The following is a 57,671-nucleotide window of genomic DNA, read 5'->3' on the forward strand; positions in this document are numbered from 1 at the left end:
CGGTTGGGCTTTGCCGCGTGGCGGGCGCCACCTCGGTGCCGGGTCGGCCATGGCGGTGCGCGATCGCGGAGAGGTTCTGAAACGGCGCTGGTGGCCGACCGTGCGGGCGTGGCCGGATACGGGGTCGGTGGCGACGGCCCTCGGTGAGCCTGCGATCCCGGGCCAACCCGCGGCGCGCCCTCCGCCGGGGGCGTCCGGCGTCCCGCACGACGGGGGCGGACCGCCGGAAGCGAGCGCCCGCGCGGTGCGGTTGACCTTTGTGCGCGGTGGCCCGCCGTGAGAGCGCGGCCGCGACGCCCATCGGTGCGCCTTCGATCGCGGGCGAACCCGTCACGGCCACGGCGATCCGCAGGCCGCGCCGTGCACCTGGGCGCACTCGCGCTTCGCGCTGTCCGCCTAGCGCAGCGCGGGGTGGTCCGCCACGACGGTGCAGGAGCCCGGGGCGATCTCGGTGAAACCGGCGTCGCGGACGACGGGCAGGGTGCCGGAGGTGAGGGCCTGCCATTGTTCGGGCCGGGCGGTGCGGACCGCGAGGGCGAAGCCGGTCTCGCGCCACAGCTCCCGGTCGGCCGCGGACAGCGCGAGCCAGGCGAGCTGCGCGCCGTGCCCGGCCTGCGCCATGGCCTTGCCGGCGGACATCTCCACGTCGGGGTTGAGCCAGAGCACCGGGGTGCCCGGCTCGGGCTCCGCGGGCGCCTCGGGGTCCTCCAGTTCCGTGCCGGAGACCTGGAGCCGTGCCAGGTCCTTCGGCCAGCCGTCGAGCGGGACCGGCGGGAAGACCCGCACCTCGGCCGACTTGCCCGTCACCGTGATCCCGGGCAGCGCCTCCGCGCGCCGCCATTCCGCGCCGCGGGCCCGCCGCACCACCTTGCGGATGCGGGCGTCCTCCCAGTCGTGCACGGCCTCGGCCCAGTCGCCGCCGTCCGCTGTGGCGCGCTCGTCGGAACGCAGGAGCAGGACCGCCCGGGCGGCGGTCTCCAGGGCGTCGGTGCGGGCGGGCGGCGCGTCCCGCTCGATGCGGACGACCAGCGGAAGGACGAACTGGGGACGGCTGTCACGAGGATCGGTGCTCACCGCAACAGTCTGCCACCCGCCCCGGACGGGGCTTGGCAGAGGCGATCCTCCCGGGCCAGGATGACCCCGTGCGCAGCGACCTCTTTGCGACCGAGAACACGGCGCAGCCGGCCACCGAGCCCGGCATGACCCTGCAGAACGCCAAGTCGATCAAGTACGCCGTCAACGGCGAGTGCCTGGCCCGGCAGGGGTCGATGATCGCCTTCCGCGGGAACCTGCAGTTCGAGGTGAAGGGGCAGGGCGTCGGCAAGTTCCTCAAGCGCGCCCTCACCGGCGAGGGCCTGCCGTTGATGACGGTGCGCGGGCAGGGCGAGGCCTGGTTCGCGCACGAGGCGGCCAACTGTTTCGTCATCGACATCGACCCGGGCGACAGCCTCACCATCAACGGCCGCAACGTGCTGGTCTTCGACGCGACGCTCAGCTACGAGATAAAGGTCGTCAAGGGCGCCGGCATGGTCGGCGGCGGCCTGTTCAACAGCGTGTTCACCGGTCACGGCAAGCTGGGCGTGATGTGCGAGGGCAGCCCGATCGTCATCCCGGTCACCCCGCAGGCGCCGGTCTACGTCGACACCGACGCCGTCGTCGGCTGGAGCGCCCAGCTGCAGACCTCGCTGCACCGCTCGCAGAGCTTCGGCTCGATGCTGCGCGGCGGTTCGGGCGAGGCGGTCCAGCTGATGCTGCAGGGCGAGGGATTCGTCATCGTGCGGCCCAGTGAGTCGCAGCCGCACCAGCCCAGCGCCCACTGACGTGCGGCTGGAGGCGGTCGGCCGGCGCTACGGGGCGCGCGGGCCGTGGGTGCTGAGGGACGTGGACCTGGAGCTGCCCGGGCGGCAGCTGCTGCGCGTCGAGGGCGCCAACGGCAGCGGGAAGTCGACCTTCCTGCGGGTCCTGGCCGGCATCGACCGCCCCACCGCCGGACGTGTCACCGGGCGGCCGCGCACCGCGTACGTGCCCGAGCGCTTCCCGCCCGCGCTGCCCTTCGACGCGCTGGGCTATCTCGTCCACCTCGGTCGGGTGCACGGCCTGGGCAGCCGCACGGCCGCCGATCGCGCCGGGCGCTGGCTCGAGCGTTTCGGCATCGCCCCGTACGCCCGTACGCCGCTGCGGGAGCTGTCCAAGGGCACGTGCCAGAAGGTCGCCGTCGTCCAGGCGCTGCTGGCCGAGCCGGAACTGCTCGTGCTGGACGAGGCGTGGACGGGCCTGGACCGGCCGGCGCGCGCCGTGCTGGACGACGCAGTCCGGGCCACCGTCGCGGCGGGCGGAACCGCGGTGTTCGTCGACCACGACCGGCGGCGGCTCGCCGGTGACACAACGGGCGCCCACCGCGTCGAGGACACCCGGCTGGTGCCCGTGGCCGCGCCCCTGGCGGCCGACGGCGCCGGCGCCGCGGACACCGGGCCGCTGGTGGTCGTCGAGGCCGTGGGACGCGGGGCACCGCCCGCGGGCCTCGGCCACGGGACGACCGCGACCGGCACGCTCCGGCTGACCGTCCCGGCCCGTGAATCCGACGCCGTCCTGCGGCGGTTGCTCGACGCCGACCCGCCCTGGCACATCCGAACGGTCCGCCCGGCGGCCGGGCCACCGGAGGACGCATGACCGCGCTGCTGCGCTACCGGACCGCCCTGCTGCTGCGTTCCTACCGCTGGCTGCCGCCGCTGCTGCTCTACGCGGCCGTCCTGGCGATCGGCCTCACCGCGGGGCCGCAGCCGCTGCTGGACTCCCTCGGCTGGAACGCGGCCGCGCTGCTCCCGGCCGCCGCGTGGCTGGTCCGGGTCTGCGTCACCGTCGAGCCCCCCGCCGCCCGCGCGTGCGTGGCCGCGGCCTCGGGACCGGCGCGGGCTCACGTGGCGGGGATGCTGGCCGCGCTGATGTGCTCGGCGCTGACGGGCGCCGCGGGCATCGGCGTGGTCCTGTGGGTCGCCGATCCGCACACCACCGACCACCTCAAGGCGGTCCCGGTGGGGCCGGCCGCCGTGTCGGGTGCGCTGGCGGTCCTGGTGTCGGCGCTGCTCGGCACGGCGGTGGGCGCGCTCACCAATCCGCCGGTGCTGCTCCGTCCCGGCTGGGCGGTGCCCGTCACCACGGGCGCCGCGGTCGCGGTGCTGGTCGCCGGCGGTTCGCCCGCCAACGCCGCCGTCCGCGGCCTGGTGGTGGCCTCGCACACCGGCCGCATCCCCTACCCGCTGCTGTCCCTCCTGGCGGCGGTGGTCCTCGCCGCCGGTGCCGCGGCGGTCGCGGGGCTCCTGAGCTCCCGTCGCGGCTGACGGTCCGTCAGCACGTCAGTTCTCCAGGGCCATGCGCACGCCCAGCGCCACCAGCACCCCGCCCGAGACGAATTCGAGCCGGCGGCGGACGGAGGCGCGGCCGAACACGGACCGCAGCCGGTCGACGAACCAGACGTAGGAGCCGTAGTAGCCGACCTCGAAGACCGCCCACAGCGCCGCCAGCCCCACCATCGTGGGCAGTTGGGGCGCTCCCGCGGGCACGAACTGGGGGAGGAAGGACATCGCGAAGACGGCCGCCTTGGGGTTGGCCAGGTTCATGCCGAGCCCGGCCCGGTAGGCCGCACCCGGGGTCACGGCGGCGGCCTGCGGCTCTGCTTCCTCCCCGTCGCCCCCGTCGCCCCCGTCGCCCCCGTCGCCCCCGCGGCCGCGGCGGGCGGAGCGCAGGGCCTGCACACCGAACCAGAGGAGGACCGCCGCGCCCACGATCCGCACGGCGTCGTACGCCGCCTGCGAGGCCGCGAGCAGCGCGGTGAGCCCGAAAGCCGCCGAGACGCCCCACACGAAGACGCCCGTCTCGTTGCCGAGCACGGTCAGGAAACCCGCGCGCCGGCTCCGCAGCGAGTGGCGGATGATCAGCACGGTGCTGGGTCCCGGGGCGGCCGCGATCAGCAGGCAGGCCCCGAGGAAGGGCAGCAGGAAAGTGGGCATCCGCACATTGTGGCGCCGCGGGCCGTGACCGTACCAGCGGCCCTCGAAAGCAGGCGCCGCCCGGTCCCGGGCGGCGCCTTCCCGGTCAGCCCTCCGTCGGCTCCAGCCGGAGCGAGATCGAGTTGATGCAGTAGCGCTGGTCGGTGGGGGTGGCATACCCCTCGCCCTCGAAGACGTGCCCCAGGTGGGAGCCGCAGCGGGCGCAGCGCACCTCGGTGCGGACCATGCCCATGGTGCGGTCCTCGATCAGCTCGACGGCCTTGCTGTCCCGCGGGTCGTAGAAGGACGGCCAGCCGCAGTGCGACTCGAACTTGGTGCCGGAGGTGAACAGTTCCGCGCCGCAGGCCCGGCAGGAGTAGACACCCTTGGTCTTGGTGTCGGTGTACTCACCGGTGAACGCCCGCTCCGTCCCGGCCTCGCGGAGGACGGCGTACTCCTGGGGCGTCAGCTCTTCGCGCCACTGCTCCTCGGACTTGTCGACTTCGTACGCCATGGTGTCCTCTCCCTCGTGGCCCTGGTGGCCCTCGTGCTCAGCTCTCCAGTCGGGCCAGGATCCGCGGACCGAGGTCCGTCACGTCTCCCGCGCCCATGGTGAGAACAAGGTCACCGGGTCCTGCCATTCCGGCGACGAGCGCGGGCACCGCGTCCTTGTCGTGCCCGGCGGTGACGTCCGCGCCGTGGGCGGCCGCCGCGTCGATGATCAGGGCGCTGGTGACGCCGGGGATCGGGTCCTCGCGGGCCGGGTAGATGTCCAGCACCACGGAGGCGTCGGCCAGCCCCAGGGCCTCGCCCATCTCGCGGCCGAGCTCCTGGGTGCGGCTGAACAGGTGCGGCTGGAACACCACCAGGATGCGCCGGTCGCCCGCGGCCTCGCGCAGGGCCTCCAGGTCCGCGGTCATCTCGGTGGGGTGGTGCGCGTAGGAGTCGATCACCTGGACGCCGCCGGCGGTGCCCTTCAGCTGGAGGCGGCGCTTGACCCCGGTGTACGTGCCGAGCGCCTTGGCCAGGTCCTCCGCGGGCACGTCCAGCGCGATGCCGGCCGCCAGCGCGGCGACGGCGTTGTGCGCGTAGTGGCGGCCGGGGACCGAGACGGTGAAGGTGTGCTCGCGGCCGCCCAGGCACACCGTGACCTCGCTCGCCATGCCCTGCGGGGTGATCCGGGCGATCCTGAGGTCCGCCCCGGCGTCCTCGCCGACCTTGACCACGGTCAGGCCCTCGCGGCCGGCGACACGGGCGGCGAGCTCGCGTGCCCCCGCGTGCTCGCCGACGACCAGGGTGCCGCCAGGGACGATCTTGCCGACGAAGGCCTCGAAGGACTCGTAGATCTCGTCCATGGAGGCGTAGTTCGCGTGGTGGTCCAGCTCCACATTGAGCACGATCGCCACTTCGGGGTCGTACTTCTGGAAGCTGCGGTCGCTCTCGTCCGCCTCGGCCACGAAGATCTCGCCCGTGCCGTGGTGCGCGTTGGAGCCCGGCGCGTCCAGGTCGCCGCCGATGGCGTACGAGGGGTCGAGGCCCAGCGCCGACAGGCTCACGGCGAGCATCGAGGTGGTGGTGGTCTTGCCGTGCGTCCCGGCCACCGCGATCGGGCGCAGGCCCACCATGAGCGCGGCGAGCGCGTCGGACCGGTGCACCACCGGGACGCCGCGCCCGCGTGCGGCGGCCAGCTCCGGGTTGTCGTCCCGGATGGCGCTGGAGACCACCACGCAGGTCGCGTCCGGCGCCAGGTGCTCCTGCGCGTGCCCGATGTGCACGGTCGCGCCGAGCGCCCGCAGCGCCTCGGCGGTCTCGGAGTCCTTCGCGTCACTGCCCGCGACGCTCGCGCCGCGCTGGGCCAGGATCTTCGCGATGCCCGACATCCCGGCGCCGCCGATCCCGATGAAGTGCGGTCGGTCCATGGCGGGGGGAAGAGTGGGGCTCATGCGCGCTGCTCCCTGCGTGCTCGGGCGTGTGCCGTGGTGGTCGGGCACCTCCGATTCTTCCATCCGCACGGGGCGGGGGACGCCCGTCCCCCGCCCCGCCGCTCAGTCCTCGGCGTTGTGGGCGAACAGCTTCAGGACCGGGACGCCGACCTTGTGGCGGGCCCGCGAGGTCCAGTCGCGGTGGAAGAACTCCTCGACCAGGTGCGGTGCGGTCAGGACGATCACCTCGTCGGCGTGGGTCTGCTCGACGACGGACTTCAGCAGCTCGATCGGGTGACGCTCGACGACCTCGCCGACCGCCTCCTTGCCGTTGTCCCGCAGCGCTTTGAGGCTGTGGTTCAGCGCTCGTTCGGCCGGCAGCAGGGCGTTCTCGCCCTCGGGCCGGTCGTGCTCGTGGACGGCCTTGTCGAGTTCACCGAGGACGACGTCGTCGATGGACCGCAGCAGCCGGTCCTGGTCGCCGCGGGGTTGCATCAGCACGACGAAGGAGACGGGCTCGTCGCCGTGCAGGGTGGTGACCAGCTCCACGTCGGCGGGGACGAGCGGCTGCTCGATCATGAGTACGGTCGTGAACACGGACGCGTCCTTCTTTCTCGCGGCCCCACGGGCCGGTGACGGGAACCATCCTGCCCCGTCCGGCTGTGGAGCACGCGGTGGAGTCCTCCCGCAGGGCAGCAGGCGGGTCGTGCGTGGCGGCGGACCGGCGGGCGGGGTCCGCCGGATGCCCGGACCGCCGCCCGTCCGTCATCCGCGCGTGTAGCGCGTGAAGAGGAACCCGTCCTCCTCGAGTATCGACACGGGGGAGAGGCGGACGGGCTCCGCGACACCGGGGCCGTTCATGATCCGCATCGCGTCCCCGGCGGTCAGCAGGGGGGCGACGGTCAGGCAGAGTTCGTCGATCACTCCGGCCGCCGCGAACTGCGCGAGCAGCCGCGGGCCGCCCTCGGTGAGCATGCGCCGCAGTCCGAGCGCGGCGAGCTCCCGCTTGGCGCGGGCCGGGTCCACCCCGGCCCCGTCGCCCGCGACGACCACCCGCGCGCCGGCCGCCTCCGCCGCCGCCACCCGGTCGGCGGGGGCACCGGCGCCGGTCAGCACCAGGGTCGGCACCAGCGGCGAGGTGAACAGCGGCAACGAGAAGTCCAGGTCCAGCCGGGCGCTCACCACGGCGATCACCGCGGCCGGCGGTTGTCCGGCCGCCGCCCGCCGCGCCGCGAACGCCTCCCGGGCACGGGCCGGGCGGTAGCCCTCCTGGCGAACCGTTTCCGCCCCGACGACCACCACGTCGGCCAGTGCCCGCAGCACCCCGAAGACCCGCTTGTCGCCCTCCGACGACAGCGGCTGGGACAGCCCGTCGTGCCGTGCCGCGCCGTCCAGCGACGCCACCATGTTCGCCCTCAGCCACGGAAGCCCGTCTGCCCCGGCCGGGTACGCGTACGCCTCGGCGAGCGACTCGGGTGTGTCCAGGTCCCCGCCGCGCTCGGCGGCGGTGTGCGGGTTCTCGGGCGGGGGGAACAGGCGGCGCATGGCAGCAGTCTTCCACGTGCCCCCGACAGCGTGGGGTGGACCACACGGGACCGGGGACCCCGCCACGAGGCACTAGGCTGGAGAGCTGTGTCCTCGTCCTACACCGCAGCGCCCGAAACCGCCCCGATACCCGGTGGTGAACCCCCTGTGTCGCTGAGCGGCCGCGAGCCGCGGGTGCCGGCCGACCGGCTGGTGGCCGAGATGGTGCCGCCGCCCAGGTTCGACTCCGTACGGTTCGAGAACTACATCCCGGACCCGGGGCAGCCCAGCCAGGCGGAGGCCGTACGCGCGCTCGCCTCCTTCGCCGCGGCGACGGGCGCGCCCGCCGGCCCCGCGCCCCGGCGCTGGTTCCGCCGCTCGGCGGCCCCCGCCGCGCCCGCCGGCCCCGGCGGGGTCTACCTCGACGGCGGCTTCGGCGTCGGCAAGACCCATCTGCTGGCCTCGCTCTGGCACGCCACCGACGCGCCGCGCGAGCAGAAGGCCTTCGGCACCTTCGTGGAGCTGACCAATCTCGTCGGCGCCCTCGGGTTCCAGCAGGCCGTCCAGGCGCTCAGCGGGCACCGGCTGGTCTGCATCGACGAGTTCGAGCTCGACGACCCCGGCGACACCGTGCTGGTCTCGACACTCCTCGGCAAGCTCGCGGACGCCGGCGTGCGGCTCGCCGCCACCTCCAACACCCTGCCCGGCAAGCTCGGCGAGGGCCGCTTCGCCGCCGCGGACTTCCTGCGCGAGATCCAGGGCCTGTCCGCCCGGTTCCGCTCGCTGCGCATCGACGGCCAGGACTACCGCCACCGCGGGCTGCCCGAGGCCCCGGCCCCGTTCTCCGACGACGAGGTCACCGCCGTCGCGGGCCGCACCGCCGGCGCCTCCCTCGACGACTTCGCCACCCTGCTGGCACACCTGGCCCGGGTCCACCCCAGCCGCTACGGGGCCCTGTGCGACGGCGTGGAGGCGGTCTTCCTGCGCGGCGTCGCACCCGTCGAGGACCAGGCCACCGCGCTGCGCCTGGTCGTCCTGGCCGACCGGCTCTACGACCGCGAGGTCCCGGTCATGGCCTCCGGCCTGCCCTTCGACCGCATCTTCAGCGAGGAGATGCTCGCCGGCGGCTACCGCAAGAAGTACTTCCGGGCGATCTCCCGGCTCACCGCCCTGGCCCGCGACGCCGCACGCCTGGCGGGCTGACCGGATCGGGCGAACCCCGGTACGGGGAACGGCGCGGCCGTTCGGGGCGGGGGTTTTTCGGGCGGTTGTCGTGGGCCCGGCGGTGTGCGCCACGGCTCGCAGGTTCTGTCTGCCGCCACCGGGCGGGTCGGTGTGGCGGTGCGGGGAGTCCTTCCGGGCTGCGGGTCCGGCGGGGCGACCGGTTCGGGTGAACTCTGCTGCGGGGAACGGCGCGGCCGTTCGGGGCGGGGGTTTTTCGGGCGGTCGTCGTGGGCCCGGCGGTGTGCGCCCCGGCTCGCAGGTTCTGTCTGCCGCCACCGGGCGGGTCGGTGTGCCGGTGCAGGGAGTCCTTCCGGGCTGCGGGTCCGGCGGGGCGACCGGTTCGGGTGAACTCTGCTGCGGGGAACGGCGCGGCCGTTCGGGCAGGCCCGGATGACCCCGGCTTGGCGGCGCGTGCCGGTTCTCGTGTGCGCCAGGGCGGCCCCGGCGCCGCGGGTCCCGTGACGGGGACTGCGCCTCCGTGCGGAGCGCACTCGGGATGCGGGCCACGTCCGTTGGCGGGCGTCGCGGATCCGTCGGACCATCGGAGAAATCATCCGATGCCAGGGAGGGCGCCGTGCCGCACCACCGACCGGCGGAAGCGAAGGCGAAGGGACTGCGCTCGCTGCTGCGGGTCCCCCCGGGCGGGGGTGCCGTGCGGCTGCGCGCGTACGACACCCGCGCGACACCGGGCGGCCCGGCCGGCAAGCGGGAGGCCCGGGAGGCCGTGCCCTGCACCCGGGAGCGCCTGACCGTGCTGCAGGAACGGCTCTTCGCGCAGGCCACCGCCGGGGACCCGCGGTCCGTCCTCGTCGTCCTCCAGGGCAGCGACACCTCCGGCAAGGGCGGTGCCGTCCGCCATCTCGCGGGACTGCTGAACCCCGCCGGGTGCCGCATCACCGCCTTCAAGTCGCCCACGGCCGAGGAGAAGTCGCATCCCTTCCTCTGGCGCATCAAGCGCGCCCTCCCGCACGCCGGGCAGATCGGCATCTTCGACCGCTCCCACTACGAGGACGTGCTCGCCGCCCGGGTCCGCGGTCTCGTGCCGCGGGAGGTCTGGGAGGAGCGCTTCGAGACCATCAACTCCTTCGAGGCCTCCCTCGCCGACGACGGCGTCAGCGTCGTCAAGATCTTCCTGCACATCGGCTACGACGAGCAGCGCGCCCGCCTGCTCTCACGCCTCGACAACCCGTGCAAGCACTGGAAGTTCACCCCTGACGACCTCGACGACCGCGCCCTGTGGCCCGCCTTCCAGAAGGCGTACGAGGCGGTGCTGAACCGCTGCTCCACCGAGACCGCCCCCTGGTACGTCGTGCCCGCGGACCGCAAGTGGTACCGCGACTGGGCAGTGGGCCGGCTGCTGACGGAGCACTTGGAACTCATCGACCCCCAGTGCCCGCCCGCGTCCTTCGACGTGGAGCACGCCCGCAAGCGGCTGCTCGGGGACTGAACGGCGGCAGGCCCCGGCCCGGTCAGGCCGCGGGCCGCCGCTCCCGCAGGACCGCGACGGAGTGACCCGGCAGCCGCAGGAGCCGGGAGCCCGCGGGCAGGGTGCAGGGCTGCCACGAGGCGAGCACCTCGTAGCCCCGGGCCGCGTCGTGCAGGGGCACCTCGGCCTCCCCGGGGGAGAGGTTCACCGCGACACGGAACGGGCCGCGTTCCAGGCACAGGGTGTGCTCGCCGGTGGCGACCCGCACCGCGTCCAGCGCCGGGTCGGTGAGCGCCGGTTCGGCGTGCCGCAGGGCGATCAGACGGCGGTACCAGGACAGCAGGCCGGCGTGCGGGGCCCCGTCCGGCTCGGACCAGTCCAGGCAGGAGCGCAGCCGGGTCGCCGGGTCCTGGGGGTCCGGGATGTCCTCGGCGTTCCAGCCGTGCGAGGCGAACTCGCGGCGCCGGCCGCGGGTGATGGCCGCCGCGAGCTCGGGGTCGCTGTGGTCGGTGAAGAACTGCCAGGGCGTGCGGGCGCCCCACTCCTCGCCCATGAAGAGCATCGGCGTGTACGGCGAGGTGAGTACGAGCGCCGCCGCCGCGGCCAGCAGGCCCGCGGGCACGGTGGCGCCGAGCCGGTCGCCGGTGGCCCGGTTGCCGATCTGGTCGTGGGTCTGGGTGTACGCCAGGAAGCGGTGCCCGGGCACGGTCGCGCGGTCGACCGGGCGGCCGTGCCGGCGGCCGCGGAAGCCGGAGTACGTGCCGTCGTGGAAGAAGACGCCCTCCAGCACCTTGGCGAGGGCCGCGGCCGGCGAGACGGCGAAGTCCGCGTAGTAGCCCGCGGATTCCCCGGTGACGGCCGCGTGCAGGCTGTGGTGGAAGTCGTCGTTCCACTGGGCGTGCACACCGAGGCCGCCCGCGTCGCGGGGGGTGGTGGTGAGCGGGTCGTTGCGGTCGGACTCGGCGACCAGGAACAGCGGCCGGCCCAGTGACGCCGACAGCGCGTCGACGGCCGTGGACAGCTCCTCCAGCAGGTGCACGGCGCGGGTGTCGACCAGCGCGTGCACGGCGTCGAGCCGCAGCCCGTCGAGGCGGTAGTCGCGCAGCCAGGCCAGGGCGCTGCCGACGAGGAAGTCGCGGACCTCGTCCGAGCCGGGGGCGTCCAGGTTGACGGCGTCGCCCCAGGGGGTGTGGTGCCGGTCGGTGAAGTACGGCCCGAACCGCGGGAGGTAATTGCCGGACGGGCCAAGATGGTTGTGGACGACGTCCAGCACCACCCCGAGCCCGTGGCCGTGCGCGGCGTCCACGAACCGCTTGAGGCCGTCCGGGCCGCCGTAGGGCTCGTGGACCGCCCACAGGGACACGCCCTCGTAGCCCCAGCCGTGCGTGCCGGGGAACGGGCACACCGGCATCAGCTCGATGTGCGTGATCCCCAACTCGGCCAGGTACGGGAGGTGTTCGACGGCAGCGTCGAAGGTGCCCGCGGTGGTGAAGGTGCCGACGTGCAGTTCGTACAGGACCGCGCCGGGCAGCGGGCGGCCCGGCCAGTCGTGGGCCCAGCCGAAGACGCCGTGGTCGACGACCGCGCTCGGCCCGTCCGGTCCGTCCGGCTGGCGGCGGGAGCGGGGGTCGGGCAACGGCGGGCCCTCGTCGAGCGCGAACGCGTACCGCGCACCGTGGGCGGCGGGCACCTCGGCGCACCACCAGCCCTCGCGCACGCGGTCGCGCTCCATGTCGTGGGCCCGTCCGTCGACCCGTACCTCCACCTCACCGGCGTCCGGTGCCCACACGTCGAAGCGCATGGGCACCATGCTGCCCGCCGACCGGGGGATCACACCAGGTTGACGCGCTCCTGGGTGACCGGATATCCCGCCTTGGCGAAGTGCGCCGCCATCGGCGCATTGGTCCGGTCGGTGGCGGCGGCGATCAGCTCCGCGCCGTGTCCGACCAGGTCGTGCGTGCACTCCACCAGCAGGTCGTACGCGTAGCCGTGGCCGCGCTGCTCCGGCAGGACCCCCACGAATCCGACGCAGTACGCGTTCGGGTTGCGCGCCGGCACCTGGATGCCCACGAGCTCGCCCTCGGGCGTCCACGCCAGCCGCCACCATTCGCGCGGCGACGGGAACCAGTTGAGGACGTCCAGCTCCTCGCGGGCCGCGGCGTCGGCACCGTGCAGCTCGACGGCGCGGCGGGTGTGCGCGTCGAGGCTGCCGGCCCCGATGCGCTTGAGGACGTCCAGGATCACGGCGTCGTCCGGCTCCGGCCGGTACTCCAGCCGTCCGGTGCGCGCGGGAATCCCGCACTCGGGCGTCCAGGTGTAGCGGTAGCGCTCGACGAGCGGCTCCATGCCGGAGACGATCGCCGCGTCGATGCGGTTCTGGGCGGCCTCGCGGACCTCCCGCCGCTCCCGCCAGCCCGGCGGCAGCAGCAGTTCGAACTCGGCCTTGAGCGGCGCCGCCCGCAGCAGCCGCACGGCGGCGTCGGCGTCGGTGAAGTCGAACCAGTCCAGCGCCACCGGCTTGTCGTCGGTGGGGGCGCCCCACCAGGCCGCGCGGGCGACGACCGTGCCGCCGCGCAGGGCCACCCAGGTCCAGTCGGGGCGGTACTCGCCGCCCTCGTCGGTCATGGCGTACGTGTGCCCCAGCAGGGACCGGCCGACCAGGCCGTTGTCCTCGGGCACCAGGGAGTGGAACAGATGGGTCTCGCCGGCGACGAGCGGGCGGATCACCAGATCAGTCATGAAAGGAGCAGTCCTCACGGGAGAATGGAGCGCTCCCGGTCAGACGGAGATCGCCCTGCGGACAACGGGGCGGGAGCGCGGAGCGGTGAACAGGTGCATGGCTTCCGCCTCCTTCCTCGGTCCAGGGCGTGCGAGCACCGTAACCGCGCCGACTCCCGGACGTCCACCGTATTTTGGGCCCGGATCCGCGGGGCCGGGCGGCCGGCGCGACCGTCAACGGCGCGTCGGTGGCGGGCTTCTGGACACCCCGGTGCGTTCGGCCCGACAATCACGCACGTGAGCCACGAGTTCCCGACCTATTCAGCGCCGCCCGCGCCACGGCCCACCGAGGCGGAGCGCGAGCGCGTCATCGAGGTGCTGCGCGGGGGTGCCGTGGACGGCCGGCTCTCGCACGACACCTTCCTGCACCGGGTGGAACTCGCCCTCACGACCGGCCGCTCCGACGAGCTGGACGCCCTCGTCGCCGACCTCCCGGCCGCCGAGGGGCGGATGGCACGGCTGGGCCGGTGGCTGGAGCGCGGCGTCGCGAAGGTCTCCGCCCTGCAGGTCCGCGTCCGCGACGCCTGGCAGGCCGAGAAGCTGCCGCCGCTGCTCTTCCCCGCGCCCGGGCCGGTCCCGCTGCGCATAGGCCGCGACCTGTCCTGCGGCTTCCGCCTCAGCCACTCCTCCGCGTCCCGCATGCACGCCGAACTCCGCCACGAGCACGGGATCTGGGTGCTGCGCGACCTCGGCTCCATGAACGGGACCTGGGTGAACGGCCGCCGGGTCATGGGCGCGACCGTCGTCCGCCCCGGCGACCGGGTCACCTTCGGCGCCATGCACTTCCGCCTGGCCGCGGCCTGACGGCACGGAGCGGCACGGACGGCGGGCGTCCGCGGTCCTACCCCTCGATCAGCAGCTCGTAGGGCCCGTGGTCCTCGTCGTCCACGTACGGCAGGAAGTCCGGCACGGTGCGCGCGGCGGTCGCCCGCAGGCGGGCCACCACCTCGTCCGCGGGCGGCGGCGTCAGCCCGAGGGCGGCGACCACCTCCGCCCGTACCCGGTCGAAGTCCGGCATGTCGGCGCGGAGCTGCTCCTCCAGCCCGGGCAGCGGGAAACCGGCCGCCGCGTCCCGCCACAGCGGGCACACGACCACCAGCTCGACCGCCTCCTCCAGACTCGCCCCCACCAGCGCCGCCTGGCCCTCGGAGTCCGCGTAGAGCACCGGCCGGCCGGCCGCGCCCTCCTTGCCCACCAGGAAGTACGTGCCTCCCGCGCCGTCCCCGGCTATCGGCCGCAGCGGATCGCCCGAGGGCAGGGTCAGTTCCTCCACCGGCGTGCGCCGGCCGAGGTCGAAGTCGCCCGGCCACGCCAGGTACGCGACCACGGCCGGGTCGTTCTCGATGCGGGCGAGCAGGGTCTGCGATGCGTCCATGGGCAGAACGCTAACCGCGGGGTCCGACAGTCCGGCCCGTGCGGACTCCCGTCCTCAGTGGTCGATGTCGCGCACCAGCAGTCCCACGGGCAGCCGGTCCAGCAGCGACTCCAGCGGCAGCACGCCCTCGAACCGGCGGTCCGTCAGCACCTCGGTCCACACCCCGTCGGGCAGGACCAGTTCGGTACCGCGCCAGCCGCCGGCATCGGCCAGGCGCCGCGAGAGCCGGGTGACCACCGTCAGCGCCCTGCCGCCCCGGACGAAGGCGACGCAGTGCGCGCCGGCCGCGCCCCGTGCGTAGAGCGGCTCGTAGCCGGCCTCGGGGCCGGTGAACCACTGGGGCCGGGCCCGGCGCAGCCGCAGCGCGGCGACCGTGACGCGGCGCTTCCCGCTCGGCGGACCGGCCGCCGTGCCCGGGTCGTAGGGCGCGCGGTTGGCCGGGTCGACCAGCAGCAGCTGCCGTTCCTCGTCGCCCTGGTACACGTCCGGCACCCCGGGCATGGTCAGGTGCGCCAGGTGCGCGCCGAGGGCGTTGACCCGTTCCGGGGCCGCCAGTTCGTCCGCGATGCGCGCGGTGGCGAAGGCGGACGGGCCGCCGACCAGCTCCCGTACGAAGTCCGTCAGCTCCTGCTCGTACTCCGGGCGCTGGTCGGTCCACGCGGTGCGCAGGCCCGCCTCCCGCTCGGACTTGAGCATGGTGGCGGCGACCAGGTCCGCCGCGGCCGGGTCGCAGAAGACCGCGGCGTACTGCCACGCCTGGTACTCCACGTGCCGTTCGGGCAGCGGCACCCCGCGGCCGGTCAGGTAGGCGCGCAGCTGCTCCGACGTCTCCGTCAGCCACCGCTCCCAGGTGCCGGGCAGCTCCGTGAGGGCGGCCAGGCGGGCGCGGACGTCGGCGCCGCGCTTGGTGTCGTGGGTGGAGCGCACGGTGCCGGTCAGCGGCCAGTCGGAGCACAGCCGTTCGCAGAAGGCGTGGAACTCCTCGGGCGAGGTGGCGGGGCGGGCGGGGTCGCGGCCCACCTCGTTGAGGCACAGCAGCGGGTAGTAGCGGTAGAAGGCGGTGTCCTCGGCGGACTTGGCGCGCAGCGCGGAGGAGACCTGGGCGAAGCGCACGGCGAAGTCGGCCGCGTCCTCGCCACCGTTCGCGCTGCCGCCGCCGTTCCCGGCGCTGTCCTCCGCGACGGCCCCGTCCCCGTCCCCGTCGCCGCTCCCGAACCGTCCGAGGGCCAGGTCGCGGATCGTCTCCGCGGCCGGCAGCCCGGTGGCCTCGGCCGCGGCCTCCAGCAGCGCGACGTCCTCCTCGGGTGCGGGCTCGCCGGGCACGACGTACGGACGGTAGCGCGGCAGCCGTACGAGGGTCTCCCTGAGCGCCTCGCGCAGCACCCGCTCGTCGCCGCCGGTGGCCCGGACGGCGGCGCGGGTCAGCCGGTCCACCTCGGCGGCCAGGTCGTGGACGACGATCCGGTGCGCGGCGGCCCGCACGGTCGGCTCCCACAGGCCGCCCCGGTCGGCGGCGGCGCCGGTGAACGTGCGGTAGAAGCCGGTGATCTCCTCGGCCCCGGCGGGGTCGGTGAACAGGCCGTCCAGGCGGTCGAGGGCGTCGTAGCCGGTGGTGCCGGCGCAGGCCCAGCCGGCCGGGAGGCGTTCGTCGCCGGTGAGGATCTTCTCCACCACCGTCCAGCGGCCGGCGGAGGCCTCGGCGAGCCGCCGCAGATAGCCGGCCGGGTCGGCGAGTCCGTCGGGGTGGTCGATGCGCAGGCCGTCGGCCACGCCCTCGTCCAGCAGCCGCAGCAGGGTCGCGTGGGTGGCGGCGAAGACCTCGGGGTCCTCGACGCGGACGGCGATGAGCTCGGAGATGGTGAAGAAGCGACGGTAGTTCAGCTCGGAGCGGGCCTGCCGCCACCACGCCAGCCGGTACCACTGGGCGTCCAGCAGGCGCCGCAGCGGCAGGTCCTCGCTGCCGGCCCGCAGCGGGAACGCGTGGTCGTGGTAGCGCAGGACGCGCTCGCCGGCGTCCCGGTCCCGCTCGACGCGCAGGTCGTCGAGCACGTCCTCCAGGGGCGCGCCGAGCACGGGCAGCAGCAGCCGGTCGCCCTGGGCGGCCCAGTCGATGTCGAACCAGCGCGCGTACGGGGACTCCGGGCCCTCCCGGAGCACCTCCCACAGCGGCCGGGCCAGGTACTCCGGCGCGGGCACCGCCATGTGGTTGGGCACGACGTCCAGCACCAGGCCGAGGCCGTGCGACCGGGCGGTGCGGGCCAGCGACCGCAGACCCTTCTCGCCGCCCAGTTCCTCGCGCACCTGGGTGTGGTCCACGACGTCGTAGCCGTGGGTGGAGCCGGGCACGGCCTGCAGCACGGGGGAGAGGTGGAGGTGGGAGACACCGAGCGCGGCCAGATGGGGGACGACGGCCTCGGCGGCGGCGAAGGGGAAGTCCGGCTGGAGCTGCAGCCGGTAGGTGGCCGTCGGCACGGCGGGGGCGACAGCGGTCGACGGGGTCGCGGCGCTTTCTGTCATAGCTTTCTGCCTACCCCGCCGACCGGTGTGCCCATCACACCGGGACGCCGGTTACGCCGGGCGTTGCAGCACCACCATGCTCCGGTCGGCCAGCCGCAGCCGGTCGCCCTGGGTCACCTTGCGCCCGCTGCCCGCCGGCACGCCCTCCGGCCGCTGGGTGTCCACGACGACCTGCCACTCCTTGCCGTGGTTGACCGGCACCACGAAGTCCAGCGGTTCGTGCCAGGCGTTGCACATCAGCAGGAACGAGTCGTCGGCGATGCGCTCCCCGCGGTCGCCCGGTTCGGAGATCGCGCTGCCGTTGAGGAAGACCACCAGGGCGTTGGCCTGGGCTTCCTGCCAGTCGTCCTGGGTCATCTCCTCACCCTCAGGGGTGAACCACGCGATGTCCGAGAGCTCGTCGTGCGTGCCCTCCATGGGCCGCCCGTGGAAGAAGCGGCGGCGCCGGAAGACCGGGTGGTCGCGGCGGAGCCAGACCATCTGGCGGGTGAACTCGTGCAGCCGCTCGGTCGTTACGTCGCCCTCCTTGGGCCAGGGCACCCAGGCCAGTTCGTTGTCCTGGCAGTAGGCGTTGTTGTTGCCCTGCTGGCTGCGGCCGAACTCGTCGCCGTGGGAGATCATCGGAACGCCCTGGGAGAGCATCAGGGTGGCGATGAAATTGCGCATCTGGCGCTCGCGCAGCGCGAGCACGCCCTCGTCGTCGGTGTCGCCCTCGGCGCCGCAGTTCCAGGAGCGGTTGTGGCTCTCGCCGTCCCGGTTGCTCTCGCCGTTGGCCTCGTTGTGCTTCTCGTTGTACGACACCAGGTCGCGCAGGGTGAAGCCGTCGTGGCAGGTCACGAAGTTGATGGAGGCGAGCGGGCGGCGGCCGTCGTCCTGGTAGAGGTCGGACGAGCCGGTCAGCCGGGAACCGAACTCGGCGAGCGTGGCGGGCTCGCCGCGCCACAGATCGCGCACCGTGTCGCGGAATTTGCCGTTCCACTCGGTCCACAGCGGCGGGAAGTTGCCCACCTGGTAGCCGCCCTCGCCGACGTCCCACGGCTCGGCGATCAACTTGACCTGGCTGACCACCGGGTCCTGCTGCACCAGGTCGAAGAAGGACGACAGCCGGTCCACCTCGTGGAACTGCCGGGCGAGGGTCGCGGCGAGGTCGAAGCGGAAGCCGTCGACGTGCATCTCGGTGACCCAGTAGCGCAGCGAGTCCATGATCAGCTGGAGCACGTGGGGGCTGCGCATCAGCAGCGAGTTCCCGGTGCCCGTGGTGTCCGTGTAGTAGCGCGGGTCGTCGGCCAGCCGGTAGTACGAGGCGTTGTCGATGCCCCGGAAGCACAAGGTGGGTCCCAGGTGGCTGCCCTCGGCGGTGTGGTTGTAGACCACGTCGAGGATCACCTCGATGCCCGCCTTGTGCAGCGCCCGCACCGCGGTCTTGAACTCCAGCACCTGCTGCCCGCGGTCGCCCATGGAGGAGTACGCATTGTGCGGGGCGAAGAAGCCGAGCGTGTTGTAGCCCCAGTAATTGTGCAGCCCCTCGTCCACCAGACGGTGGTCGTGGACGAACTGGTGCACCGGCATCAGTTCCAGCGTGGTGACGCCGAGCTCCACCAGGTGCGAGATGACCGCCGGATGGGCGAGCGCCGCATAGGTGCCGCGGATCTCCTCCGGCAGCTCGGGGTGGAGCATCGTCAGGCCGCGCACATGGGCCTCGTAGATGACGGTGCGGTGGTAGTCGATGCGCGGGCTGCGGTCGTCGGTCCAGTCGAAGTACGGGTTCACCACGACGGAGGACATCGTGTGCGGCGCCGAGTCCAGGTCGTTGCGGGACTCGGGCTGGCCGAACCGGTAGCCGTACACCGCCTCGTCCCAGTCGATCGAGCCGCTTATCGCCTTCGCGTACGGGTCCAGCAGCAGCTTGGCCGAGTTGCAGCGGTGGCCCTGGGTCGGCTCGTGGGGCCCGTGGACCCGGAAGCCGTAGCGCTGCCCGGGCATGATGCCCGGCACATAGGCGTGGCGGACGAAGGCGTCGGCTTCACGCAGCTCGACGGCGGTCTCCGACCCGTCGTCGTGCAGCAGACACAGCTCGATCCGCTCCGCCGCCTCCGAGAAGACCGCGAAATTGGTGCCGGCGCCGTCGTACGTGGCGCCGAGGGGGTATGCCTGACCCGGCCAGACCTGCATGTCGTCGACTCTTCCACTTCACTGCCGGGCGCCGGTAGGCCGCACCCCCGGTCACAACGTGCCGAAAGGGCATCGTCACGCACCCGCACCCGCGATGGCACGCTATTGCCGAGATCTTCCCCGGTACGAGTGTTCCAATTCCCCTGCCTGCCGCAAGAATCCGCTCGTTGTGGGCAACCTGGGTCGTCTTTGCGTCATCTGAACAGGTGACAGTACGACACAGGAGGGACCTACGTGACAGATCAGGGGGAAAGCCGCTCCACGGGGACAGTGGGAGCGGCCGGACGCGGCGTCAGGCGCGTCTTATGGGGCGCCGGCATCGCCGTCGCCGCCACCGCCGTCATGGTCGGCATGACCCTGCCACGTTCCGCGTCCGCGGGCGAGGGCCACTCCACGACGGCCGGCTCCGCCGCCCCGTCGCAGGGGCCCGGGCAGCAGGACGACGGCGGCGGAGGCACCGGCGGCGCCCATGACGGCGTGACGGAGATCCAGGCGCCCCAGGGCGGACAGCAGACCGGACGAGGGCCCCTGACCAAGGCCGAGGTCGACCGGGCGAAGTCCATGGCCCTGGGGCGCGACGGTCTGCGCAGCGCTCAGGACGTCGACGGCGGGCGAGGGCCCGAGTACCTCGACACCGACCTCGCGGACCCGGCGGGCGCGGACGCGGGCGACGGCGCCGCGCCGCCCGGCGAGGACCGCCGGGTCGAGGTGCTGTTCTACGACTACGGGCACGACCGGCTCGTGAAGAAGACCGTCGACCTCACCACCGGCACCGTCGAGCACACCGACACCGCCTCCGGCATGCAGCCGCCTCCCTCGGCCGACGAGACCGCCGAGGCGGCCGCGCTGCTCATCAAGGACCCGCTCGGCTCGGGACTGCGGACCGACTTCGCGGCGGCGACCCGGGGGACCGCACTCGCCACGCCCGACCAGCTGCGGCTGCGCGGCATCTCCTTCAACACCGCGGAGCAGTCCGCACCGGCCGCTTTGGGCAAGTGCGGCCGGCACCGGTGCGTACGCCTGTTCACGCAGGTGAAGGACGGGCCGTGGATCGACACGACCAGGTTCGTCGTCGACCTGAGCGACCGCACCGTCGGCCGGATCCACTAAGAGCGGAGACCCAGCAACCATGCGCACCTCCCACGTGCGCCGGGCCCTCGGTACGGCCTCGGCGCTCCTGCTCCTGCCCGCGCTCGTCGCGGGGACGGCACCCGGCACCGCCGCCGCGGCGGCCCCTCGTGCCGCCCAGGCGGCCGCCGGCTGCGGCACGGCCACCGCCATCACCAAGAAGCTGCCGGGCGGCACCACCTGGACCATGTGCTGGCGTATCAGCGGCACCAAGGGACTGGTCCTGGAGAAGATCGCCTACCAGCCGCGCAGGGAACCGCATCCGATCACGGTGCTGAACTCCGCGGCACTCGCCCAGGTCAACGTGCCCTACGACTCCGGCCTCACCGAGTACAACGACCTGTCGGACATCGGCTTCGGCAACACCGCGGTCGACATCGGCCCCGAGGAGTGCCCCGGCGGCACCATCGCTTCCGCGTACGTCCCGCAGCAGGAACGCACCGTCAAGGCGCTGTGCACCACCACCGCGCCGCGCGGCTACGCCTACCGCAGCGACATCTTCGACGAACGGGGCACCGCAAAGAAATACACCGAGCAGGGCAGCGACCTGGTGGTGTTCTCCGTCTCGCAGCTCGGCTGGTACGAGTACGTCACCCAGTGGAACTTCTCCGACGACGGCACCGTCACCGCCAAGGTCGGCGCCACCGGCGACCTGTCCCCCTCGGACTACAGCGGCGAGGGCACCGGCTGGCCCATCGGCAAGGGCGGCCACGACCACGCCACCAGCCACTACCACTCCGTCTTCTGGCGGCTGGACTTCGCCCCCGACGGCTCGACCCGCTCCAAGGTCGAGCAGTACGACACCAAGAAGGCCGGCCGCGGCAGCGGCTCCGCCGTCCTGAGGACCACCAGGACCCCGGTCGCCAAGGAACTCGCCGCCACCTCGGCGCTGCGCCGCTGGTGGCGCGTGGTCTCCACGGCCGGCAGGAACGCCGACGCGCACCCGCGCTCCTGGGAACTGGTCCAGCAGCACTCCGACCACTACGACGCGCACCCCTACACCTCCAAGGACGTGTACGTCACCCAGTACCGCGCCTGTGAGCAACTCGCCAGCGGCAACAGCGACCCGGCCTGCAACGGCCGGGGCACGTCGGTGGACACGTGGACGAACGGCGAGACCCTCACGCACCCGGTGATGTGGGTCAACGTCGGCTTCCACCACATCCCGCGCGACGAGGACCAGACGCCCATGCCGATCCACTGGCAGGGCTTCCAGCTCGTCCCCCGGGACGTCACCGCCATGAGCCCGCTCACGCCGGACGACCTCACCGGTCACAACGGCCAGGCGCGCTAGGGGCATTGGCCGCTGAAGCGAGTAAGCATGTGGTGAAGTAGCGTCGTTACGGCTGCACCGCCCCCCGCCCCGCAGTACCCTTCCTTGATCGTGTACGGGGGCGGGAAGGCGGGTGCAGTCGTGATGTCGGGAGGTCTGGTGCTCCCTGGTGGTGGTGATCAGGGGGACCAGGGCGGCATCGGCGAGGGGAACGGCACCGGAACCGCGTCCCTGGCGCTGCCGCTGGAGATCGGAGCGGAACTGGACTGGGGCGCCGACGAGTGGGCCGAGGTGCGCACCCGCGCCCGCCGCGCCGGGCGCGCCTATGTGTGGCTGAATCTGGTCGAGCAGCGGCTCCGGGCCGTGGTGAACGCGATCCTGCGCCCCATCTACGAGCCCGTCCACGGCGAGGAGTGGGTGGTCGCCGCCGCGGGCCCCGCCGGCCACGAATGGGTCCAGCGCGCCGCCGCCGTGCGCGAGGTCAGCCGCCGCAAGGGCTTTCTGCTCGACCCTGCCGACGACAACATCCTCAGCTTCCTGACCCTGCCGCAACTGCGCGAGCTGGTCGTCCAGCACTGGCCGTGCTTCGAGCCCTATCTCGACGACCGCCGGGAACTCGAACTCGCCCTGGACGAGCTGGAGGTGGCCCGGCACGTCGTCTCGCGCAACCGCGCGCTGTCCCGGACCGTCCTGGACCAGGCCGAACGGGCCGCCGCCCGGCTGCTCGACGTACTCGGCTCCGGCCCCGGCTACCCGTCCGCCGACCGACTGCCCGTGGACGCCGTCGAGGAGCTGGTCGCCGACCGCTACGCCGATGTCGTCGGGGTCTACCCGGACCGGGTCCGCCTCCAGCGCCAGCTGCCGGCCGAGGACCTGTTCGGCGCCGCCCGGCGGCTGGACGCCGTCGGCATCGGCCTGAACCTGCTCGTGCAGAACTACTCCGGCAAGCGGCTGGTGCGGCTGGCGGAGTCCGGCTGCCGCATGCGGCTGCTCTTCCTGAACCCGGCCAGCAGCGCGGTCCGCCGGCGCGAGCGCGAACTCGGCCTCGGCCGGGGTGAGCTGAGCCGATCCGTCGAGATGAACATCATGCACATGCGCCGGGTCCGGGCCCGGCTGCGCGACCCCGGCGCCTTCGAGATCCGGGTCTTCGACGAGACCCCCCGCTTCACCGCCTACCTGGTGGACGGCGACACCGCGAACGGCGTCGCGGTGGTCCAGTCGTACCTGCGCAAGGCCCGGGGCATGGAATCCCCGGTGATCATCCTGCGCGGGGGCCCCCGCGACCTCGTGCAGACCAAGGACGGCGCGGCGGCCGAGGCGGAACAGGGACTCTTCGGCATCTACCGCGAGGAGTTCGAGGGCGTGTGGGGGGACTCCCGGCCGGTCTCCTGAGGCCCGCCCCCCGACGCCCGGCGGCGGGACTGTCAGTGGCGCACGGGATGATGGCACAGCACACGGGGGAACCGCGGGAAGGACGTACGCCAATGGCCATGGGATGGCACCGGGAACTGCTGGTCGGCTTCGACCTGGAGACCACGGGCACGGATCCGCTCGGATCGAGGATCGTCACGGCGGCCGTCACCGAGGTCAGGAACGGCGAGCCGATACGTCACCTGGGCTGGCTCGTCGACCCCGGCGTCCCCATTCCCGCCGAGGCCACCGCCGTCCACGGCATCAGCAGCGAGCACGCGGCCGCGCAGGGCCGGCCGGCGGCCGAGGCGGTGGACGAGATCGCCGACGCCCTGGTCGCCCACTGGGCGGCCGGCGTGCCCGTCGTCGTCTACAACGCGCCCTTCGACCTCAGTCTGCTGGCGGCGGAGCTGCGCAGGCATCAGCTGCCGTCCCTGGAGGAGCGGCTGGGCGGCGAGGTCGGCCCCGTCGTCGACCCGCTCGTCATGGACCGCACGCTCGACCGCTACCGCAAGGGCAAGCGGAATCTGGAGGCCGCCTGCCGCGAGTACGGCGTCACCCTCGACGACGCGCACGAGGCGAGCGCGGACGCGCTGGCCGCCGTCCGGGTCGCCTGCGCCATCGCCGAGCGCTATCCGCGGGCCGCGAGCGGCCTGCGCGAACTGCACCGGTCCCAGATCGGCTGGTACGCCGACTGGGCCGAGGGCTACCAGCGCTGGCTGGTCCGCCAGGGCGGTGCACCCGAGGTGGAGATCGACACCCGCTGGCCGCTGCGCGAGCCCGTCTGACGACGGGTGACAGGCCGGGTGCCCGGCGTCGGCTAGAAGGCGTGCCAGCGCACCGTCGGGTCGTCGTCGCGCAGGGACGCGACGCGGCGCTCGAACTCGGCGAGAGCCGCCGGGTTGCCGGGCGCGTGCTGGGCGACCCAGGCGCAGCTGGCGGTCTCCCGGGCGCCGCGGAGCACGGCGCAGCCCTCCCAGGAGCGGACGTCCCAGCCGTAGGCGGCGGTGAAGGTGTCGTAGGCCGCGGGGTCGAGGCCGTAGCGGTCCCGGCTGAGCGCCATGACGACCAGGTCGTGCTCGCGCAGATCGCTGGAGACGGTCTCCAGGTCGACCAGCACCGGCCCCCGCGGGCCGACGTGGATGTTGCGGGGCAGCGCGTCGCCGTGGATCGGGCCCGGCGCGATGTGCGGCGTCAGGGCGGCGGCCGCGGCGGCGAACCCGTCGCGCCGCTCGCGCAGATATGCGGCGTCGGCCGGGTCGATCGCCGTGCCCGCGAGGCGCAGCCAGCGCTCCACCCCGTCCAGCAGATCGCGGCGGGGCAGGGCGAAGTCCGGTTCCGGCAGGGCGTGCACGAGCCGCAGCAGTGCGGCCAGATCGGCGGGCTCCGCGGGGCGCACGCTGTCCGGCAGCCGCTCCCAGTACGTCACCGGGTGGCCGTCCACGAGCCGGGCCTCCGGGTCCGCCGCGCGCACCGCGGGCACCCCGTGGACGGCGAGCCAGGTCGCCGTCCGCAGTTCGCGGGCGGCCCGCTCCAGCAGTTCGGGGCCGCGGCCGACCTTCGCGACGGCGGCGCCGCCCGCGAGCTCGAAGACCGCGTTCTCGCCGAGCGCGATCAGCTTCGCCTCGTGGTGCCCGTCCGCCGCGAGCACGGCCCGCGCGAGCTCTTCGGTGAACGCCATACGGCAATGATCGCAGATCAGTACCCTGGGCCGGTGGACGAGGCCACAGTGATGACGTTCTGTGAGGCGCTGCCGGAGCTGCGGCGCACCGCGCTCGCCGACCCCGACGAGGCGGCCGAGGTCGAGGCGGTGGCGGAGGCCGTCCGCGAGGGCCGCGGCGACACTGTCGTCGTGGGCGACCTGGCCGACCGGCTCGGCGTCCGCCTGGACGGCCGGCGCGGCGACAGCGGGTCGTACGTCACCGTGCCGGGGCTCGCCGGCGGGGGCGGCGGCATCGTCCGCTACCGCTGCCCGCGCGGGACGTGCTCGCGCAGCGAGGACCCCACGGCGTCCGTCTCCGCGCCGCGCTGCGCGGTCTGGGGCGCCGAACTCCGACGCGTGCGGTACTAGCGGTGTCCGGCCTGCTGGACGCGATCGGCGGCAAGCTCGCCGAGCGCTGGGTCGCCCTGCTCGCCCTGCCCGGCATTCTTTTCCTCGGCACCGCCTGGACCGCCCATGTGCTGGGCGCCGGGCGGCCGTTCGACGCCGCGCGGCTGCTGCGGGAGGTGGAACGCCTGGCCGGCTGGACCGACCGCCACGGCGCGGCCGGGGTCCTCCTCGTGCTGGTCGCCCTGCTGCTGCTCGCCGTCGTCCCCGGGCTCGTCGTGCAACTGCTCGCGCACGGTGTCCGGCTGCTGTGGCTCGGGCCGTGGCCGGGCGGCACCGGCGAGCGCCTGGTCCGCCGGCGGCGTGCCCGGCGTGCCCGTGCCGACGAGCGGGTCGCGGAGCACATCCGGCGCTACGAGGCCGGCGGCGACCCGGCCGAACTTGCCGCCGCCCACGCGGCGGAGGCCCGCCGGGACGGCATCTCCGTGGTGCCGCCCGCCCGGCCGACCCGCATGGGGGACCGCATCCACGCCCTGGAGCACCGGGTAGGGGAGTACTACGGCGTGCCCTTCGTGGTGCTGTGGCCGAGGCTGTGGCTGGCCGCGCCCGAGCCGGACCGCGCGGAGATCCGTGCGGCCGCCGCCTCCTTCGACGCGGCGGCCCGGCTGTTCGCCTGGGGCCAGCTCTACGTCCTGCTCGCGGCGGCGACTTTGTGGTGGCCTGCCCTGATCGCCGGAGCGGTCGTCATGGCCGCGGCGTGGCGGGCCGGGAGCGAGCGCCTCTTCGTTCTCGCCGACCTGGCCGACGCGCTCGTCGACCTCCGCATGCGGTCCGTCGCCCGCGCGGCCGGCCTCCCCGTACCGCCGGGACCGGTGCCACCGGCGACCTGGGAGGAACTCGACCTGCTGCTGCGCCGCCGGCGGTGAGGGCGCGTTACGTGTGCCGGTTCGGGCCTCACCGGCCGATGTGGACGAAGCCGGCCCAGGCCTCGGGCGAGCGCGCGTACCGGGTGCGCAGCGCACGGGTGACATGGCTGAGCGCGCGGCCGGTGTCGAGGGAGGCGACCGCACCCGGGGCGGGCGCCCGCAGCGCGGCGTAGAGCCGGCCGGCCAGCACGGCGGAAGCGGTGTCGGCGGCCTCCCAGAGGGCGCCGACGACCTGGGGGTATCCCGCGACCTGGAAGGCGGAGGCCAGGTGGACCGCCTCGTCGGGCAGCGGGCCGGAGTGGGCGGTGTGGCAGGCCAGGAGCACCGCGAGCTCGGCGTAGCGCAGCTCCTGCCGGGAGACGTCGCCGACGCTGAGCGTCCCGTCGTGCAGCGCGAGGTGGCTGGCGGAGGGGTCGGCCGCGTCGCTGACGCCGTGGCAGGCGAAGTGCACCCAGCGCGCGGTGCGCAGTGCCTCCAGCACCCGTCCGGGCGTCGCGGCCTCGCCCTGCAGGGCCCGTACGCCGCCCAGGGCGTCGGAGATCGCGGCGATCTCGTGACCGGAGGCGCCCGCCGAACCTCCCCGCCCGGTCGGCCGGCCGACCGCGAGCAGCCGGCCTCCCGTACGGCCCGAAGGGGCCCGGCGGGCGTGCAGCAGGGCGCGCAGCGTGGGGGTGTAGGAGGACGCGACGCGGTCGAGGACGCTGCGGCGCTCCGCGAGTTCGTGCTTGCGCTGCAACCCGGCCGCGTGCAGGGGCAGATACGCGAGCGGGCCGGAGGCGGACCACCACAGCCGCGGCAGGTCCGCCGCGGGCGCGTCCGGCGGCAGCGGCCGCGTGAGACCGAGCGCGCGCAGCACCGGCTCGGCGGTCGTGTGCCAGAGCCACGCGAGGGTGTCCAGGACGGTCTCGCGCGCGCGTTCCTGCTCCTCGCGGGACGCGCCATGGCCCAGGTTCACCGCCGCCAGGAACTTCTGCGCGCGCAGCGCGAGCTGACCTTCCGTCATGTCACGGAGCGGTACGGCGCTGATCCGCTCCGGTGTGACGACGAGCGCGTCGCAGCGCAACCGGTCGACATTGACCACGACGACCGGGCCCTCGGCGGCGACGGCCCGCATCTCCTCCTCGGTCGGCGGCAGCAGGAAACGCTCGAAACCCGGGCGGGTGCGCACCCGCATGAGCAGTGCCTCCCACTCGGCCGCCGCGATGTGCCGTTCCAGGTATCCCGGGATCCCGGTGTCCGCCGCGTCGGCCGTGCCCGTCCCGTCGGGCGCCTCGGCCCGCCGCAGCCGCGCCGCCAGCGTGCGGAACTCGGCGGCCAGCGTCGGGTGCGCGGCGGCGAGGGCGCCGAGGTCGGCGCGGCCCTCCAGGTCCTGGTTCATCAGGACCGCACGGCCCTGTTCCAGCAGGGCGAGCCCCTGCGCGGGGCGCCCGGCGGCGATGGCCGCCGCGCAGCCCGTGCGGCTGAGGCTGGTGCCGGTCAGCGGGTCCGGGCGTCCCGCGGCGGCCGGGTCGGCGGCGCCGTCCGTGCCCAGGTGGGCGACCGGGTAGCGGCCGCCCAGCAGCGCCCGGTCGAGCAGGGTCCTGCGGTCGTCCCGGTCCAGCGCGCGCGAGGCCATCAGGGGCAGCACTTCCAGGGCGCGTTCCGCCGCGTCGGCGGCGTCGCCCCAGGCGTGGCGCTCCAGCGCGTCGCCCATCGCGATCCGCGCCGACTCGAAGCGCACCGCCGGCACTTCGCCGCCGAACACCTCCACGAGCCCGGCCTCCGCCGCCCGTGCCTGTTCGGTGTCGCCGCGCACGATCGCGTCGGTGAAGTCCGCCCACTGGCTGTAGGACGTCACCACGCCGCCCAGCAGGTCCCCCAGGCCCGGGGTCTCCCGGATCCGCCGGTCGGCCCGTGCGATCAGCCGCCGCGCCTCGGCGGCCTGGGCGGGATTCTGCGTCAGGCCCGCGAGGTTGGTCAGCGCGTTGGCGTACTCGACCTCGCCGGCGAGGCGGGCCGGGCCGTCCTCGGGCAGCAGGTCGAGCGCGGCGCGCAGGTCCTCGCAGCAGACGCGCAGCGCGGCCGCGTCCATCGAGATCAGGGCACGCAGGTGCTGCCAGGGCGCGGCGGCCAGGACGAGGTCGGTGTGGGCGCGGGACCCGTACGGCAGCTCGGCCAGGACGCGGTCCCCGAGGGCCGCGGCCTCGCCGATGACGGAGGGGTCCCGGTCCATCGTGTAGCGCAGGCCGATGGCGGCCATCAGCGCGCCCGCGGCCATGGCGCGTTCGGGGCTGCCGGGCGCCGCCTCGTCCACGACCCCCCGCAGCCTCCGCTCGGCGTCGGCGACGAAGGCCGGGTCGAGGGCCGTCCCGGCTCCTTGGCCTTTCGCCAGCGCCTCCGCCAGGGGCGCGAATTCGGGCGGCACGGGGAACGCGAAGGGCGGGTCCGCGGCCGGTCCGGGCTCGGGCCGGGCCTTGGGCGGGTCCGGCGGCGCGGTGTGCGGCGCGGGCTGTGGGCCGTCGGTGCGCGAGCCGGGCGGCGGTAGAGGCGTCCACACCTGTACCGGCGGCAGCGCGGGCGCCACCGGCATCGTCATCGGGAGGAACTTCGCCGCCATCGAGCCCACCGCGCGGGGGAACAGCCGGATCGCGGAGTGCAGTTGGCCCGTCCGGGCCGCCTTGTCCGCGACGTGCGGCAGCAGCGGGTGCCCCGGCGGCAGCCGCCGCAGGACCTCCCCGAGCATCCGCCCGGCCTCCTCTGCGTCGGCCGCGTCCCAGGCCACGACGGCGCGGCCGGCCAGCAGCGAGGCCATGTTGATCTCGTAGGCCGCATTGTCGTCCGGCAGGCCCTCGGCGCGGTAGGCCTCCAGATGCTCCATGGCCTCGTCGACGGTCGCCCGTTCCGGCGCCCACGGCAGGGCGCACATCAGGGCGACGGCCAGGGCCATGTGCACGGTCCGGACCTCGTGCCGGTCGCGCACACCGCCCGCGGCCGCCTGCCCCCGCATCGCGGACAGCGCCAGCCGCCCGCCCCGGACGGCGACGTCCACGGCGTCCCGGTCCCGGGGATGGACCCGCGCCCACGCGACGCCCGCCAGCACCGTAACCCGGCCCACGTCGGGGGCGTCCACATGCTCCGGCGGCGCCGCCTCGAACGCGGCACGGGCCCGCGGCCACAGCGCGGGCAACTCGTCGGTGGCGCCGCACTCGTACCGGATCAGCGCCGCGTGCGCGAGCCCGGCCAGCAGCCCCGGGCGGCTGAGGTCGTCCGCCGGCAGCGTCGCGAGCAGCGCGTCCACCCGCGGCTCGATCGGGTCCGCCGGAGCGAACGGCCGCTGCGCCGGACTGCCCGGAAAGCGGGCGGCGACCGACACGAGGTCGTCGGGCGCGCGGTGCTGGGCCTGCGCGGCAAGGTGGTGGCGCACCTCCGCGGCCGTCCGGAGGTCCCCGTACATCGCCAAGGTGCGCTGGGCCAGCTGCAGATGGAGCACCAGCCGTGCGCGCTGCGGGTGGTCCCGGGGCGCGGTGTCCAGCGCCAGGACGGTCAGCGCGAGCGCGGCGGCGGCCGCGGCCCGGCGCTCACCGCCCCAGGCTGCGCGCAGCAGTTCTCCGGCCGCCCGCAGCAGGCTGCCCGGGGTCGTCCCGGCACCGGCGACGATACGGTCGGTGCGCGGCGGCGCGGACACCCCGAAGCGCGTCAGCATCCGGTCCACCGCCGCGCGTGCGTCGCTCATGCACCGTCCCCCGTGTCCGCCGCATGTGCGTGGGCGTCACACACGTCCCCGGGACGATACCGCTCCGCGCATGCACGCGGTGACCGGTCGATCACGCCCGGGGTCGACTGCCGCCACGTGCACGGGCTTTGTTGCCGACGTGCGCCCGCTCCCTGGGGCGTGAGCCGTCGGCGCCCGTGCGTCGTCGGGGCTGTCCCGCCGGGATGTCAGCGGGTAGCACGTCGACGATCGGGTTCCGCGAGGTGCGTGGCCGGGCCGAGGTGCGGATGCCCCCGACGGGGTTGCCTCGCGTAGGGGGTGGGCTCCGGGACGTCGCCCGAGCCCTTCAAGGCGCCCTCGACCTGGGAGACCAGGGCCCCGATCATGCCGTGTGTGCTCGCGGGTTGGCCCGCCGGGACGCCGGCGGCGTCACTGGGCGTGGCCCGGGAGGGAGGCCGAGGTGTCCCGGCCGGCCTTCGTGCGGCGTCCGGCGGCGGAACTCGGCGCGACGACGCCGGTGGTGGCGGTCCGGGTCGATCCGACGGGGACTCCGGGACCGGGGTCAGGTGGCTGTCGGTGCATTCGGGGGCCGCGTGGTGTGTGGTCAGGCGCGGGTGCGGGCGACCGCTGCTGGGCTGCCGCGGGGCAGGGCCGGTGTTGCCGACAGGCATCTGTGCCTTGGGCGGTGGGCAAGTCGCCGCCCGTGTGCTATCGGGCCTCGTGGGGTTGGGCGCGGGTACGGGCGACTGCCTTCGGGCCGCCCTGACGTGCGTTTGTTCCCTGGGGTGTGAACCGGTCGATGCGCGTGCCGCGTCGGGTGCCGTGGGGCTGGCTCGCCGGCGGAGCACGCCGACGGTCGGGCCCGGTGAGGCGCCTGCTCTGGCGCGGGTGCGGGTGACGGCCTCGCGGGCGATCGCCGCTGGTTTGCCGCGGGGCAGGGCCGGTGTTGCCGACAGGCATCTGTGCCTTGGGCGGTGGGCAAGTCGCCGCCCGTGTGTTGTCGGGCCTCGTGGGGTTGGGCTTGCCGGGATGCACGGGGAGGGCGTCGATGCCGGTGTCGGGCGGCCGGGGCCGCGTGGTGTGTGGGTCCGGCGCCGGTGCGGGCTACTGCGTTCGGGCCGCCCTGACGTGCGTTTGTTCCCTGGGGCGTGAGCCGGTCGATGCTCGTGCCGCGTCGGGTGCCGTGGGGCCGGCTCGCCGGCGGAGCACGCCGACGGTCGGGCCCGGTGAGGCGCCTGCTCTGGCGCGGGTGCGGGTGACGGCCTCGCGGGCGACTGCGTTCGGGCCGCCGCGCGCATAGGTCGCGCGTTGGCGGCGGGCGCCGGTGCCTTGGGTCGTGGGCCGGGCGACGCCCGTGTGCTGTCGGGCCTCGTGGGGCCGGCTTGCCGGGGTGCCTGGGGGAGTGTGTCGATGTCGGCGGCGCTGTCCGTGCCCAGGTGGGTGACTGCGGTCGGGCCGCCCAGTGTGCGGCGTTTGTGTTGCCCCGGGGCGTGAGCAAGTCGCCGCTCGTGGGCCTTGGCCGCCAGGGGGACGCCGTGAGGCGCCTGCTCAGGCGCGGGTGCGGGTGACGGCCTCGCGGACGACCGCGGTCGGGCCGCCGCGCGCGTAGGTCTCGCGTTGCCGGCGGGCGCCGGTGCCCTGGGTCGTGAGCCGGTCGACACCGGCGCGGACGGCGTACAGGTCGCCGGAGTCCTTCAGCGCGCCCTCGACGTGGGAGACCAGGGCCTCGACCACGTCGTGCGCGCCGGCGGGGCGGTGCGTGAGGGGGTGGAGCAGGGCGCCGTCGAGGCCCGAGCGGCTGGCCCGCCAGGACGCCAGGCGGAGCACGTCGAGGCCGGGGTCGGGGGCCGGGCGGCCGTCCGCCCATTCGCGGGCCGCGGTTTCCACCAGGCCCCGCACCAGCGCGGCCAGCACCACGGAGTCCTGGTAGTCCGCGCACACGTCGCAGATCCGGACCTCCACCGTCGGGAACTTCGCCGACAGCCGGACGTCGAAGTAGACCATGCCCTGGTCGAGCAGGATGCCGGTGGCCAGCAGCCGGGACACCGCCCGGTGGTACTCCTCGGCCGACCCGAAGCCCGCGGTCGGGCCGGCCGTCGGCCAGCGGCCGAAGACCTGGTAGCGGTAGCTGGAGTAGCCCGTGTCGGTGCCCTGCCACAGCGGCGAGTTCGCGCTCAGGGCCAGCAGCGGCGGCAGCCAGGGCCGGATGCGGTCGACGACCGCGACGCCTTCCTCGTCCGAGTCGACGCCCACGTGGACGTGGCAGCCGCAGGTCAGCGTCTCCTGGAGGGTGAGGCCGAAGCTCTGCGCCATCCTGCGGTAGCGCCCCTGCGGGGTCAGGCTCGGGGAGACCGGCAGGGGCGAGGTGCCGAGCGCGGCGATGTCCACGCCCTGGCCGGCGGCGAGCCGTGCCGCCCGGCGGCGCCACGTGCGCAGTTCGCCCCGCAGCTGGTCCAGCGTCACGCACGGTGACGTGTTGAGTTCGAGCTGCTGCTGCTGGAGTTCCACCACCAGTTCGCGGGCCCACGGCCCGCCCCCGTCCAGCACGGCGTCGGCGACGGCCCGCGGCTCTGCGGTCCGCGCGTCCACCAGGAGGAGTTCTTCCTCGACCCCGACGGTGCGTGCCACGAGTGACGGATACCCGCTGAGGGCGCCCGGTACCCGTGCCGGTGCTTCAGACCCCGTCCCCCCCGTTCGCCAGATGCCCCATGGCCCGCCGGCACAGGTCCGCCGAGGCCTCCCCGTCGGTGGACGTCACGCTGCAGAACAGCCGCCCGCCGAAGCCGATGACGATGACGAGCGGGGCACCGGACAGGCTCGTGTGCGCGGCGCCGTGCACCGCGTACAGCCGCAGCGGCCCGTACTCCTCGGGGATGGGCAGCCTGGCGTTGCTGACGGAGACGTCGAAGCGGGGCCCGCGCTCCTCGCCGCGGCGCAGCAGCGCGCCGATCGTGCGGTGCGGGACGGCGGAGGTCAGCCGGAACACGCGGACGAGGGGCCGCAGCGCGTCCGGGGTGAGCCGGGCGTGGATGTCGGTGCGGGCCTCCCTGGCCGCCGTCCACAGGTCGTCCCCGCCGTCCGCGGAGATCACGAAGCTGGCCGCGTACAGGCCGACCGCCTCGCCGGGCGGCGGGTCGAGCACCCGGCGCAGGTCCGCGGCCACCGCGATGCGGGCGGGGCGGCCCGGGGTCGCCGCCCGCGCGAAGGCGGCGCACAGCGCGGACTGCAGCGTCGTGCCCTCGGACCGGCACCGCTTGAGCAGCAGCGCGGTCTCCTCCCGGTCCAGTGTCCACGGGTGGAACACCAGCGGCCCGCCGCGCGGGCGCGGCACGGGCACGGGCCCGCCCAGCGCGCGGGCGGTCCTCAGCAGGTCGGCGGGCCTGGTCCGCGGGCCGGGGACGAGCTGGTCGGCGGGCGGGGCCAGGACGGGGTCGGTGCCGGCGACCGGGGCGGCGGCCAGCCGGGTGAGCAGGTCGCGCACGACCACGCCGGCGGAGACCGCGTCGGCGACGAGGTGGTGGAAGACGGCGACCAGGTCGAACGCCTCACCGGCGTCCACCAGCACGAAGCGCGCCAGCGGCCCGGTGGACGTGTCGAACGGGCGCTGGAGCTCCTCCTCCACCACGCGGGACCAGTCGCCGGGCCCCCCGTTCCCCGTGGCCCGCACCACACGCACCGGCGGGTCCTCCGCGCCCACGGTCGTCAGCCGTGCCTGCCACCACCCGGGGTCCGCCACGCGCACGCCGAGCAGCGGGTGCCGCTCCCGCGCGAAGGCGACGGCCTCGCGCACGCGCGCGGCGGTCGTCCGGCCGGTCACCCGGGCCACGGCGGCGATGTTGACCGGGAGGCGTTCGCCCGCCGCCCAGACGACGCGTTCGTACGGAGACAGCCGACGGCGCATGGCGGTCCCCCCTTCCTCGGGGTGTGCGTGCGGAGAACGGATCAGCCCGTCAGCGAGGCGCGCAGCCCCTCGGCGAGCGGTGTGGCGGGGCCGAAGGGCAGCGTGTCGCTCGGCGCGCAGGTCCAGGCGGGGTGGCGGGCCTCGGCCACCTTGTCGGGGTTGAGCATCGACGAGCGGCCGGCCAGGCGCGCGGCGGCCGCGGCCAGCGGCGCGGGGACGTGGACGACGCGCGGGGCGCGGCGGCGCAGTACGGCGGCGACGGCCGCGCCGATGTCGTCCCAGCGGTGCTCGGTGCCGTCGCAGACGTGGTGGGTGCCGGGGGCCGTCGCCGGGTCGGCCGCGGCGATCAGCGCGCGGCACAGGTCGTCGACGTGGATGAGGCAGTAGTGCCGCGGTCCGGGCCGGCCCACGGCCGGAAGCAGCCCGGTGCGCACCGCGCCCACCAGCCGGGGCAGGAACTCCCGGTCGCCGGGACCGTAGACGATGGGCGGCCGGACGGTGACGGCGGACACCCGGCCGGCCGCTTCGCGCAGCGCCAGTTCGCCGCCGAGCTTGCTGCGCCCGTACAGGGAGACGGGCGCGGGGGGTTGCTCGGCGCGGCGCCGCCGGCCGGGGCCGGACGCCGCCAGCGAGGAGCAGTAGACCAGCCGCGGTGGCACGGGGAGCGCGGCGACGGCGTCGCGCAGCCGCCGCGTGCCGTCGGTGTTGACGGCGGTGTAGGCGCGCGGGTCGGCCGACTTGGTGACCCCCGCGAGGTGGATGACCCGGTCGACGTCGCGCAGCGCGTCATCGAGCCCCTCGCCGGTGCGCAGGTCGCCGGGGGCGAGCCGGGCGCCCGGCACGCGGCGGCCGTCGCGCACCAGGGCGGTGATCTGCTCGCCGCGCTCGGCGAGATGGCGGACGAGGTGACCGCCGACGAAGCCGGTCGCGCCGGTGACCAGGTATCTCATCGGGGGCCGCCGTCGCGCACGTACAGCCGGTGGGTGCGGAAGTGGACGCCGCCCATGGCCTGCGCGTGCCGGTTGGAGCCGCGGTTGTCCTCCAGGATCCAGGACAGGTCGGTCTCGGTGTAGCCGAGCCGGTGCGCCGCGCGCTGCGCGTCCGCGAGCAGCACCGCCACCAGGCCGCGGCTGCGGTGCTCCTTGCGCACGCCCGAAGTCCCGCCGCGCACCCGGGTGATGCGGCCCATGCCGCGGGTGACGCGCAGCAGCCCCACCGGCAGCCCCCAGGTGGTGAGCCGGCCGCGTGCGGCGCGCAGTGCCTGGTTGACGTCGGGCAGCCACATCGTGAAGGCGGCGGGCTCGCCGTCCACCTCGGCGATCCGCACCAGTTCGGGGTTGAGCAGGGACTTCAGCCGGTCGGCCATGTGCCGGAACTCACGGTCCGTCAGCGGGACGGACGCGTAGTTCTCGGCCCAGGCCTCGTTGTAGATGTCCTTGATGACGGCCATCTCCTCGTCCCAGCGGCCCGGGTCCAGGGGCCGCACCCGGACCGCGGGGTCGGACAGGGTGCGCTCGGCGACCCGGCGGATGCCGGCCGGGGGCTCGCCGTCGGCCGGCATCGGCACCAGCCATGACAGCAGGTCCTTGGCCTTGCCGAAGCCGCACTCGGTCAGCAGCCGGTCGTAGTGGGGCGGGTTGTACGGGATGCCGATGCTGGGCGGCCCGTCGAAGCCGTCCACCAGCACTCCGCACTCGTCGTTCACGGAGAAGCTCAGCGGGCCGAGCATCCGGGTCAGTCCGCGCTCGCCCAGCCAGGCGGCGGCCGCGTCGAACAGCGCGGCGGCGGCCTCGGTGTCGTCGGCGCACTCGAAGAGGCCGAAGTGGCCGCAGGTGAAGTCGTGCCGTTCCTGGTAGCGCGGGTCGGAGATCACCGCGATCCTGCCGACGACGGTCCGGCCGCGCCGGGCGAGCAGCAGCCGGATCTCGGCGGTGTCGAAGGTGGGGTTGCGGCGCGGGTCGAGGAAGGCGCGCATCTCCCGCTCCAGGGGGGCGACCCAGTGCGGGTCGTCGCGGTGGAGCGCGTACGGCAGGCGGATGAAGGCGGTGGTGTCCGCCCGGCCGTCGACGGGGGAGACGCGCACGGGTGCGCCCGTGGCGGCGTGCGGGGCGGTGGCGGGGGCGGTCATCGGGTGGCCGCCTGACGGGGGAGCGCGGGCAGCAGCCCGACGCGGCGGCCGGCCGCCTCGAAGGCGTCGAGGATCCGGGCGAGGTGGCTGTCGGAGTGCGTGGCCTGCACGGTCACCCGGATGACGCAGCGTCCTTCCGGCACGGCGGGGGCGCCGACGGCGTTGGTGAACACGCCCTCGTCGAACAGGGCCTGCCACATCCGGGCGCAGTCGGCGGCGTCGCCGATCAGCACGGGCACGACGGGTGTGACGGAGTTCCCGGTGTCGTAGCCGAGGTCGCGCAGGCCCGCGCGGAGCCGGTCGGCGAGCGAGAGGACGCGCAGGCGGCGCCAGGGCTCGGCCTCGGCGATGTCGAACGCGGCCAGTCCCGCGGCCAGCGCGGAGGGCGGCATGGAGGCGGAGAACAGCACGGAGCGGGCGCTGTAGCGCAGGTAGTCGATGACGTGGGCGGGCCCGGCGAGGAAGCCGCCCGTGGAGCCGAAGCACTTCGACAGCGTCCCGGTGAACAGGTCCACCCGGTCCAGCAGCCCGTAGTGCTCGGCGACACCGCGGCCGCCGGTGCCGAGCAGCCCGATGTCGTGCGCGCCGTCGACGATCAGCCGGGCGCGGTGCCGTGCCGTGAGCGCGGTGAGTTCGGGCAGCCGGCACAGGTCGCCGTCCATGGAGAACATGCCGTCCGTGACGACGACCTTGCCCGCGGCCGGGTCGGCGGCGGTGGCCTGCTCCAGCAGGGTGTCCAGGTGCCCGGTGTCGGAGTGCGGGTACAGGACGCGGCGCGCGGCGCCCAGGCGGATGCCGTCGACGAGCGAGGCGTGGTTGGCCATGTCGCTGAAGACGATGTCGCCCTTGCCGAGGAGGGCGGCGACGGCGAGGTTGGCCTGGAAGCCGGTGGTGACGACGGCGGCCGCCTCGGTGCCGAGGAAGTCGGCGACGCGGCGCTCGAGTTCGCCGTGCAGCGGCAGGGTGCCGTTGAGGGTGCGGGCCCCGGAGCAGGAGGCGCCGTAGCGGGTCAGCGCCTGCGCGGCGGCCGCGGTGACCCGCGGGTCGGTGGACAGGCCCAGGTAGTCGTTGCAGCCGGCCATGACCACCGGGCGGCCCTCGACGAGGGCCTCGCCGTCGGCCGAGGCGTGCATCGGCCGGTAGAAGGGCCGGATGCCGGTCGTCTCCATGGCCCGGACGAACGTGGACGAGGACAGGTCCTTGTCGAACACGTCGGTGGCGTCCTGGATGTCGGTCACCTGTCTTCTCCCGGGCTGCCGGCGCCTTGGGGCCGGGGAGGAACGGGTCCTCCGGCCGGAGGCGTGAAGCGGCGGAGTTCTCTGCGCATCTGTTCTGACCTGCGCTCTCTTTCGTTGTCAGTGGGGGCGTCTACGCCTGGGAATCCCGGCCGTTCAGGGCGGGGAGGATGTCGACGGCTCGGTCTCCCTTGCCGAGTGGACGGGAAGGCGGGCGATGTCGGCCATGCTCGGTCCGCGATGGCGCTCGGGCGGCGCCGTGGCGCGCGCTCCCGGCAGCGCGCGGGCGAAGCACCGTGCGAAGGCGACCGCCTGAGTACGGGCCAGATGGGACCCGAGGCAGTAGTGCAGGCCGGTGCCGAAGGCGAGCAGCCGCCGCGGGGGCCGGTCGGGGTCGAAGGCGTGCGGGTCGGGGAAGTGCAGCGGATCGCGGTGGGCGGCGCCGATCAGGGCGTGGACGACCTGCCCGGCGGGCAGGTCGCGGCCCGCGAGTTCGGTCCCGGCCGCGGCGACGCGGGTCACGACGCGCCCGGGCGGGTCCCAGCGCAGGACCTCGTCGGTGAGCTGCTCGGCGAATCCGGGATCCTGGCGGATCCTTTCGGCAAGCAGCGGCCGGGTGGTCAGTGCCAGGGCCACCGAGGCCAGCAGGGCCGCCGTGGTCGGCACCCCCGCGGAGAACAGCGTGAGCAGCAGGTAGCGGGCCCCGTGCGGATCCTCGGCCGCCCACCGCGACAGCAGGTCGCCGGCGGGGCGCCGGAGGCGTTCGGCCAGGACGCGGTCGTAGCAGGCGAGCAGCGCCACGGCGGCGGCATCGGCGCGCCGCACCACGCTGGGGGGCGCGGCCAGTTCCTCCACGCGCACCATGGCGGCGCTCTCGGCGGCCAGCCAGGCCCGGTCGACCTCGGGCGGCATCCCGGTCAGCCCCGCCAGCACGGCGGTGGGCAGCGGGCGGCACACCTCGGCGACCACGTCGGCGCTGCCGGTGTCCCGCACGGCCGCGGCGAACCGGCCGACGTACCGGGCGACGAGGGGTTCCACGAGGTGCTTCGCGGCCTCGCGCATGGCGCGCGGGGCCAGCGCGGTGTTCAGCGGGCGGCGGCGCGCGGTGTGTTCGGGCGGGTCCTGCTGCAGCGGCGTCTCGCACAGCCCCACCGTGCCGGGGCTGCTCCGCCAGCCCGGGCGGTGGGTGTCGCGCCAGCCGGCGCCGAGGGTGCGCCAGACCCGGTCGGCGAGCACCTGCCGGCAGTCCTCGTGCCCGGTGACCAGAAGGGCGCCCCAGGGGGTCGGCACGAGTGGGCCGGCCTCGGCCAACGCGTCGTAGGCGCAGGCGAGTTCGTCCGGGTCCACCGCCTTGCGCCACCGCCGTACGAGACCCGCCGCGGAGCGCGCGTCGAGGGCGGGGAGGGGCGGGGGCGGGGTCAGCTGGGTCATGGAGGGGGTGGGGACTCCGGCGTCGAGGGCTGGGCTGGGCGGGGCGCGCCGACGGGGGCACCGCGGAAGGCGGGGCGATGGGCACGTGCCCAGCAGAGTGCTCCGCCGGACGGGTCCGGAGCCAGTCGAGTCGCCACATTTCACCCACCCGTGAACGTAATTGGCGCCGGTGCGGGCCGTTCCGCTACGGTCGCCCGTTCACTTGCAACCCCCTCTGCGGTACTTCCACGCGGCCCACGTTTGTAGAACACGCACTGTTCACATTTTCATCACTTGTGAACGCCCCCGACGTCATGCACCCCCCATTGAATCTGCCGGGAACTACGCCCGTAGATGGCGTAATCGAGGGAGGGGCGCAGCAATGTCAACCGCAACGGCGGGAGCGGAGCCGGTCAGACCGGAGCCGGAGAGCGCACCGCCGCGCCCGAAGGACTCGGCCCGCGGGACCGGTGACCGCGTCTTCCGCTGGCAGCTGACCGCGGCCGGCACGACCGTGCTCGCGATCATGGCGGCGGTCGGTCTCTTCCTGCTGCTGAGGGCCGGGTCGGCGCTCAAGGCGACCGGCCTGTCGTTCCTCACGACGGCCGCCTGGCAGCCCGACGTCCACCACTTCGGCATCGCCGCGGTCCTCACCGGAACGCTGCTGATCGCCACCGTGGCCGTGGTCTTCTCCCTGCCCCTGGCCCTCGGCACCGCGCTGTTCATCTCCGATGTCGCGCCGCGCCGGATGCGCCGCACGCTGATCGCGATGGTCGACCTCATGGCCGCCGTGCCGTCCGTGGTCTACGGCCTGTGGGGCCTGTTCTTCCTGCAGGGCCACGTCATTGGCGTGTCGCGCTGGCTGTCGGACTGGTTCGGCTGGATCCCCTTCCTGCACGTGGACGGCACGCAGCCGGGCGAGCCGCTCGCCTCCAGCAGCGTCTACACCGCCTCGTCCTTCGTCGCGGGGCTCGTGGTCGCGCTGATGGTGGCGCCGATCCAGTGCTCCGTGATGCGCGAGGTCTTCGCCCAGGCCCCGGCGGGTGAACGGGAGGGCGCGTACGCGCTCGGCGCGACGCGCTGGGGCGTGATCCGCACCGTCGTCCTGCCGTACGGGCGGGGCGGCATCATCGGCGGCACCATGCTCGGACTCGGCCGGGCGCTCGGCGAGACCATCGCGGTCTACCTGATCATCTCGCCGGTCTTCACCATTCAGCCACACATTCTCCAGACCGGTGCCAACTCGGTCTCGTCGCTGATCGCACTCCACTACGGCGACGCCTCCGACTTCGGCATGTCCGCGCTGATGGCGGCCGGCCTGGCGCTGTTCCTGCTCACGCTGGTGGTCAACTTCACCGCCTCCTCCGTCGTGGCCCGTTCCCGTTCCGGCTCGCAGAGCGAGGCATGACATGACCGTCGTCGAAGAGACCCCCGCGGCCGCCGTGAAGGACGCCGTGACGGCCACTCCCGCTGCCGCCGACGCCGCCGCGCCCGAACTCCCCGACCGGCCGCGCCGGATCGGCGGCGTCGACCGCAACGCGGTGCTGGCGCTCACCGGTGCCGCGGCCTCCGGCCTGTGCCTGGCGGTCCTGCTGTTCGGTGAACTCGCGCCGCTGTCCGGCGCGCTCGGCTTCACCGTGACCGCCTACCTGGCCTTCCTCGCCGCCTACGCCATCCTGACCGGCCTGGAGGACGACGGCCCCGCGATCCGCGACCGGGTGATGACGGTCGTGCTGTGGTCGGCCGCGACCGTGCTGTTCTCCGCGCTCGTCCTCGTCGTCGGCTTCACGCTGTGGCGCGGCCGCACGGCCCTGCCGCACGGCAACTTCTTCACCCAGGACATGCAGGCGGCGGGCCCCCTGGACCCGCTGAGCGCGGGCGGCATCGCGCACGCCATGCTCGGCACCCTGATCATGATCAGCATCGCGCTGGCCATCACCGTGCCGCTCGGCCTGGCCTGCGCGGTCTACCTCAACCAGGTCCCCGGACGCTACTCCCGCTTCGTGCGGACCATCGTCGAGGCCATGACGGCGCTCCCGTCCATCGTGGCCGGCCTGATGGTCTACGCGACCTGGATCCTCGGCCTCGGCATGCAGAAGTCGGGCCTGGCGGCGGCCTTCGCCATCAGCGTGATGATGCTGCCGATCGTGATCCGCGCCTCCGACGTCGTCCTGCGGCTGGTCCCCGGCACCCTGACCGAGGCCTCCGAGGCGCTGGGCGCGCCGCGCTGGCGCACCGTGTGGCACGTGGTGCTGCCCACCGCGCGGTCCGGCCTCGCCACCGCCGTCATCCTCGGCACCGCCCGCGGGGTCGGCGAGACCTCGCCGGTGCTGCTCACCGCGGGCTTCACCGCGGCACTCAACACCGACCCGCTGCAGGGCCCGATGATCTCCCTGCCGCTGGCCGTCTTCAACTTCGTCAAGTCCCCGGAACCCACCATGATCGCCCGGGGCTTCGGCGCGGCCGCCGTGCTGATGGCCCTGGTCCTGGTGCTTTTCGCGATCGCCCGCGTACTGGGCGGCCGGGGACCGGGTCAGCAGACCAAGCGCCAGGCGCGCCGCACGGAGCGTGCCTCCCGCCGCGACGTCGAGCGCTTTGACCAGCTCCACGCCCCCGCCCTTTCCGTGCTCGGTGCAGCCACCGCCACCGCTTCTGGAGACAACGACTGATGCGCAATCCCCTCACCGGACGGCACACGGCCGTCCGGGCCAGATGGCGTGCCCTGAGCGCGCTGGCCGCGCTGTTCGGCGTGCTGGCCGCCGTGGTCGTGCCCGCGGCGCAGCCCGCCGTGGCCGACGCCGGCTACACCCCGATCGCCGGCGCCGGTTCCACCTGGGCCGAGAACGCGGTCGACGAGTGGCGCCGCGGCGTCAACCAGTACGGCATGCGGGTCAGCTACTCCGGTACGGGCAGCTCCGACGGCCGTCGCCAGTTCCTCAACGGCCAGGTCGACTTCGCGGTCTCCGACATCCCGTTCCAGACCAGGCCCACCGACGGCTCCGCGGCCGAGAACCCGGCCAAGGGCACCTACGCGTACATGCCGATCGTGGCCGGCGGCACCGTCTTCATGTACCACCTCACGATCAACGGCAAGCGGGTCGACAACCTGCGGCTGTCCGGCGACGTGGTCACCAAGATCTTCACCCGCGCCGTCAGCTACTGGGACGACAAGGCGATCGCCGCCGACAACCCGGGCGTGAAGCTGCCGCACCGCGCGATCATCCCGGTCGTGCGCTCCGACGGCTCCGGTTCCACCGCGCAGTTCACGATGTGGATGGCCGACCAGCACAAGTCGCTGTGGCAGGCCTACTGCGGCAAGGTCGGACGCTCCGGCGCCTGCGGCCAGACCTCGTACTTCCCGACCCTCCCCGGCATGATCGCCCAGTCCGGCGACCTCGGAGTGGCGGGCTACGTCGCCCAGGGCTACGGCGAGGGCGCGATCGGCTACGTCAACTACTCGTACGCGCTGAACGCGCACTTCCCGGTCGCCAAGGTCCTCAACCACGCGGGCTACTACACCGAGCCCACGGCGCAGAACGTCGCCGTGTCGCTGCTCAAGGCGCGGATCAACACCGACAAGAGCTCCGCCGACTACCTCACCCAGCAGCTCGCGGGCGTCTACAACGACAGCGACCGGCGCAACTACCCGCTGTCCAGCTACTCGTACATGATCCTGCCGCTCAAGGAGCAGGGCACCTTCACCAAGGCCAAGGGCCGGACGCTGGGCGCCTTCTCGTACTACTTCATGTGCCAGGGCCAGCAGCAGGCGCCCCAGCTCGGCTACTCGCCGCTCCCGATCAACCTGGTGCAGGCCGGCTTCGACCAGATCCGCCGCATCCCCGGCGTCAAGACCCAGTCCATCAACATCAAGGGCTGCAACAACCCGACCTTCAGCGCGGACGGCCACAACCGCCTTGCCGAGACCGCCCCGTTCCCGAAGGCCTGCGACAAGAAGGGCGCTGCGCCCTGCACCAACGGGAGCGGCGGCGCCAAGGGCGGCACCGGCTCGTCCTCCGGCGGCTCGGGCAGCTCCGGCGGCGCCGCCACGGGCGGCGGCTCCACCGGCGGCACCGGAACCAGCGGCGCCACGGGCGGCACCGGCGGCACCCCCTCCGTCGACCCCGACACCGGCCAGAACGTCGCCGCCGACGGCGGCGCCACCGGCGGTACCGGTACCTCCGGCGGCGCCACCGGCACGGTCGCGCTGGCCCAGCCGGTCACCGTCGCGGCCCAGAGCGGCTGGGGCGGCGCCCAGACGCTGATGCTGCTCGCCGTGATCACGCTGCTCGGCCTGGTGCTGCTGCCCGCCGCCGTCTCCCAGATCCTGCGAAGGAGATCCCGATGATGCGCCGGAACACCCGGGGGAGCCGCGTGCGGCGGCTCCTGGCGCGCCTCGCCGCCGGTGCGGCCGTCGGCGCCCTGCTGGGCGGCCTGGTCGCCCAGGCCGCGCAGCCGGCCGTCGCGGCGGACCCGGGGAACTCCGCCGTCAGCGTCAAGGGGCGCGGCGAGTTCAAGGACATGACGTTCACGGTCAGCCAGACCAAGCACCTCACCAGCCAGGCCGTCACGGTCTCCTGGAAGGGCGGCACGCCGACCACCTTCGCCGGCACCCAGTTCAACACCGACTTCGTGCAGATCATGCAGTGCTGGGGCGACGACGACGGCACCGTCCCCGGCAACCCCGGCCCGTCGCGCACCCAGTGCCAGTACGGCGCCTCGCCGACCACCGGCCGCGGCACCTGGCCGGGCAACGCCCTGGACGACACGCGCAACGTGTTCTACAGCGCCGACCCCACCAACTACGGCCAGGACAGCCAGTACGGCGCCGCCAACCCCAACGCCCCCGGCGAGGTGCCCTTCAAGGCGGCCGACGGCACGCTGGTCACCAGCAACCTGCAGAACAACCGGCTGTACAACTACAACACCACCAACGAGGTCGACTTCGCCCGCACCAGCGCGGACGGCTCCGGCAAGGAGTTCTTCGAGGTCCAGACCGCCTACGAGGCCCCGCACCTGGGCTGCGGCATGCCGGTCACCAGGAACGGGCACAGCGTGCCGCGGTCCTGCTGGCTGGTCATCGTCCCCCAGGGCCACCTCGACCTGGACGGCAAGCCGTACGCCGACCACACCCAGGTCAACGCCGGCTCGCCGGTCTCCTCCACCAACTGGAAGAACCGGATCGCCGTCAGGCTCGACTTCAACAAGGTCGGCGCCACCTGCCCGCTCGGCTCCGACGAGCGCCCCACCAGCGGCAGCGAGCTGGCCTCCGACGCCATCACCAGCTGGCAGGCGGCCCTCTGCCCCACCGGCAAGGTCTACGGCTACACCGAGCTCGGTGAGCCCGACGCCCGCGCCCGCCTGGAGAACGACGGCAGCAGCGGCCTGGTCTTCACCACCCGGGCGCTGAACGCCACCGACGACGCGTCCTACGCGCCGGTCGCCCTGTCCGGCGTCGTCATCGGCTTCACCATCGAACGCCGCGCCAGGGCGGGCGCCCCGGAGTCGGTGCGCAGACTGACCGGCACGAAGGTGGAGTCCATCGACCTCACCCCGCGCCTGGTGGCCAAGCTGCTCACCGAGTCGTACCGCAACTCCACCTGGGGCTCGGTCACCGGCTCGGCCTCCTCGCCGGTGGCGGCCAAGGGCTACGGGTGGGCCCTGAAGAACCCGGACGGTCTGGCCAGCGACCCCGAATTCCTCAAGTACAACCCGGAGTTCGCGCAGCTGTCGGTCTCCGAGACGCCGGCCACCGACACCGACCTGATCACCGCCCTGGGCCACTCCGACTCCGCCCGCGCGGTGTGGAAGTGGATCGCCTCGGACCGGGACGCCCGCCGTTTCCTGTCGGGTATCCCCGACGACTGGGGCATGACGGTCAACCCGTACTACAGCACCAACCCGGACATGAACACCTCCGGGGTCTTCGACCTCGCCCGGGACGACTTCCCCAAGAGCGACCCCTGGTGCACGGTCCCGCCCGGGGCCAACACCAAGCAACAGCAGTGCATGACCGACTTCCACCCCTATGTGGACGACATGCACTCCGGTGCCGTGCACACCCGCCGCGCCGACACCCTGTGGAAGTCCACCTGGGACGACCTCGCCAGCCCGCCGGCGTACAAGAGCCCGGGCCCGCAGACCGTCGGCTCGCGCTTCGTGCTCACCCTCACCGACGCCGCCTCGGCGGACCGGTACAGCCTGCAGACCGCGCGGCTGCTCAACGCCGCGGGCACCTTCACCGCGCCGACCGCCAAGTCGCTCACCGCGGCCTCCGCGAGCGCGACGGGCGAGGCGGTCCGCGAGATCGACCCGGCCGCGGCCAAGGCCAAGGACGCCTACCCGCTGGCCCAGATCGTCCACGCGGCCGTGCGCCCCGCGGCGCTGGACGCCGACGCCCGCAAGGACTACGCCGGGCTGCTCCGGTTCGCCGCCGGCTCCGGCCAGACCACCGGTACCGGTCCCGGCGAACTCCCGCCCGGCTACGCCCCGCTGCCCGCCGCCCTGCGTGCGCAGGCCGACCAGGCGGCCGACCGGATCGAGGCCTTCAAGCCCGCGCACTCCGCGGGCCACGACGACGGCACGACGGGCGGCGACACCGGCGGCATCGGCGGCACGGGCGGCCTCGGCACGACCGGCGGCACCGGGGACACCCCGGCCCCGCCGTCGGCGAGCCCCGCGCCGAGCGTCAAGCCGTCCTTCGACGGCGGCGACGCGGTCCAGGTCACCGCGGGCGGCACCACCCCCGCCGACCCGGCCGGCACCCTGCGCTGGGCCGTACCCGCCGGAGCGGCGCTCGGCGCCGTCGCCGCGGTGGGCGCGCCCTTCGCGGGCGGGGCCAGGCCCCGGCTGCCGCTGCGCATCCCGCTCCCCGGCGGCCGCGCGGTGACGCTGCTGCCGGAGGAGGCGGTCCTGCGGGAGGTGTTCGGGCGGCTGCGCCGCCGCCTCGGACGGTGACCCGCGCGGGCGGCCGAACTGCCGCCCCCACAAACGGCCGTCCGCCCCGAAAGGCAGTCGGGGCGGACGGTTGGCACCACCCTGCCAGATTCCTGGCAACGACCGGTTTCACGTTCATGAGCAGGAGACCTTTCATGCGCTCTACGCGCCTTACGTCGGTGGCCCTCGTGGCCGCCGTCGTGGCCGGCGGCCTGGCTCTCGCGAGCCCGGCCCAGGCCGACCCGGATGCCGGTGCCTTCCGCCAGCTGGTCGGCGTCGGCTCGGACACCACCCAGGACGTGCTCAACGCGCTCGCGGGCGACACCGTCAACGGCAAGAGCTACGCCGGCACCGCCGTGTCCGCGGGCGGCGCCCGCATCGCGTCCTACGACGCGGTCGGATCCGCCACGATCACCACCCACGACAAGGGCGTCGCGTTCGTCCGGCCCAACGGCTCGGGCAACGGACGCATCGCTCTGAGCGCGTCGCTGTCCGGCAGCAAGTACCCCAACGGCGACGGTGTCGCCATCAAGGGCCAGGTGAGCTTCGCCCGTTCCTCGGGAGGCCCCAGCGCCAGCGGTACCGCCCTCACCTACATCCCGATGGCGCGGGACGCGGTGGGCGTCGCCGCCCGAGGTTCCGCGCTGCAGAACCTGACGGTCGACCAGCTGCACGACATCTACAACGGCACGCTGAAGGTGGTGGACGGTCAGGCCGTCACCCCCTTCATCCCGCAGGCCGGCTCCGGCACCCGGAAGTTCTTCGTCGCCGCGCTCGGCCTCAACGACAACGACGTGGCGAAGGTCGCCACGGTCGTCCAGGAGAACCAGGCGGACGACGCCCTCAAGGCGGACGGCGCCCTGGTGCCGTTCTCCGTCGCCAGCTGGATCGCCCAGAACAACGGCATCGCCCCCGACCACAGCGCCACCGCGCGCGCCGGCGGCGCCTACCTGGCCAACATCCAGTTCGCCAACGAGCAGGGCGCCACCTCGCCGGTGACGAAGGTCAACGGCAAGCTCGCCCCGGTCGCCGGCTACTACGACAACGCGACCTTCGGCCGCGACGTCTACAACGTCGTCCCGACCCGGGCGATCGACCCGACCAGCGTCTTCTTCGACAAGGCGCTGTACGACATCTTCGTCACCAGCGGCAGCCACACCGCGGCCCTGGCCTCGGACACGGCCGAGGACGTCATCGACGACTTCGGCTTCATGAACGAGCCCTACAACGGCTCGGTCAGCCTGGCCCGGCACGCCAAGCAGGGCGGCCTGGAGGACGGCACCCAGGTCCAGCTGCCGGCGACCCCCGTGGTCAAGGCCACCCTCGGCAGCGGCAGCCTGAAGCTCAGCTGGGCGGCCCCCGCGGCCGACGGCGTCCCGGTGACCGACTACCGCGTCCTGATCAGCCGCGCCGACGGCTCGATCGTGGTCAACAAGGACCTGGCGGCGACCACCACCTCGTACACGGCGACCGGCCTGACCGCCGGCACGTACTCCGCCATCCTCGTCGCGAACAACCTCGTGGGCACGAGCGAGAAGGCGGCCACCTGGACCGGCGCGGTCCGGTTCTCCAGCAGGACCACCGCCGCGGCCGCCGCGACGGCCTACGGGCGCACGCCGCGGATCGCCGTCACCGTCACCGGCAGCGGCTCGGCCAAGCCGAGCGGCAAGGTCACGGTGAAGGAGGGCAGCTCCACCCGCGGCACCGCCGTCCTCGACAGCCACGGCAAGGCCTCGGTCGCGCTCTCCAGCCACCTCCCGGTCGGTACGCACACGCTGACGGTGTCCTACGCCGGCAACGGCGGCCTGTACACCTCCACCGCCACCGTGCGGCTGACGGTCACCAAGGCCACCGCCGCGGTGTCCACCTCCCACCCGACCTCGGTCAGCCACACCAAGCAGGCCAAGGTCTCGGTGAAGGTCACCGCCTCGGGCACCGTCCCGAGCGGCAAGGTGCAGGTCTTCGACGGCTCCAAGGTCGTCGCGACCCACACCCTGAGCGGCGGCAAGGCGACCGTCACCCTGCCGAAGCTCAAGAAGGGCACGCACACGCTCCACGTGCGCTACCTGGGCTCCACGACGGTGAACGCCCGCAACGGCGCGAACTTCACCATCAAGTCCACCTGATCCACCTGCCGGGGAGGCCGCGTCCGCGCGGCCTCCCCGGCGCCCCCCGACCGCATCCGCAGGAGGCAGACCGCCGTGACGGTCGTCGCACCGAACCCGCCCCGTATCCGTGAACGGGGCGCCACCGTAACGCTGTCCCTCGCACGGATACCCCCCGCACAGCACCTCGCCCGGGGAGCGCTGCTGACCCTGGCCGCGCTGCTCCTCGGGCTCACCGCGCAGCTGCTGGTCGTGAGCCACCTGGAGTACCGGGCCGCGCAGCACGGGGCGTTCGACGCGCTGCGCGCGAACCTGGCGCTGGGCACCGCGCCCGTCGCGCAGACCGACCAGGACGGCAAGCTGCTCGCCCCGGGGACCCCGCTGGCCCTCATCGACATCCCGTCCCTGGACGTGCGCGAGGTGGTCCTGGAGGGGACCGACTCCCACGTGCTCGCCGACGGCCCCGGCCACCGCCGCGACACCCCGATGCCCGGACAGGCCGGCACGAGCGTGGTGATGGGCCGAGCCGCCGCGTACTCGGGTCCCTTCGGGCACCTCGCGCGGCTGCGGGCCGGCGACCCGCTCACGGTCACCACCGGTCAGGGCAAGGTCTCCTACCGCGTCATCGACGTCCGCCGGGCCGGCGACCCCGCGCCCGCGGCCCTCGCCGCCGGCAAGGGCAGGCTCGTGCTGGTGACCGCCACCGGCCCGTCCTATCTGCCGGCCGGTGTGCTGCGGGTCGACGCCGAGCAGGTGTCCGCCACCGTCGAGAGCCCGGCCGCCGTCATCCAGCCCGGCACCCTGCCCGACTCCGAGCAGCCGATGGCCGCCGGCACGGGCGTGCCGTGGCCGCTGGTGATGTGGCTCCAGGCGCTCGCCCTCGTCTCCATCGCCGCCGTGTGGGCCTGGCACCGCTGGGGCCGCCACCAGACCTGGATCGTCTTCCTGCCGGTGGTGGCCGTCGTCGGCCTGAAGGTCGCCGGTCAGGTCACCCAGCTGCTCCCGAACCTGCTGTAGAGGAAACCCACCATGACCGACATCGCCGCGTCCGCGGGGCCCGTCCCCGCCTCCGACGCCCCCGCAGCCCCCGACGCCTCCGGCGCGCCCGTGGAGCTCGTGAAGACCGCCGCGCCCGCCGAGGGCGCCGGGGTGACCGACACCGCCGTCCTGCCGGCTGTGACCGCAGTGACCGCAGCGACCGGAGCGACCGGCGCCGCCCCGGCCCCGGCCGAGCTGGAGGCGCGTGCCGTCTCCGCCTGGTTCGGCGACCACAAGGTGCTGGAGCGGGTCTCGCTGACCATGCCCGCCGGCGAGGTCACCGCCCTCATCGGCCCGTCCGGCTGCGGCAAGTCGACGTTCCTGCGGACCCTCAACCGGATGCACGAGATGATCCCGTCCGCCGCCCTGTCCGGCGAGGTGCTCTTCGAGGGCGAGGACATCTACTCGCCCGGCCGCCGCCTCACCGACGCGCGCCGCCGGATCGGCATGGTCTTCCAGAAGCCGAACCCGTTCCCGGCGATGTCGATCTACGACAACGTCGTGGCGGGCCTGAAGCTCACCGGCTCCCGCGCCACGCGCCGGGAGAAGGACGAGCTGGTGGAGGAGTGCCTGAGCCGCGCCGGCCTGTGGAAGGAGGTCCGCGACCGGCTGCGCAAGCCCGGTGGCGCCCTGTCCGGCGGTCAGCAGCAGCGTCTGTGCATCGCCCGCTCGCTGGCCGTGCGGCCGCGCGTGCTGCTGATGGACGAGCCGTGCTCCGCCCTGGACCCGACCTCGACCCGGCGCGTCGAGGAGACGATCATGGAGCTGGCCGGCGAGGTCACCGTCGTGATCGTCACGCACAACATGCAGCAGGCCGCGCGCGTCTCCGCGCAGTGCGCGTTCTTCCTCGCCGAGCAGGGCACGCCCGGCCGGATCGTCGAGCACGGTGCCACCGAGGAGATCTTCGGCAACCCCTCCGACCAGCGCACGGCCGACTACGTGGCGGGCCGCTTCGGGTGATCCGGGCCACGGTGCCGGAGCGGAATAGGAGGGTGGGTGGACTCGTTGGGCGGGGTGGTTGAATAATCAACCACATAGATCGAAGCGACGGAGGAGGACGAGGCCGGTGCAGTTCGGGATTTTCTCAGTGGGTGACGTCACCGCCGACCCCACCACGGGCAGGACGCCGAGCGAGCACGAGCGGATCAAGGCGATGACCGCGATCGCGCTCAAGGCCGAGGAGGTGGGGCTGGACGTCTTCGCCACCGGCGAGCACCACAACCCGCCCTTCGTGCCCTCGTCGCCGACGACGATGCTGGGCTGGATCGCGGCCCGCACCGAGCGGCTGATCCTGTCCACCGCCACCACGCTGATCACCACGAACGACCCGGTGAAGATCGCCGAGGACTTCGCGATGCTCCAGCACCTGGCGGGCGGCCGCGTCGACGTGATGATGGGCCGCGGCAACACCGGCCCGGTCTACCCCTGGTTCGGCCAGGACATCCGGCAGGGCATCCCGCTCGCGGTCGAGCACTACGCGCTGCTGCACCGGCTGTGGCGCGAGGACGTGGTGGACTGGGAGGGCCGCCTGCGCACCCCGCTGCAGGGCTTCACCTCCACGCCGCGGCCGCTGGACGGCGTCCCGCCGTTCGTCTGGCACGGCTCCATCCGCTCGCCGGAGATCGCCGAGCAGGCCGCCTACTACGGTGACGGCTTCTTCCACAACAACATCTTCTGGCCGTCCACCCACACCAAGCGGATGGTCGAGCTGTACCGGACGCGGTTCGCGCACTACGGGCACGGCACGCCGGAGCAGGCGATCGTCGGGCTCGGCGGTCAGGTGTTCATGCGGAAGAACTCGCAGGACGCCGTGCGCGAGTTCCGCCCGTACTTCGACAACGCCCCGGTGTACGGCCACGGCCCGTCGCTGGAGGAGTTCACCGAGCAGACCCCGCTGACCGTCGGCTCGCCCCAGCAGGTCATCGAGAAGACGCTGTCCTTCCGCGAGTACGCGGGCGACTACCAGCGCCAGCTGTTCCTGATGGACCACGCGGGACTGCCCCTGAAGACGGTCCTGGAGCAGCTCGACATGCTCGGCGAGCAGGTCGTGCCGGTCCTGCGCGAGGAGTTCGCCAAGGGCCGCCCGGCCGGTGTGCCGGACGCGCCCGACCACGCCTCGCTGGTCGCCCGGCGGGACGCGGAGTCCGCCGCGGCCGCCGCCGCGGCCGAGAAGGAGACGGAGGACGTCCGATGAACCGCGGACCGGTCAGGCTCGTGGTGGTCTCCGCCGGGCTGAGCGTCCCGTCGTCCACCCGGTTGCTCGGCGACCGGCTCGCCGAGGCCGTGCGGCTGTCCGCCGCCGACGCCGGCCGCCCGGTCGAGGTACGCGTGGTCGAACTGCGCGACCTGGCCGTGGACATCGCCAACAACCTCGTCACCGGCTTCGCCGGGCGCGCGCTGGCCGAGGCGATCACCGCGGTCACCGAGGCCGACGGGCTGATCGCCGTCACGCCGGTGTTCAGCGCCTCGTACAGCGGGCTGTTCAAGTCCTTCTTCGACGTGATCGACAACGACGCGCTCGCCGGCAAGCCCGTGCTGATCGCCGCCACCGGCGGCACCGCCCGGCACTCGCTGTCCCTGGAGCACGCACTGCGCCCGCTCTTCGCCTACCTGCGCGCGGTGGTCGTGCCGACCGCCGTCTACGCGGCCTCCGAGGACTGGGGCGGCAGCGGCGACCCGCTGACCGACACCCTGCCGACCCGGATCGGGCGCGCCGCGGGCGAGCTGGCCGGGCTGCTGGTGACGCGGCCGCCCGCGCCCCGTTCGGCGGCCGATACGGTCGTCCCGTTCGAGCAGCAACTGGCCGCCCTGCGGCCCGAGTAGGAAGAAGGGCCGCACCATGGCAGCACGTGTCGCGGACAACCCGGACAAGTCACGCTTCGAGCTCTTCGACGCGGTGGACGAGGGAGGCGAGGAGGAGCTCGCCGGCTTCGCCGAGTACCACCTGTACAGAAACGAGATCGCGTTCATCCACACCGAGGTGGACCCCCGCTTCGGCGGCCGGGGCCTCGGCGGGGTGCTCGCCCGCGCCGCGCTGGACGCGGCGCGCGACCGGGAGCTGCGGGTCCTGCCGTTCTGCCCCTTCATCCGGGCCTGGATCGGCAAGCACCCGGAGTACGTGGAGCTGGTGCCCGAGGGGCAGCGCGCGCGCTTCGGCCTCTGAGCCGCGGTCCCGGGCGGGCGGGCGAACGGGCGGGGAGGGCCGGAATGAAGCAGGTTGGTTGAATGTTAAATCAGCCGACGGAGGTCCGGCCCCGGACCCCGCACCGTTCCAACGAGCGAGGAGCGTCCCATGCCCGCCGTGACCGTGGAGAACACGCTGCTCCTGCCCCGCGTCGCCGAACCCGACCCGGCGGCCGCCCAGCAGCGCCCCGTACGCACCGTCACCACCGCCCCGCGCGGTTACGAGGGCGAGGGCTTCCCCGTGCACCGGGCCTTCGCCGAGGTCTCCCCGCGCATCCTCGACCCGTTCGTCCACATGGACCAGATGGGCGAGGTCGAGTACGCCCCGGGCGAGCCCAAGGGCACCGCCTGGCACCCGCACCGCGGCTTCGAGACCGTCACCTACATGATCGACGGCCGCATGGAGCACCAGGACTCGCACGGCGGCGGGGGCACCATCGCCGACGGCGCCACGCAGTGGATGACGGCCGGCAGCGGCATCCTCCACATCGAGACGCCGCCGGAGGAACTGGTCGTCTCCGGCGGGCTGTTCCACGGCATCCAGCTGTGGGTCAACCTGCCGCGGGCCCACAAGTGGAACCCGCCGCGCTACCAGAGCATCGAGGGACCCGAGGCCGCGCTGCTGTCGTCCCCGGACGGCGGCGCGCTGGTCCGCGTCATCGCCGGCGACGTCGCCGGGCACCACGGACCGGGCAGCACCTTCACCCCGATCACCCTGGTGCACGCGACCCTGAGCCCCGGGGCCCGCCTGGTCCTGCCCTGGCGTTCCGACTTCAACGCCCTGGCGTACGCGCTGTCGGGGCGCGGCACGGCCGGCGCCGAACGGCGCCCGCTGGACGCGCACCAGCTCGCGGTCTTCGGGGCGGGCGACACCCTGACGCTGGAGGCGGCCGCCCACCCGGACAGCCGCACGCCCGACCTGGACGTGCTGCTGCTCGGAGGCCGTCCGATCCGCGAACCGGTCGCGCACTTCGGGCCGTTCGTGATGAACACCAAGGCCGAGGTCCTGCAGGCGATCGAGGACTTCAACAAGGGCCGGCTCGGCTTCGAGCAGGCGCCCCGCATGCCGCACACCGCACCCGGAGAGGAGCTCACGTGAACCCCGTTCGTTTCGAGTCCCACGAACCCTTCGAGTCCTTCGAGTCCTTCGCGGATGCCGAGGAGACCACGGCGGAGCGCTGGGAGCGCGCCGGGCTCTTCTTCGAGGCCAAGGAGTACACGGAGGCCGCCCGCCTGCTGACGGACGTGGTCGAGGAGGTCCCGGAGCAGGTCGCGCCGCGCCTGCTGCTGGCCCGGGCGTACTACCACTCCGCCCAGCTCGGCCGCGCCGAGCAGCAGTTGCGGGCGGTGATCGAGCGCGACCCCGTCGAGCACTACGCGCACCTGATGCTGGGCCGCACCCTCCAGCGGCAGGGGCGCGGCGACGAGGCGACCCCCTGGCTGCGGCTGGCCGCGGCCTTCTCCGGGGAACTGCCGCCGGAGGACTGAGGCCGTCCCCGCGGCGCCGCGCCACCGCCTCAAGGCCGGGCAAAATGCCCGGTCCGGGCGGTGGCGCGGCACATGTGTTCCCCCGGACATCGGTCGGCAACGGGGGAAATCATGTCCGGACCATCACGCGCGTCCTCGGCGCTCGGCTGGGCGCTCACGATCCTGTGCACCATCGTCCTGCCCGTCGTGACCTACGACGTGCTCACCGACGCGGGCCTGCCGGAGTTCTCCGCCCTGCTGATCTCCGGTGTCCGGCCGGTGCTGGAGACGGTCGTGTCGCCGGCCTGGCGGCGCAAGGCGGACGAGTTCGCGATCATGACCTTGATCTTCCTGGCCATCTCCGTGGTGGTCACCGTCGTCGGGCCGCACTCGACGCGGCTGCTCCTGGTCAAGGACTCGGCCGTGACGGGGCTGTTCGGCGTGGTCTGCCCGGGCAGCCTGCTCGCGCCGCGGCCGCTGATGTTCCCGTTCGGCCGGAGGTTCGGCACCGACGGGACCAAGGAGGGCGCCGCGCGCTTCGACGGCCTCCGGCGGTACGCCGGCTTCCGCCGTGTCATGAGCACCGTGACCGTCGTGTGGGGGACGGCGTACGTCCTGGAGGCCCTGACCCGCGTCGGTCTGTCGTACCGGCTGTCCACCGCCACGATGGTGACGCTCAACTCGGTCCTGGCGTACGCCGTCACGGCCCTCCTCGTCGCCTGGACCGTCCTCTACGGCCGCCGATGGCCGCCCGCGGCCAGGAGCGCGCCCGGCAGGCGGCGGCCCCGGAAGCGGAGGGCGGGTCGGCGGCATCGGCCGGGTCCGGCGGGGACGGGGCATTCGGCAGTCCGGGCGTCTTCAGGACCCTCCGGAGGCGCCACGGGGTCCCCCAGCGCGCGCCCGTCATGGCGGGACGGTAGACCAGCAGTCATGGATACCACGCACGAACAGCGCAGGCCGGTGGTGAGCACGGGGAGCGGCTCCGTGCGCGGGGTGGTCGAGGAGGGCGGGGTGACCGCCTTCCGCGGGATCCCCTACGCGGCGTCGCCGGTGGGCGACCTGCGGTTCGGCGCGCCGCGCCCGCACCCCGGCTGGAACGGCGTGCGGGACGCGGCGCGCTCCGGACCCGACGCCCCGCAGCGGCGCAGCCGGATGGAGGCGGTCCTGGGGCCGCACGAGCCCCATGTCGACGAGGCCGGCTGCCTCAATCTCAACGTCTGGGTGCCCGACGGCGCCCTGGACGCCGGCGCGCCGCCCCGGCCGGTGCTGTTCTGGATCCACGGCGGCGGCTTCACCAGCGGTGGGGGCGGCTGGGACCTCTACGACGGCGGCCGGCTGGCGGCGCTCGGCGGGATCGTGGTCGTCACCGTCAACTACCGCCTCGGCCCGCTGGGTTATCTGCACCTGCCGGACATCGGGGCCGACAACCCCGGCAGCCAGGACCAGGCCGCCGCGCTGCGCTGGGTGCGGGACTCCGTCGCGGCCTTCGGCGGCGACCCCGACCGGATCACCGTCGGCGGCCAGTCCGCCGGGGCGTACTCGGCGCTCGGCCTCGCGCTCGACCCGGGGACGCGCGGGATGGTCCGGGGGGTGATCGGCGAGAGCGGCCCGTGGGCGCTGGAACCGCAGGACCCGGCGGAAGCGGCCGACGCCGCCGCGCACTACCTGCGCCTGGCCGGGGTCGCCGCGGCGTCCGAGCTGCGGGCGCTGCCCGTGGAACGCCTGCTGGAGGCGTACGCGCGCCTCGTGGTGGAACGCGCACAGCCGGGCAACACCGCGCCGCCGACCTACCCGGTGCGCGGCGGCGCGCTCGCGGCGACGGGATGGCGGGAGGCGGTGACGGGCGGCGCCCTGCGCGGCACGAACGTCCTGCTGGGCCGTACGCAGGACGAGATGACCGCCTTCTTGTCCATCACGTCCTTCGACGCGCCCCTGGACCTCGTCGCGGACCAGGTCTTCGGCGCGGGCATCGCCGAGATCGCCGGGCAGTGCGCCCGCGACGGGTCCCCCGCGTACGTGTACCGCTTCACCCGGCGGACGCCCGGGGACGGCACCATCGGGGGCACCCCTCTGGGCGCCACGCACTGTGCGGAACTGCCCTTCCTCTTCAACAACTTCCACAGTTTCCGGGACGCGCCCACGCTGGGACGGGTGGACGCGGCCGACCTCGACCTCGGGCGCGCCTTCGCGGGGGCCCTCGCCGCCTTCACGGCGACGGGCAGCCCCAACGGGCCGGGGCTGGAGCCGTGGGGTCCGTGGGAGTCCTCTTCGGCGGGAGCGGAACCGGAGCCGGAGGTCAAGCGGTTCGGTCCCGCTTCCCGATAACCCTTTCGGGGGATCGTACAGATATTCGAACACGGGATACGCTGCTCTGCATGTCGACCTCACACGACGAGCCAGCGCTCTTCTCCGACCCCGACCTCGCGGCTCCCGCCCCGGTCCGGGGACCCGCGCCCTCCCTCGACCCGTTCCACGCCCCCGCCGCCGGTCCCGCGGCCGGCCGGGCGGCGGGGGAGGAGCGGGAGCCGATACGCCCGCGCGCCGCGGTCTCCGGCTGACGGACGGTCCGCGGTTCAGCCGCCGGCGCCGCTGTCGTACCCATCGGGCCGGCCCGGCCCCCGCGGCTGCGGGGACCGGGCCGGGGGCGCCGGTCGCGGGCGGCGGGCTCAGCGGGCCGCGCCGGAGGGTGCCACGGGGAGCGGCACGCCCTCCGGGCGGGCCGGCGGCGGGGCGATCACCGTCTCGTCGTGGGTCATGTCGGGCAGCCAGTTGAGCCACGAGGGCAGGTACCAGTTGCGCTCGCCCAGCAGCGCCATCACCGCGGGGAGCAGGATGCCGCGGATGACGGTGGCGTCGATCAGCACCGCGAACGCCAGCCCCACGCCCATCTGCTTCATGCTCTGCATCGACAGCGTTCCGAAGATCGCGAACACCGCGACCATGATGAGCGCCGCACTGGTCACCACGCCCGCCGTCGTGGTGATGCCGTGCCGGATCGCTTCCTGGGTGCTCAGACCGCGCATACGGGCCTCGCGGATCCGGGAGACCACGAACACGTGGTAGTCCATGCTCAGCCCGAAGAGGATCACGAACAGGAACAGCGGCAGCCAGGCCACGATCGCGCCGACGCCCTCGGCGCCCACCAGGCCCGCGCCCCAGCCGTGCTGGAAGACCACGGTGAGGATGCCGTAGGCGGCGCCCACCGAGAGCAGATTGAGCACGATCGAGGTCAGGGCGATGGTCAGCGACCGGAAGGAGAGCAGCATCAGGAGGAAGGCGAAGACGACGACGAAGGCGAACACCGGGGGCACGGCGGCCCCGATCTTGTCGGTGAAGTCCATCGACGCGGCTGTCGACCCGGCCATGGGCGCGGTGACGCCGGCGAGCTTGCCGAGCGTGTCGGGACGGACCTGGTCCCGCAGGATCCGCAGCGATGACTCGGCCCTGGTCTCGTCCGTGCCGCCGGTCAGCGGCACCTTGAGGACGGCGACGTTCTCCTTGGGGTGCGTCTCGGTCTCCACCGGGCCGGGGCTGGCGCCCTTGGCCACCGCCTCGTGGCTGAAGGCGTCGATGGCCCGGCGCACCTCGGGCGCGGAGATGTCGGAGGCCTTGACGACGACCTGCGCCGGCTCGGGACCACCGGGGAACGCCGCTGAGATGTCCTCGTAGGCGCGGACGACCGGCAGCTTGTCGCCGAGTTCCTGACTGAGGGTCAGATTGGCGGTGTTCAGGCCCACCGCCGGCAGCGCGATGGCGATCAGTGCCCCGCCGGCGATCGCGGCGGACACGGCGGGGCGGCGCAGGACACCGCCGAGCACGGTGCCCCAGAAGCGGGACTCGCCGCTGCGGGCCCGGCCGCGCCGGCGCAGGAAGGGCACCCGGCCCTTCTCGACCCGCTCGCCCAGCAGGGACAGCAGCGCCGGGAGCACGGTGACCGAACCGAACATCGCGACGGCCACCACCATCATCGTGGCCAGGCCCATCGCCTTGAAGTCGCCGATACCCGTGAAGAGGAGGCCCGCCATCGCCACGATCACCGTCACGCCGGAGACCAGGATCGCCCGTCCGCTGGTCGCGGCGGCGATGCGCAGCGCGGTCTGCGGATCGTGCCCGGCCTCCCGCTCCTCCCGTTCACGGCGCAGGTAGAACAGGCAGTAGTCGACACCGACGGCCAGACCGACCAGCAGCATCACGGAGTTGGCGGTGTCGCTCATGTGCACCGCGTGGCTCACGACCGCGACCAGGCCGCTCGTCGCCAGGAAGGCGGTCATGGCGAGCGCGACCGGCAGCAGTGCGGCCACCAGGGCGCCGAAGGCGATCAGCAGGATGCCGAGCGCGACGGGCAGGGCCGAGTACTCGGCCCGCTGGAAGTCGCTGCCGAATGCGTCGTCGAACACCTTCTGCGAGCTGGCCTCGCCGAACTGCTCGACGGTGAAGTCCGCGTGCCGGTCCTGGACGCCGTGCACGGCGTCGACCACCGGCTGCACACGGTCGGGCGCGGTGTCCGGGTCGCCGCGCATGTCGAACTTCACCAGGGCCGAACGGCCGTCCGCGGACACGGCCTTGATGTCGTACGGCGACTGGACGGCGGTGGCCTCACCGGTGCCCTTCACCGCCGTGATGACGTCGTCGACCGTGGCCCGGAAGGCCGGGTCGGTCGCCTTCACGGCCGCCGCCCCCGACGCGGCCCGGACGAGCACCATCTCGCCGGCGGGCCCGTTGCTCAGCCCCGCGTCGTCCAGGATCCGTACGGCCTGGCCGAATTCCCCCGGGACCTCCTCGCTGTCCGTCACGTCGACCCGGCCGGCCATCGAGCCGATGGTCAGCGCGAGGACGACGAAGAGCAGCCAGCCGCCCACCGCCGTCCACCGG

46 protein-coding genes (1 of these 46 only partly in view) are annotated in these 57,671 nt (G+C 74.0%); 26 read left to right on the top strand and 20 right to left on the bottom strand.

All coding sequences use genetic code 11. The features are described 5' to 3' along the window. Positions 1-396 precede the first annotated feature (396 nt). Positions 397-1,074 carry a peptidyl-tRNA hydrolase gene (locus ACIP9H_RS31365; protein ID WP_401596138.1) on the bottom strand — a complete coding sequence of 226 codons (678 nt, stop codon included), beginning with the start codon at positions 1,072-1,074 and terminating at the stop codon, positions 397-399. A gap of 68 nt (positions 1,075-1,142) precedes the next feature. Between ACIP9H_RS31365 and ACIP9H_RS31370 the strand changes: the two genes are divergently transcribed. From ACIP9H_RS31370 to ACIP9H_RS31380, 3 genes are read left to right on the top strand one after another with little or no spacing between them, the layout of a single operon-like run. Then, positions 1,143-1,820 carry an AIM24 family protein gene (locus tag ACIP9H_RS31370; protein WP_401596141.1) on the top strand — a complete coding sequence of 226 codons (678 nt, stop codon included), beginning with the start codon at positions 1,143-1,145 and terminating at the stop codon, positions 1,818-1,820. Position 1,821: 1 nt separating this feature from the next. Continuing rightward, positions 1,822-2,670 carry an ATP-binding cassette domain-containing protein gene (locus tag ACIP9H_RS31375; protein ID WP_401596266.1) on the top strand — a complete coding sequence of 283 codons (849 nt, stop codon included), beginning with the start codon at positions 1,822-1,824 and terminating at the stop codon, positions 2,668-2,670. Beyond that, positions 2,667-3,338 (top strand): ABC transporter, encoded by a 672-nt coding sequence (locus tag ACIP9H_RS31380; RefSeq protein WP_401596143.1) that lies wholly within the window; start codon positions 2,667-2,669, stop codon positions 3,336-3,338. Before ACIP9H_RS31375 ends, ACIP9H_RS31380 begins: the two co-directional genes overlap by 4 nt. A gap of 15 nt (positions 3,339-3,353) precedes the next feature. Here ACIP9H_RS31380 and ACIP9H_RS31385 read toward each other — a convergent pair whose 3' ends face one another. The 5 genes from ACIP9H_RS31385 to ACIP9H_RS31405 form a co-directional block, all read right to left on the bottom strand. After that, positions 3,354-4,007, bottom strand: a complete 654-nt coding sequence (locus ACIP9H_RS31385; protein ID WP_401962165.1) for a LysE family translocator — start codon at positions 4,005-4,007, stop codon at positions 3,354-3,356. A gap of 85 nt (positions 4,008-4,092) precedes the next feature. Beyond that, on the bottom strand, positions 4,093-4,500 hold the full coding sequence (gene msrB / locus ACIP9H_RS31390) for a peptide-methionine (R)-S-oxide reductase MsrB (protein ID WP_401596148.1): 408 nt from the start codon (positions 4,498-4,500) through the stop codon (positions 4,093-4,095). 37 nt (positions 4,501-4,537) lie between these two features. Continuing rightward, positions 4,538-5,929, bottom strand: a complete 1,392-nt coding sequence (murC, locus tag ACIP9H_RS31395) for a UDP-N-acetylmuramate--L-alanine ligase (protein WP_401962167.1) — start codon at positions 5,927-5,929, stop codon at positions 4,538-4,540. Positions 5,930-6,031: 102 nt separating this feature from the next. Further along, positions 6,032-6,505, bottom strand: a complete 474-nt coding sequence (locus ACIP9H_RS31400) for an indole-3-glycerol phosphate synthase (protein WP_401596153.1) — start codon at positions 6,503-6,505, stop codon at positions 6,032-6,034. 168 nt (positions 6,506-6,673) lie between these two features. Beyond that, entirely contained in the window at positions 6,674-7,453 is a 780-nt protein-coding gene (locus tag ACIP9H_RS31405) for a pyrimidine reductase family protein (protein ID WP_401596156.1), read from the bottom strand. A gap of 87 nt (positions 7,454-7,540) precedes the next feature. Here ACIP9H_RS31405 and zapE point away from each other — a divergent pair, with 87 nt between their 5' ends. Beyond that, complete coding sequence (gene zapE / locus ACIP9H_RS31410; protein ID WP_401596158.1) at positions 7,541-8,635, top strand: cell division protein ZapE; 1,095 nt, start codon at positions 7,541-7,543, stop codon at positions 8,633-8,635. 517 nt (positions 8,636-9,152) lie between these two features. Further along, the gene (locus ACIP9H_RS31415; RefSeq protein ID WP_401596161.1) at positions 9,153-10,103 is read left to right on the top strand and encodes a PPK2 family polyphosphate kinase; all 951 of its coding nucleotides are present in this window, start codon (positions 9,153-9,155) and stop codon (positions 10,101-10,103) included. A gap of 22 nt (positions 10,104-10,125) precedes the next feature. Here the strand turns inward: ACIP9H_RS31415 and treZ are convergent, their stop codons facing one another. Next, positions 10,126-11,883 (bottom strand): malto-oligosyltrehalose trehalohydrolase, encoded by a 1,758-nt coding sequence (gene treZ / locus ACIP9H_RS31420; protein ID WP_401596164.1) that lies wholly within the window; start codon positions 11,881-11,883, stop codon positions 10,126-10,128. Positions 11,884-11,912: 29 nt separating this feature from the next. Beyond that, positions 11,913-12,821 carry a GNAT family N-acetyltransferase gene (locus ACIP9H_RS31425; RefSeq protein WP_401596166.1) on the bottom strand — a complete coding sequence of 303 codons (909 nt, stop codon included), beginning with the start codon at positions 12,819-12,821 and terminating at the stop codon, positions 11,913-11,915. A 276-nt stretch (positions 12,822-13,097) separates the two neighbouring features. Between ACIP9H_RS31425 and ACIP9H_RS31430 the strand changes: the two genes are divergently transcribed. Further along, positions 13,098-13,664, top strand: coding sequence for an FHA domain-containing protein (locus ACIP9H_RS31430; protein WP_401596168.1), 567 nt, complete (start codon positions 13,098-13,100; stop codon positions 13,662-13,664). 37 nt (positions 13,665-13,701) lie between these two features. Here ACIP9H_RS31430 and ACIP9H_RS31435 read toward each other — a convergent pair whose 3' ends face one another. Genes ACIP9H_RS31435 through glgX form a run of 3 tightly spaced genes read right to left on the bottom strand, consistent with a single transcriptional unit; the run spans position 13,702 to position 18,924 of the window. Beyond that, positions 13,702-14,235: a hypothetical protein gene (locus ACIP9H_RS31435; protein WP_401596170.1), complete on the bottom strand. Its 534-nt coding sequence runs from the start codon at positions 14,233-14,235 to the stop codon at positions 13,702-13,704. 54 nt (positions 14,236-14,289) lie between these two features. Next, on the bottom strand, positions 14,290-16,752 hold the full coding sequence (gene treY / locus ACIP9H_RS31440) for a malto-oligosyltrehalose synthase (protein ID WP_401962175.1): 2,463 nt from the start codon (positions 16,750-16,752) through the stop codon (positions 14,290-14,292). A 51-nt stretch (positions 16,753-16,803) separates the two neighbouring features. Beyond that, entirely contained in the window at positions 16,804-18,924 is a 2,121-nt protein-coding gene (glgX, locus tag ACIP9H_RS31445; protein WP_401596176.1) for a glycogen debranching protein GlgX, read from the bottom strand. 351 nt (positions 18,925-19,275) lie between these two features. Here glgX and ACIP9H_RS31450 point away from each other — a divergent pair, with 351 nt between their 5' ends. From ACIP9H_RS31450 to ACIP9H_RS31465, 4 genes are all read left to right on the top strand, one after another. After that, the gene (locus ACIP9H_RS31450; protein ID WP_401596178.1) at positions 19,276-20,034 is read left to right on the top strand and encodes a Tat pathway signal sequence domain protein; all 759 of its coding nucleotides are present in this window, start codon (positions 19,276-19,278) and stop codon (positions 20,032-20,034) included. A gap of 19 nt (positions 20,035-20,053) precedes the next feature. Continuing rightward, positions 20,054-21,346 (top strand): copper amine oxidase, encoded by a 1,293-nt coding sequence (locus tag ACIP9H_RS31455; RefSeq protein ID WP_401962178.1) that lies wholly within the window; start codon positions 20,054-20,056, stop codon positions 21,344-21,346. Between the two features lie 123 nt (positions 21,347-21,469). Next, complete coding sequence (locus tag ACIP9H_RS31460) at positions 21,470-22,717, top strand: SAV2148 family HEPN domain-containing protein (RefSeq protein ID WP_401596183.1); 1,248 nt, start codon at positions 21,470-21,472, stop codon at positions 22,715-22,717. A 98-nt stretch (positions 22,718-22,815) separates the two neighbouring features. Further along, a complete protein-coding gene (locus tag ACIP9H_RS31465; protein ID WP_401596185.1) occupies positions 22,816-23,523 on the top strand; it encodes a 3'-5' exonuclease in 708 nt (235 codons plus the stop codon). Between the two features lie 32 nt (positions 23,524-23,555). Here ACIP9H_RS31465 and ACIP9H_RS31470 read toward each other — a convergent pair whose 3' ends face one another. Further along, the gene (locus ACIP9H_RS31470; RefSeq protein WP_401596188.1) at positions 23,556-24,416 is read right to left on the bottom strand and encodes a phosphotransferase; all 861 of its coding nucleotides are present in this window, start codon (positions 24,414-24,416) and stop codon (positions 23,556-23,558) included. A 33-nt stretch (positions 24,417-24,449) separates the two neighbouring features. Here ACIP9H_RS31470 and ACIP9H_RS31475 point away from each other — a divergent pair, with 33 nt between their 5' ends. Then, entirely contained in the window at positions 24,450-24,806 is a 357-nt protein-coding gene (locus ACIP9H_RS31475) for a hypothetical protein (protein ID WP_401596191.1), read from the top strand. A gap of 2 nt (positions 24,807-24,808) precedes the next feature. Next, positions 24,809-25,708: a hypothetical protein gene (locus tag ACIP9H_RS31480; protein ID WP_401596194.1), complete on the top strand. Its 900-nt coding sequence runs from the start codon at positions 24,809-24,811 to the stop codon at positions 25,706-25,708. Positions 25,709-25,736: 28 nt separating this feature from the next. Here ACIP9H_RS31480 and ACIP9H_RS31485 read toward each other — a convergent pair whose 3' ends face one another. From ACIP9H_RS31485 to ACIP9H_RS31515, 7 genes are all read right to left on the bottom strand, one after another. Further along, positions 25,737-29,420: a CHAT domain-containing protein gene (locus tag ACIP9H_RS31485; protein ID WP_401962183.1), complete on the bottom strand. Its 3,684-nt coding sequence runs from the start codon at positions 29,418-29,420 to the stop codon at positions 25,737-25,739. A 1,527-nt stretch (positions 29,421-30,947) separates the two neighbouring features. After that, positions 30,948-32,027: a glutamate--cysteine ligase gene (locus ACIP9H_RS31490; RefSeq protein ID WP_401596198.1), complete on the bottom strand. Its 1,080-nt coding sequence runs from the start codon at positions 32,025-32,027 to the stop codon at positions 30,948-30,950. Positions 32,028-32,073: 46 nt separating this feature from the next. Next, entirely contained in the window at positions 32,074-33,300 is a 1,227-nt protein-coding gene (locus tag ACIP9H_RS31495) for a condensation domain-containing protein (RefSeq protein ID WP_401596201.1), read from the bottom strand. Between the two features lie 41 nt (positions 33,301-33,341). Beyond that, entirely contained in the window at positions 33,342-34,250 is a 909-nt protein-coding gene (locus ACIP9H_RS31500; RefSeq protein WP_401596204.1) for an NAD-dependent epimerase/dehydratase family protein, read from the bottom strand. Next, positions 34,247-35,428, bottom strand: coding sequence for a GNAT family N-acetyltransferase (locus ACIP9H_RS31505; RefSeq protein WP_401596207.1), 1,182 nt, complete (start codon positions 35,426-35,428; stop codon positions 34,247-34,249). Before ACIP9H_RS31505 ends, ACIP9H_RS31500 begins: the two co-directional genes overlap by 4 nt. Beyond that, the gene (locus tag ACIP9H_RS31510; RefSeq protein ID WP_401596209.1) at positions 35,425-36,666 is read right to left on the bottom strand and encodes an aminotransferase class I/II-fold pyridoxal phosphate-dependent enzyme; all 1,242 of its coding nucleotides are present in this window, start codon (positions 36,664-36,666) and stop codon (positions 35,425-35,427) included. The genes ACIP9H_RS31505 and ACIP9H_RS31510 overlap by 4 nt, the downstream gene beginning before the upstream one ends. 153 nt (positions 36,667-36,819) lie before the next feature. Continuing rightward, positions 36,820-38,094 carry a cytochrome P450 gene (locus tag ACIP9H_RS31515; RefSeq protein WP_401962188.1) on the bottom strand — a complete coding sequence of 425 codons (1,275 nt, stop codon included), beginning with the start codon at positions 38,092-38,094 and terminating at the stop codon, positions 36,820-36,822. Between the two features lie 361 nt (positions 38,095-38,455). Between ACIP9H_RS31515 and pstC the strand changes: the two genes are divergently transcribed. The 14 genes from pstC (at position 38,456) to ACIP9H_RS31585 (ending at position 55,357) form a co-directional block, all read left to right on the top strand. Then, entirely contained in the window at positions 38,456-39,481 is a 1,026-nt protein-coding gene (gene pstC, locus ACIP9H_RS31520) for a phosphate ABC transporter permease subunit PstC (RefSeq protein WP_401596214.1), read from the top strand. Between the two features lies 1 nt (position 39,482). Continuing rightward, positions 39,483-40,742: a phosphate ABC transporter permease PstA gene (pstA, locus tag ACIP9H_RS31525; RefSeq protein WP_401962191.1), complete on the top strand. Its 1,260-nt coding sequence runs from the start codon at positions 39,483-39,485 to the stop codon at positions 40,740-40,742. Beyond that, entirely contained in the window at positions 40,742-42,418 is a 1,677-nt protein-coding gene (locus tag ACIP9H_RS31530; protein ID WP_401596220.1) for a phosphate ABC transporter substrate-binding protein PstS, read from the top strand. The genes pstA and ACIP9H_RS31530 overlap by 1 nt, the downstream gene beginning before the upstream one ends. Next, positions 42,415-45,027, top strand: coding sequence for a hypothetical protein (locus ACIP9H_RS31535; protein WP_401962194.1), 2,613 nt, complete (start codon positions 42,415-42,417; stop codon positions 45,025-45,027). The genes ACIP9H_RS31530 and ACIP9H_RS31535 overlap by 4 nt, the downstream gene beginning before the upstream one ends. Positions 45,028-45,161: 134 nt before the next feature. Further along, positions 45,162-47,132: an Ig-like domain repeat protein gene (locus ACIP9H_RS31540; RefSeq protein WP_401596228.1), complete on the top strand. Its 1,971-nt coding sequence runs from the start codon at positions 45,162-45,164 to the stop codon at positions 47,130-47,132. Between the two features lie 75 nt (positions 47,133-47,207). Continuing rightward, on the top strand, positions 47,208-48,128 hold the full coding sequence (locus tag ACIP9H_RS31545; protein ID WP_401596231.1) for a sortase: 921 nt from the start codon (positions 47,208-47,210) through the stop codon (positions 48,126-48,128). Positions 48,129-48,140: 12 nt separating this feature from the next. Next, the gene (locus ACIP9H_RS31550) at positions 48,141-49,109 is read left to right on the top strand and encodes a phosphate ABC transporter ATP-binding protein (protein WP_401962197.1); all 969 of its coding nucleotides are present in this window, start codon (positions 48,141-48,143) and stop codon (positions 49,107-49,109) included. 106 nt (positions 49,110-49,215) lie between these two features. Next, a complete protein-coding gene (locus ACIP9H_RS31555) occupies positions 49,216-50,343 on the top strand; it encodes an LLM class flavin-dependent oxidoreductase (RefSeq protein WP_401596233.1) in 1,128 nt (375 codons plus the stop codon). Beyond that, entirely contained in the window at positions 50,340-50,972 is a 633-nt protein-coding gene (locus ACIP9H_RS31560; protein WP_401596236.1) for an FMN reductase, read from the top strand. Before ACIP9H_RS31555 ends, ACIP9H_RS31560 begins: the two co-directional genes overlap by 4 nt. 16 nt (positions 50,973-50,988) lie before the next feature. Further along, positions 50,989-51,312 (top strand): GNAT family N-acetyltransferase, encoded by a 324-nt coding sequence (locus ACIP9H_RS31565; RefSeq protein WP_401596238.1) that lies wholly within the window; start codon positions 50,989-50,991, stop codon positions 51,310-51,312. A 129-nt stretch (positions 51,313-51,441) separates the two neighbouring features. After that, a complete protein-coding gene (locus tag ACIP9H_RS31570) occupies positions 51,442-52,431 on the top strand; it encodes a pirin family protein (protein ID WP_401596241.1) in 990 nt (329 codons plus the stop codon). Further along, a complete protein-coding gene (locus tag ACIP9H_RS31575) occupies positions 52,428-52,820 on the top strand; it encodes a tetratricopeptide repeat protein (RefSeq protein WP_401596244.1) in 393 nt (130 codons plus the stop codon). The genes ACIP9H_RS31570 and ACIP9H_RS31575 overlap by 4 nt, the downstream gene beginning before the upstream one ends. Before the next feature lie 111 nt (positions 52,821-52,931). Beyond that, a complete protein-coding gene (locus ACIP9H_RS31580) occupies positions 52,932-55,124 on the top strand; it encodes a VC0807 family protein (RefSeq protein WP_401962201.1) in 2,193 nt (730 codons plus the stop codon). A 50-nt stretch (positions 55,125-55,174) separates the two neighbouring features. After that, a complete protein-coding gene (locus ACIP9H_RS31585; RefSeq protein WP_401962204.1) occupies positions 55,175-55,357 on the top strand; it encodes a hypothetical protein in 183 nt (60 codons plus the stop codon). A gap of 108 nt (positions 55,358-55,465) precedes the next feature. On the opposite strand, the gene ACIP9H_RS31590 is transcribed toward ACIP9H_RS31585, so the two are convergent. Then, positions 55,466-57,671 carry the 3' portion of an MMPL family transporter gene (locus tag ACIP9H_RS31590; RefSeq protein ID WP_401962222.1) on the bottom strand. Its footprint extends 23 nt past the window's final position, so only the last 2,206 of its 2,229 coding nucleotides appear in the window; its start codon lies off the right edge, out of view — the gene reads right to left on this strand; its stop codon occupies positions 55,466-55,468.

It is taken from the genome of Streptomyces sp. NPDC088732 (assembly GCF_044751205.1).
Classification (GTDB): domain Bacteria; phylum Actinomycetota; class Actinomycetes; order Streptomycetales; family Streptomycetaceae; genus Actinacidiphila.

Bases quoted from the DNA above. Each gene is read 5' to 3' on its own strand.
- ACIP9H_RS31380 (WP_401596143.1), top strand. From the start codon at position 2,667: ATGACCGCGCTGCTGCGCTACCGGACCGCCCTGCTGCTGCGTTCCTAC.
- ACIP9H_RS31385 (WP_401962165.1), bottom strand. From the start codon at position 4,007: ATGCCCACTTTCCTGCTGCCCTTCCTCGGGGCCTGCCTGCTGATCGCG.
- msrB (WP_401596148.1), bottom strand. From the start codon at position 4,500: ATGGCGTACGAAGTCGACAAGTCCGAGGAGCAGTGGCGCGAAGAGCTG.
- murC (WP_401962167.1), bottom strand. From the start codon at position 5,929: ATGAGCCCCACTCTTCCCCCCGCCATGGACCGACCGCACTTCATCGGG.
- ACIP9H_RS31405 (WP_401596156.1), bottom strand. From the start codon at position 7,453: ATGCGCCGCCTGTTCCCCCCGCCCGAGAACCCGCACACCGCCGCCGAG.
- ACIP9H_RS31415 (WP_401596161.1), top strand. From the start codon at position 9,153: ATGCGGGCCACGTCCGTTGGCGGGCGTCGCGGATCCGTCGGACCATCG.
- treZ (WP_401596164.1), bottom strand. From the start codon at position 11,883: ATGCGCTTCGACGTGTGGGCACCGGACGCCGGTGAGGTGGAGGTACGG.
- ACIP9H_RS31425 (WP_401596166.1), bottom strand. From the start codon at position 12,821: ATGACTGATCTGGTGATCCGCCCGCTCGTCGCCGGCGAGACCCATCTG.
- ACIP9H_RS31435 (WP_401596170.1), bottom strand. From the start codon at position 14,235: ATGGACGCATCGCAGACCCTGCTCGCCCGCATCGAGAACGACCCGGCC.
- treY (WP_401962175.1), bottom strand. From the start codon at position 16,752: ATGACAGAAAGCGCCGCGACCCCGTCGACCGCTGTCGCCCCCGCCGTG.
- glgX (WP_401596176.1), bottom strand. From the start codon at position 18,924: ATGCAGGTCTGGCCGGGTCAGGCATACCCCCTCGGCGCCACGTACGAC.
- ACIP9H_RS31450 (WP_401596178.1), top strand. From the start codon at position 19,276: ATGACCCTGCCACGTTCCGCGTCCGCGGGCGAGGGCCACTCCACGACG.
- ACIP9H_RS31455 (WP_401962178.1), top strand. From the start codon at position 20,054: ATGCGCACCTCCCACGTGCGCCGGGCCCTCGGTACGGCCTCGGCGCTC.
- ACIP9H_RS31460 (WP_401596183.1), top strand. From the start codon at position 21,470: ATGTCGGGAGGTCTGGTGCTCCCTGGTGGTGGTGATCAGGGGGACCAG.
- ACIP9H_RS31465 (WP_401596185.1), top strand. From the start codon at position 22,816: ATGGGATGGCACCGGGAACTGCTGGTCGGCTTCGACCTGGAGACCACG.
- ACIP9H_RS31470 (WP_401596188.1), bottom strand. From the start codon at position 24,416: ATGGCGTTCACCGAAGAGCTCGCGCGGGCCGTGCTCGCGGCGGACGGG.
- ACIP9H_RS31485 (WP_401962183.1), bottom strand. From the start codon at position 29,420: ATGAGCGACGCACGCGCGGCGGTGGACCGGATGCTGACGCGCTTCGGG.
- ACIP9H_RS31495 (WP_401596201.1), bottom strand. From the start codon at position 33,300: ATGCGCCGTCGGCTGTCTCCGTACGAACGCGTCGTCTGGGCGGCGGGC.
- ACIP9H_RS31500 (WP_401596204.1), bottom strand. From the start codon at position 34,250: ATGAGATACCTGGTCACCGGCGCGACCGGCTTCGTCGGCGGTCACCTC.
- ACIP9H_RS31505 (WP_401596207.1), bottom strand. From the start codon at position 35,428: ATGACCGCCCCCGCCACCGCCCCGCACGCCGCCACGGGCGCACCCGTG.
- ACIP9H_RS31515 (WP_401962188.1), bottom strand. From the start codon at position 38,094: ATGACCCAGCTGACCCCGCCCCCGCCCCTCCCCGCCCTCGACGCGCGC.
- pstC (WP_401596214.1), top strand. From the start codon at position 38,456: ATGTCAACCGCAACGGCGGGAGCGGAGCCGGTCAGACCGGAGCCGGAG.
- pstA (WP_401962191.1), top strand. From the start codon at position 39,483: ATGACCGTCGTCGAAGAGACCCCCGCGGCCGCCGTGAAGGACGCCGTG.
- ACIP9H_RS31530 (WP_401596220.1), top strand. From the start codon at position 40,742: ATGCGCAATCCCCTCACCGGACGGCACACGGCCGTCCGGGCCAGATGG.
- ACIP9H_RS31535 (WP_401962194.1), top strand. From the start codon at position 42,415: ATGATGCGCCGGAACACCCGGGGGAGCCGCGTGCGGCGGCTCCTGGCG.
- ACIP9H_RS31540 (WP_401596228.1), top strand. From the start codon at position 45,162: ATGCGCTCTACGCGCCTTACGTCGGTGGCCCTCGTGGCCGCCGTCGTG.
- ACIP9H_RS31550 (WP_401962197.1), top strand. From the start codon at position 48,141: ATGACCGACATCGCCGCGTCCGCGGGGCCCGTCCCCGCCTCCGACGCC.
- ACIP9H_RS31560 (WP_401596236.1), top strand. From the start codon at position 50,340: ATGAACCGCGGACCGGTCAGGCTCGTGGTGGTCTCCGCCGGGCTGAGC.
- ACIP9H_RS31565 (WP_401596238.1), top strand. From the start codon at position 50,989: ATGGCAGCACGTGTCGCGGACAACCCGGACAAGTCACGCTTCGAGCTC.
- ACIP9H_RS31570 (WP_401596241.1), top strand. From the start codon at position 51,442: ATGCCCGCCGTGACCGTGGAGAACACGCTGCTCCTGCCCCGCGTCGCC.
- ACIP9H_RS31580 (WP_401962201.1), top strand. From the start codon at position 52,932: ATGTCCGGACCATCACGCGCGTCCTCGGCGCTCGGCTGGGCGCTCACG.
- ACIP9H_RS31585 (WP_401962204.1), top strand. From the start codon at position 55,175: ATGTCGACCTCACACGACGAGCCAGCGCTCTTCTCCGACCCCGACCTC.